General features: G+C 51.0%; 50 protein-coding genes and 2 pseudogenes (2 of these 52 cut by a window edge). 33 read left to right on the plus strand and 19 right to left on the minus strand.

Annotated features, from left to right (window positions below):
* From Dvar_RS22595 to Dvar_RS22630, 8 genes are all read left to right on the plus strand, one after another.
* Nucleotides 1-4,113, plus strand: partial view of a beta-ketoacyl synthase N-terminal-like domain-containing protein gene (locus tag Dvar_RS22595; RefSeq protein WP_419655389.1) — the 3' portion only. The gene continues 2,970 nt to the left of window position 1, outside the view; the window shows 4,113 of its 7,083 coding nt (coding positions 2,971-7,083); the start codon falls outside the window, past its left edge; its stop codon occupies nucleotides 4,111-4,113.
* Nucleotides 4,110-5,021: an alpha/beta fold hydrolase gene (locus tag Dvar_RS22600; protein WP_419655390.1), complete on the plus strand. Its 912-nt coding sequence runs from the start codon at nucleotides 4,110-4,112 to the stop codon at nucleotides 5,019-5,021. Before Dvar_RS22595 ends, Dvar_RS22600 begins: the two co-directional genes overlap by 4 nt.
* Before the next feature lie 50 nt (nucleotides 5,022-5,071).
* A complete protein-coding gene (locus Dvar_RS22605; protein ID WP_419655391.1) occupies nucleotides 5,072-6,727 on the plus strand; it encodes a fatty acid CoA ligase family protein in 1,656 nt (551 codons plus the stop codon).
* Nucleotides 6,727-7,731 (plus strand): NAD-dependent epimerase/dehydratase family protein, encoded by a 1,005-nt coding sequence (locus tag Dvar_RS22610; protein WP_419655392.1) that lies wholly within the window; start codon nucleotides 6,727-6,729, stop codon nucleotides 7,729-7,731. Before Dvar_RS22605 ends, Dvar_RS22610 begins: the two co-directional genes overlap by 1 nt.
* 74 nt (nucleotides 7,732-7,805) lie before the next feature.
* Nucleotides 7,806-8,996 carry a CNNM domain-containing protein gene (locus Dvar_RS22615; RefSeq protein ID WP_419655393.1) on the plus strand — a complete coding sequence of 397 codons (1,191 nt, stop codon included), beginning with the start codon at nucleotides 7,806-7,808 and terminating at the stop codon, nucleotides 8,994-8,996.
* 57 nt (nucleotides 8,997-9,053) lie between these two features.
* The gene (locus Dvar_RS22620) at nucleotides 9,054-9,734 is read left to right on the plus strand and encodes a transglutaminase-like domain-containing protein (protein ID WP_419655394.1); all 681 of its coding nucleotides are present in this window, start codon (nucleotides 9,054-9,056) and stop codon (nucleotides 9,732-9,734) included.
* Between the two features lie 12 nt (nucleotides 9,735-9,746).
* Complete coding sequence (locus Dvar_RS22625) at nucleotides 9,747-10,991, plus strand: glycosyltransferase family 4 protein (protein ID WP_419655395.1); 1,245 nt, start codon at nucleotides 9,747-9,749, stop codon at nucleotides 10,989-10,991.
* 66 nt (nucleotides 10,992-11,057) lie between these two features.
* Complete coding sequence (locus Dvar_RS22630; RefSeq protein WP_419655396.1) at nucleotides 11,058-11,636, plus strand: hypothetical protein; 579 nt, start codon at nucleotides 11,058-11,060, stop codon at nucleotides 11,634-11,636.
* 65 nt (nucleotides 11,637-11,701) lie between these two features.
* Here Dvar_RS22630 and speE read toward each other — a convergent pair whose 3' ends face one another.
* Genes speE through nadE form a run of 3 tightly spaced genes read right to left on the minus strand, consistent with a single transcriptional unit; the run spans nucleotide 11,702 to nucleotide 13,844 of the window.
* Nucleotides 11,702-12,559: a polyamine aminopropyltransferase gene (gene speE / locus Dvar_RS22635; RefSeq protein ID WP_419655397.1), complete on the minus strand. Its 858-nt coding sequence runs from the start codon at nucleotides 12,557-12,559 to the stop codon at nucleotides 11,702-11,704.
* Nucleotides 12,549-13,034 carry an adenosylmethionine decarboxylase gene (gene speD / locus Dvar_RS22640; RefSeq protein ID WP_419655398.1) on the minus strand — a complete coding sequence of 162 codons (486 nt, stop codon included), beginning with the start codon at nucleotides 13,032-13,034 and terminating at the stop codon, nucleotides 12,549-12,551. Before speD ends, speE begins: the two co-directional genes overlap by 11 nt.
* An 18-nt stretch (nucleotides 13,035-13,052) precedes the next feature.
* Nucleotides 13,053-13,844: an NAD(+) synthase gene (gene nadE / locus Dvar_RS22645; RefSeq protein ID WP_419655399.1), complete on the minus strand. Its 792-nt coding sequence runs from the start codon at nucleotides 13,842-13,844 to the stop codon at nucleotides 13,053-13,055.
* A gap of 190 nt (nucleotides 13,845-14,034) precedes the next feature.
* Here nadE and Dvar_RS22650 point away from each other — a divergent pair.
* From Dvar_RS22650 to Dvar_RS22670, 5 genes and pseudogenes are all read left to right on the plus strand, one after another.
* Nucleotides 14,035-14,466: pseudogene (locus Dvar_RS22650) on the plus strand (IS1380 family transposase); the annotation flags it as partial.
* Between the two features lie 227 nt (nucleotides 14,467-14,693).
* Nucleotides 14,694-15,338: pseudogene (locus Dvar_RS22655) on the plus strand (glycosyltransferase family 39 protein); the annotation flags it as partial.
* Nucleotides 15,339-15,386: 48 nt separating this feature from the next.
* A complete protein-coding gene (locus tag Dvar_RS22660) occupies nucleotides 15,387-16,310 on the plus strand; it encodes a hypothetical protein (protein WP_419664244.1) in 924 nt (307 codons plus the stop codon).
* 236 nt (nucleotides 16,311-16,546) lie between these two features.
* Nucleotides 16,547-16,909, plus strand: a complete 363-nt coding sequence (locus tag Dvar_RS22665) for a GtrA family protein (RefSeq protein WP_419664146.1) — start codon at nucleotides 16,547-16,549, stop codon at nucleotides 16,907-16,909.
* Entirely contained in the window at nucleotides 16,902-17,903 is a 1,002-nt protein-coding gene (locus Dvar_RS22670) for a glycosyltransferase family 2 protein (protein ID WP_419655400.1), read from the plus strand. The genes Dvar_RS22665 and Dvar_RS22670 overlap by 8 nt, the downstream gene beginning before the upstream one ends.
* A 74-nt stretch (nucleotides 17,904-17,977) precedes the next feature.
* On the opposite strand, the gene Dvar_RS22675 is transcribed toward Dvar_RS22670, so the two are convergent.
* Nucleotides 17,978-18,280 (minus strand): hypothetical protein, encoded by a 303-nt coding sequence (locus tag Dvar_RS22675; protein WP_419655401.1) that lies wholly within the window; start codon nucleotides 18,278-18,280, stop codon nucleotides 17,978-17,980.
* 383 nt (nucleotides 18,281-18,663) lie between these two features.
* On the opposite strand from Dvar_RS22675, the gene Dvar_RS22680 reads away from it, so the two are divergent.
* Both Dvar_RS22680 and Dvar_RS22685 read left to right on the plus strand, forming a co-directional pair.
* Complete coding sequence (locus Dvar_RS22680) at nucleotides 18,664-20,364, plus strand: FAD-dependent oxidoreductase (protein ID WP_419655402.1); 1,701 nt, start codon at nucleotides 18,664-18,666, stop codon at nucleotides 20,362-20,364.
* A gap of 28 nt (nucleotides 20,365-20,392) precedes the next feature.
* On the plus strand, nucleotides 20,393-20,800 hold the full coding sequence (locus Dvar_RS22685; RefSeq protein ID WP_419655403.1) for a hypothetical protein: 408 nt from the start codon (nucleotides 20,393-20,395) through the stop codon (nucleotides 20,798-20,800).
* Nucleotides 20,801-20,820: 20 nt separating this feature from the next.
* Here the strand turns inward: Dvar_RS22685 and Dvar_RS22690 are convergent, their stop codons facing one another.
* Together Dvar_RS22690 and Dvar_RS22695 are read right to left on the minus strand one after the other, a co-directional pair.
* Complete coding sequence (locus tag Dvar_RS22690; RefSeq protein WP_419655404.1) at nucleotides 20,821-22,128, minus strand: CBS domain-containing protein; 1,308 nt, start codon at nucleotides 22,126-22,128, stop codon at nucleotides 20,821-20,823.
* A gap of 90 nt (nucleotides 22,129-22,218) precedes the next feature.
* Nucleotides 22,219-23,043, minus strand: a complete 825-nt coding sequence (locus Dvar_RS22695; RefSeq protein WP_419655405.1) for a hypothetical protein — start codon at nucleotides 23,041-23,043, stop codon at nucleotides 22,219-22,221.
* 262 nt (nucleotides 23,044-23,305) lie between these two features.
* Between Dvar_RS22695 and Dvar_RS22700 the strand changes: the two genes are divergently transcribed.
* From Dvar_RS22700 to Dvar_RS22715, 4 genes are all read left to right on the plus strand, one after another.
* Nucleotides 23,306-23,857: a glycine cleavage system protein R gene (locus Dvar_RS22700; RefSeq protein ID WP_419655406.1), complete on the plus strand. Its 552-nt coding sequence runs from the start codon at nucleotides 23,306-23,308 to the stop codon at nucleotides 23,855-23,857.
* 14 nt (nucleotides 23,858-23,871) lie between these two features.
* Entirely contained in the window at nucleotides 23,872-25,245 is a 1,374-nt protein-coding gene (locus Dvar_RS22705) for a PFL family protein (protein WP_419655407.1), read from the plus strand.
* 178 nt (nucleotides 25,246-25,423) lie between these two features.
* Nucleotides 25,424-26,617, plus strand: coding sequence for a glycosyltransferase (locus Dvar_RS22710; RefSeq protein ID WP_419655408.1), 1,194 nt, complete (start codon nucleotides 25,424-25,426; stop codon nucleotides 26,615-26,617).
* A 252-nt stretch (nucleotides 26,618-26,869) separates the two neighbouring features.
* Nucleotides 26,870-27,700 (plus strand): hypothetical protein, encoded by an 831-nt coding sequence (locus Dvar_RS22715; RefSeq protein WP_419655409.1) that lies wholly within the window; start codon nucleotides 26,870-26,872, stop codon nucleotides 27,698-27,700.
* Nucleotides 27,701-27,739: 39 nt separating this feature from the next.
* Here the strand turns inward: Dvar_RS22715 and Dvar_RS22720 are convergent, their stop codons facing one another.
* Together Dvar_RS22720 and Dvar_RS22725 are read right to left on the minus strand one after the other, a co-directional pair.
* Complete coding sequence (locus Dvar_RS22720) at nucleotides 27,740-28,798, minus strand: ABC transporter permease (protein WP_419655410.1); 1,059 nt, start codon at nucleotides 28,796-28,798, stop codon at nucleotides 27,740-27,742.
* Nucleotides 28,799-28,816: 18 nt separating this feature from the next.
* A complete protein-coding gene (locus Dvar_RS22725; protein WP_419655411.1) occupies nucleotides 28,817-29,713 on the minus strand; it encodes an ABC transporter ATP-binding protein in 897 nt (298 codons plus the stop codon).
* 201 nt (nucleotides 29,714-29,914) lie between these two features.
* Here Dvar_RS22725 and Dvar_RS22730 point away from each other — a divergent pair, with 201 nt between their 5' ends.
* The 4 genes from Dvar_RS22730 to Dvar_RS22745 all read left to right on the plus strand — a co-directional run bounded on the left by Dvar_RS22730 (nucleotide 29,915) and on the right by Dvar_RS22745 (nucleotide 32,827).
* Nucleotides 29,915-30,913, plus strand: coding sequence for a potassium channel family protein (locus tag Dvar_RS22730; RefSeq protein WP_419655412.1), 999 nt, complete (start codon nucleotides 29,915-29,917; stop codon nucleotides 30,911-30,913).
* 32 nt (nucleotides 30,914-30,945) lie between these two features.
* Nucleotides 30,946-31,884 (plus strand): radical SAM protein, encoded by a 939-nt coding sequence (locus Dvar_RS22735; RefSeq protein ID WP_419655413.1) that lies wholly within the window; start codon nucleotides 30,946-30,948, stop codon nucleotides 31,882-31,884.
* A gap of 48 nt (nucleotides 31,885-31,932) precedes the next feature.
* Nucleotides 31,933-32,529, plus strand: coding sequence for a peptidylprolyl isomerase (locus Dvar_RS22740; RefSeq protein WP_419655414.1), 597 nt, complete (start codon nucleotides 31,933-31,935; stop codon nucleotides 32,527-32,529).
* A 70-nt stretch (nucleotides 32,530-32,599) separates the two neighbouring features.
* Nucleotides 32,600-32,827 carry a hypothetical protein gene (locus tag Dvar_RS22745; RefSeq protein WP_419655415.1) on the plus strand — a complete coding sequence of 76 codons (228 nt, stop codon included), beginning with the start codon at nucleotides 32,600-32,602 and terminating at the stop codon, nucleotides 32,825-32,827.
* Between the two features lie 29 nt (nucleotides 32,828-32,856).
* Here the strand turns inward: Dvar_RS22745 and Dvar_RS22750 are convergent, their stop codons facing one another.
* From Dvar_RS22750 to Dvar_RS22800, 11 genes are all read right to left on the minus strand, one after another.
* Nucleotides 32,857-34,260, minus strand: coding sequence for a DEAD/DEAH box helicase (locus tag Dvar_RS22750; protein ID WP_419655416.1), 1,404 nt, complete (start codon nucleotides 34,258-34,260; stop codon nucleotides 32,857-32,859).
* Between the two features lie 52 nt (nucleotides 34,261-34,312).
* Nucleotides 34,313-34,495: a hypothetical protein gene (locus tag Dvar_RS22755; protein ID WP_419655417.1), complete on the minus strand. Its 183-nt coding sequence runs from the start codon at nucleotides 34,493-34,495 to the stop codon at nucleotides 34,313-34,315.
* 229 nt (nucleotides 34,496-34,724) lie between these two features.
* On the minus strand, nucleotides 34,725-35,189 hold the full coding sequence (locus tag Dvar_RS22760; protein ID WP_419655418.1) for a cereblon family protein: 465 nt from the start codon (nucleotides 35,187-35,189) through the stop codon (nucleotides 34,725-34,727).
* 64 nt (nucleotides 35,190-35,253) lie between these two features.
* Entirely contained in the window at nucleotides 35,254-35,538 is a 285-nt protein-coding gene (locus Dvar_RS22765) for an HU family DNA-binding protein (RefSeq protein WP_419655419.1), read from the minus strand.
* A 175-nt stretch (nucleotides 35,539-35,713) separates the two neighbouring features.
* Entirely contained in the window at nucleotides 35,714-37,621 is a 1,908-nt protein-coding gene (gene recD / locus Dvar_RS22770) for an exodeoxyribonuclease V subunit alpha (protein WP_419655420.1), read from the minus strand.
* Between the two features lie 86 nt (nucleotides 37,622-37,707).
* Nucleotides 37,708-41,352: a UvrD-helicase domain-containing protein gene (locus Dvar_RS22775; protein ID WP_419655421.1), complete on the minus strand. Its 3,645-nt coding sequence runs from the start codon at nucleotides 41,350-41,352 to the stop codon at nucleotides 37,708-37,710.
* A gap of 36 nt (nucleotides 41,353-41,388) precedes the next feature.
* Nucleotides 41,389-44,982, minus strand: a complete 3,594-nt coding sequence (locus tag Dvar_RS22780) for an exodeoxyribonuclease V subunit gamma (protein WP_419655422.1) — start codon at nucleotides 44,980-44,982, stop codon at nucleotides 41,389-41,391.
* Nucleotides 44,983-45,329: 347 nt separating this feature from the next.
* Entirely contained in the window at nucleotides 45,330-45,518 is a 189-nt protein-coding gene (locus tag Dvar_RS22785; protein ID WP_419655423.1) for a hypothetical protein, read from the minus strand.
* A gap of 289 nt (nucleotides 45,519-45,807) precedes the next feature.
* Nucleotides 45,808-46,269: a hypothetical protein gene (locus tag Dvar_RS22790; protein ID WP_419655424.1), complete on the minus strand. Its 462-nt coding sequence runs from the start codon at nucleotides 46,267-46,269 to the stop codon at nucleotides 45,808-45,810.
* Nucleotides 46,256-46,762, minus strand: coding sequence for a zf-HC2 domain-containing protein (locus Dvar_RS22795; protein ID WP_419655425.1), 507 nt, complete (start codon nucleotides 46,760-46,762; stop codon nucleotides 46,256-46,258). Before Dvar_RS22795 ends, Dvar_RS22790 begins: the two co-directional genes overlap by 14 nt.
* Entirely contained in the window at nucleotides 46,759-47,364 is a 606-nt protein-coding gene (locus tag Dvar_RS22800) for an RNA polymerase sigma factor (RefSeq protein WP_419655426.1), read from the minus strand. The genes Dvar_RS22795 and Dvar_RS22800 overlap by 4 nt, the downstream gene beginning before the upstream one ends.
* A 412-nt stretch (nucleotides 47,365-47,776) precedes the next feature.
* Here Dvar_RS22800 and Dvar_RS22805 point away from each other — a divergent pair, with 412 nt between their 5' ends.
* The 10 genes from Dvar_RS22805 to Dvar_RS22850 all read left to right on the plus strand — a co-directional run.
* On the plus strand, nucleotides 47,777-49,006 hold the full coding sequence (locus Dvar_RS22805; protein WP_419655427.1) for a tyrosine-type recombinase/integrase: 1,230 nt from the start codon (nucleotides 47,777-47,779) through the stop codon (nucleotides 49,004-49,006).
* 8 nt (nucleotides 49,007-49,014) lie between these two features.
* Nucleotides 49,015-49,773: a hypothetical protein gene (locus Dvar_RS22810; RefSeq protein ID WP_419655428.1), complete on the plus strand. Its 759-nt coding sequence runs from the start codon at nucleotides 49,015-49,017 to the stop codon at nucleotides 49,771-49,773.
* Nucleotides 49,774-49,844: 71 nt separating this feature from the next.
* Nucleotides 49,845-50,114: a hypothetical protein gene (locus tag Dvar_RS22815; protein ID WP_419655429.1), complete on the plus strand. Its 270-nt coding sequence runs from the start codon at nucleotides 49,845-49,847 to the stop codon at nucleotides 50,112-50,114.
* Between the two features lie 21 nt (nucleotides 50,115-50,135).
* The gene (locus Dvar_RS22820; RefSeq protein WP_419655430.1) at nucleotides 50,136-50,264 is read left to right on the plus strand and encodes a hypothetical protein; all 129 of its coding nucleotides are present in this window, start codon (nucleotides 50,136-50,138) and stop codon (nucleotides 50,262-50,264) included.
* Between the two features lie 92 nt (nucleotides 50,265-50,356).
* Nucleotides 50,357-51,085 carry a hypothetical protein gene (locus tag Dvar_RS22825; protein WP_419655431.1) on the plus strand — a complete coding sequence of 243 codons (729 nt, stop codon included), beginning with the start codon at nucleotides 50,357-50,359 and terminating at the stop codon, nucleotides 51,083-51,085.
* A 188-nt stretch (nucleotides 51,086-51,273) separates the two neighbouring features.
* Nucleotides 51,274-51,657: an HNH endonuclease gene (locus Dvar_RS22830; protein WP_419655432.1), complete on the plus strand. Its 384-nt coding sequence runs from the start codon at nucleotides 51,274-51,276 to the stop codon at nucleotides 51,655-51,657.
* Nucleotides 51,658-51,705: 48 nt separating this feature from the next.
* Complete coding sequence (locus Dvar_RS22835) at nucleotides 51,706-53,319, plus strand: terminase large subunit (protein WP_419655433.1); 1,614 nt, start codon at nucleotides 51,706-51,708, stop codon at nucleotides 53,317-53,319.
* A gap of 145 nt (nucleotides 53,320-53,464) precedes the next feature.
* A complete protein-coding gene (locus Dvar_RS22840; protein WP_419655434.1) occupies nucleotides 53,465-55,183 on the plus strand; it encodes a phage major capsid protein in 1,719 nt (572 codons plus the stop codon).
* A 144-nt stretch (nucleotides 55,184-55,327) separates the two neighbouring features.
* A complete protein-coding gene (locus tag Dvar_RS22845) occupies nucleotides 55,328-57,079 on the plus strand; it encodes a phage portal protein (protein WP_419655435.1) in 1,752 nt (583 codons plus the stop codon).
* A 9-nt stretch (nucleotides 57,080-57,088) separates the two neighbouring features.
* On the plus strand, nucleotides 57,089-57,671 hold the 5' portion of the coding sequence (locus Dvar_RS22850; protein WP_419655436.1) for a hypothetical protein. It continues 56 nt past the right edge of the window; the window shows 583 of its 639 coding nt (coding positions 1-583); the start codon lies at nucleotides 57,089-57,091; its stop codon lies beyond the right edge, outside the window.

Below are 57,671 nucleotides of genomic sequence, written 5' to 3' on the forward strand. Positions count from 1 at the left end.
CAGTGCCCCTTGCCTGTCAGCGCCGGGCACTGGATGAACCACCATCCCCTGGTATCCGAGGCCAATCTGGCTGTGGCGCTGGTCTTAAAGTCCACTGCCGAGTGGCAAGCCGTCCTGCGTGAAGCACGCCTTGCCGTACAATCCGGTGCTTCCGATCCACGGTCCAAGGCCGTTTTTTACAGCAGTCATCCCATGGGTGCCAGCGCTCGCATTGCCATGGTCTACCCGGGATCCGGCAACCATTATTTGGGTATGGGACGTGAGCTCGCCCTGCGCTTTCCTGATATTGTTGATGGCATGGACCGTGACACGGACCAGCTTCAAACCCAGGTAAGGCCCTGGATACTGACCCCCTGGAATACAGCCTGGGATACCGGATGGGAAGCCGAGGCCCTTTTGCGGCTTAAATCTGATCCGTTGAACATGATTTTTGCTCAGGTGCTGTTCGGTGACCTGATGACCCGCATTTTAAAGCAGTTCGCCGTTCCTACAGATGCTATTATCGGTTATAGCCTGGGCGAGTCGGCCGGGCTGTTCGCCCATGGCATCTGGCCGGACCGCGGCGCCATGCTCCGTCGAATGCAGACCGGAGACCTGTTCAGCAAAGCACTGGGCGGGCCGTGTGAATCCCTGCGTCAGGCCTGGCAGGTGCCGGACGACCAACCGATTCGATGGCGGGTGGCCGTAGTCAATCGGCCTGCCGATACGGTGCGTGGCATGATCGATAAAAATCCTTATGTGCGTCTGTTGATTGTCAATACACCGGATGAATGTGTGATCGGCGGGTTGGAAACAAGCGTTACGCAAACCATTAAGGCGTTGGGATGTCAGGCGGTCTATCTGGACGGCGTGGTGACGGTACACTGTGATGCGGCCAAGCCGGTGGCCGAAGCATACCGGGATCTGCATCTTTTTCCGACCACGCCCAAGGCCGGATTGACCATCTATAGTTGCAGCCGGGGTGAAGCCTACCCGGTTTCAATGGAGGCAGCCGCCGATTCAATTCAAAAGCAGGCCATTGAAGGATTTGACTTTCCCTGTACTATCGAGCAGGCCTGGGATGACGGCATTCGCATCTTCGTCGAAGCGGGTCCACGATCCTCTTGTACACGGATGATCGACCGCATTCTGGAAGGTAGGCCGCATCTGGCCGTGGCTGTCAACCACAGCGCGGATGATGAGACCACCAGTCTGCTCAGCGCGCTGGCGCGGTTGGTTGCCGAGCGTGTGCCCCTTGATCTTTCCGCCCTGTATGCCGACACAGTGACGGCTGAACAGGAACCGGCCCATCCATCTGCGTCTGTCGTATCGGTACCCATTGGCGGACACCCCCTTACACCGGTTCCCCCACCGGCCAAACCCAAAGCGGCGTCACCACCGGTTTTTGCATCTGAGCTTGAACAACAGTCGGGCAAGCCCAAGGCATCCACGACTATGCCACCCGACAGCCCGCCGACGGATCCCGAACCATCAACAGACACGATCATGTCATCCCTTTTGGATACCGCCCGTCAGACCATGGAAGCCACGGCCAGTGCCCATGAGCAGTTTCTGGACCTGTCCCAAGAGCTGACTGAAAACTATGCCAGCCTGTTTGACCTGCAAAATCGTTTGTTGGGATTGGGTGCACGGATTCCATCCGACGCGGTTGACAAGGCATCACCGGTCTCGCCGCCGCCCCTGGCTCAGCAGCACACAACGCCGAGCCCCCCTGCCCCTGAAGTGGCCTTTGACCGTGACATGTGCATGGAGTTCGCCATCGGCAGTGTCGGCCGCATGCTTGGCCCGGCTTTTGATGTGGTGGATACCTACCGTGTGCGGGTGCGTCTTCCTGATGAGCCGCTGATGCTGGTGGACCGGATCATCTCCGTGGAGGGGGAAATGCTTTCCATGGGCGCCGGACAGGTCGTAACCGAACATGATGTAAAGCCCGATGCCTGGTACCTGGACGGTAATCGTGCACCGGTTTGCATCAGCGTGGAGGCCGGCCAGGCCGATCTTTTCATGTGCAGCTATCTGGGCATTGATCATCAGGTCAAGGGACAGCGCGCCTATCGCCTGCTCGATGCGGTGGTCACCTTCCACCGGGGGCTGCCCCAACCGGGCGATACGATTCGCTATGAAATCGCCATCGACCGCTTCGTGCGCCAGGGTGACACCTGGATGTTTTTCTTCCGTTTTGAGGGCTATATCGGCGGCGAGCATTTGATCACCATGCGTGATGGGTGTGCCGGTTTTTTCACCGAGGAGGAAGTCCTGGCCTCCGGCGGCATCATCCTTACCGAAGCCGAGCGCGCGCCCATGGCCGGAACCGTACCCGCCGATTGGCAGCCGCTCGTGCCCATGACCCGGGAGACTTACAATGACGCCCAGGTTGACGCGTTACGGCGCGGGGATCTGGCGGCCTGTTTTGGTGAGCGTTTCGCCGGCATTGATCTGGCGCAGTCCCTTTGGTTGCCAGGCGGTCGCATGCGTCTGATTCACCGCATTGTTGATCTGGATCCAAGCGGTGGTCGTTACGGGTTGGGGTTGATCCGTGCCGAGGCGGACATTCATCCCGAGGACTGGTTCCTGACCTGCCATTTCGTGGATGATATGGTCATGCCCGGCACATTGATGTATGAATGCTGCGCCCACACCCTGCGCGTATTTTTGCAGCGCATGGGCTGGGTCACCGACAAACCGGGGGTATGCTACGAGCCGGTGATCGGCAATGGCGCACGGCTCAAATGCCGCGGACCCGTGACGCCCAAAACGCGTCATGTGCATTACGAAATCCAGATCAGTGAAATCGGCTATGATCCGGAACCTTACGTGATCGCCGATGCGCACATGTTCGGTGATGGACGTGCAATCGTTTTTTTCAAGGACATGTCCATGAAAATGACCGGAGCGACGCGCCGGGATATTGAGACGGTCTGGCACCGGCAGCAAGGCCTTGTCCCCTCATCAAGCGTGCTTTATGACCGGGAATCCATCCTGGCCTTTTCCGTGGGCAAGCCTTCTGAAGCCTTTGGTGAGCCGTACCGCGTTTTTGACGAGAAGCGTACCATTGCCCGCTTGCCCGGCCCGCCCTATTGTTTCATGGACCGGGTCATCCAGGTGGAACCACCGGCCTGGGAGCTCAAACCCGACGGCTGGATCACGGCCCAGTACGATATTCCGCCGACCGAATGGTATTTCGATGCGGATCACAGTGGGGTGATGCCCTTTTGCGTTCTGCTTGAAATCGCCCTGCAGCCCTGCGGCTGGCTGGCCGCCTATGTGGGGTCGGCCCTGCGCAGCCAGCAGGATCTGAAATTCCGCAACTTGGGGGGCGGCGCGGTCCTGCATCGACAGGTGCTTCCGGACAGCGGCACCCTTACCATGCGTTGCCGCATGACCAAAGTCAGCGAAGCAGCGGAAATGATCATCGAAAATTTCGATTTCGAAGTTTTGAGTGGAAATACGCCGATTTATACCGGTGATACCTATTTTGGGTTCTTTTCCGCACCGGCCCTGGGCCAGCAAAAAGGGCTGGGTGCAGGTGATCCCATGGTCAAGATCATGCAGCCCTATGCCGGCACCACATCGGGCGGCCGTGTTCTTGACCTGACCGAACCCCTCACGCCTCAAGCGGCTCAAGGGAAACCCGTATCCGGTGCCCCACTGCGCCTGCCCGGCAAGGCGCTGCTCATGGTCGATCGTATCGATGCGCTGATTCCTGACGGCGGTCCGGCAGGTCTGGGGTATATCCGGGGCATCAAACCGGTGGATCCCGGGGAATGGTTTTTCAAGGCGCATTTTTATCAGGATCCGGTCTGCCCCGGCTCGCTTGGACTGGAATCATTCCTGCAATTGATGAAGACCATGGCCATGGAGCGCTGGCCCGAACTCGCTCGGTCCCATCGTTTCCGCATCGCTGAAGGCAGTCGGCACACATGGGACTATCGCGGTCAAATTATCCAAAAGAACAATACGGTGGTCGTTGAAGCCGTCATTACCCATATTGAATCTGGCGCGTCCCCCATGCTGCGGGCGGACGGCCTGCTCAGTGTGGACGGCCTGCCCATTTATAAAATGCAAAATTTTGAACTGGCCCTGGTCCCAGCGGCTGATAATGGCGACATATGACAGATTCCGGCAAACCGATCAATCCTGATGATTACCGCCCCCACTACCCGTTCCAATCCCATTTTTTGGCGTTGGGCGATCTTCGCTATCACTACGTGGACGAGGGCAGTGGCAACCCGGTGGTCATGGTCCACGGTAACCCGACCTGGTCCTTTTACTTTCGCCGGTTGATTGGTGCGCTGTCCCCGCAGTACCGGACCATTGCACCGGATCACATGGGTTGCGGCCTGTCCGACAAACCCGATGACCAGGCCTATGATTTTCGTCTGGAACGTCGCGTGGCGGATTTCGGCGCCCTGATGGATCACCTGGGCCTGGATCGGATCACCCTTGTGGTGCACGACTGGGGCGGCATGATCGCCATGGCCTGGGCGGTCGCCAATGCCCACCGGATTGCCCGGCTGGTGATTACCAATACGGCGGCCTTTTTCCCCCCCGGCCAAAAATCGATTCCCTGGCGCTTGTGGATTATCCGCAACCTTAGCGGGTTTGCCACACCGGCGGTTTTGCATGGCAACCTTTTTGCCCGTGGGGCCGTTTATATGGCGCCCCATAAACGGCTATCACCATCCGCCAAAAGGGGACTGCTGGCCCCTTATCATTGCCCACGCAATCGGCTGGCCACGCTGCGCTTTGTCCAGGACATTCCCCTTGTGCCCGGTGATCCAGGATACGAAATCGTCAGCCGGACGCAGCGCCGGCTGGAAGGGTTGGCCCACCTGCCCATGCTGATTCTCTGGGGACGACACGATTTTGTTTTCGATGTGGACTATTACAATGAGTGGCGCCGGCGGTTTCCCCGCGCCGAGGCCCATTTGTGGAACGATGCCGGCCATTATCTTTTTGAAGACGTGCCCGACCGGATCATCAGGCAGGTGAACAATTTTATAAATAAATACAACGTTTAATAACTGATAGTTAAATTAAATAATCTAATCGAATACTTTAAAAAAATAATATGGAGCAGCCGATCGTTAACGTAGCGACCCATTTACGGGACATGGCCCGTCTACAACCCTACAAACGGGCTGTTGTCTGTCCGTGCGGACGAGACCAGGAAGGACGGGTGGCCTATACCCACCTGACATTCAAACAACTGGACATCGAATCGGATTGTATCGCCACCGGGCTCGAGGAATCCGGTATTCGTCGTGGTATCCGCACCATTTTGATGGTTAAGCCCAGCCTTGATTTTTTTGCTCTGGTGTTTGCCCTGTTCAAAGTGGGCGCCGTACCAGTGGTGGTCGATCCGGGAATGGGTGTCGGACGGATGCTGAGCTGCCTTCGCGAAAGCCGGGCCCAGGCATTGATCGGCATCCCGCCGGCCCATGTTCTGCGCACCCTGGCGTCCCGGTATTTCAAGCATGTCCAGACGCCGATTACCGTGGGCCCTCGCTGGTTCTGGAGGGGCGCCACCCTCCGGCAGATCCGTAGCCGCCCGTGGGAACCCTACCGCATTGCCGACACCCGCAGCGATGAAATCGCGGCCATCCTTTTCACCACCGGCAGCACCGGCCCGGCCAAAGGGGTGTATTACACCCATGGTGTATTCGATGCCCAGGTACAAACCATCCGTGAACAATTCGGTATCACGCCCGATGAAATCGATTTGCCGACGTTTCCTTTGTTTGCGCTTTTCGATCCTGCCCTTGGCATGACGGCCATCATTCCGGACATGGACCCGACCAAGCCGGCCCAGGTCAATCCGCAAAGGATTATCGAAGCCATTGTCAATCACGGCGTTACCAACATGTTTGCCTCGCCTGCCCTGCTCAACCGGGTGGGGCGTTTCGGCAAAGAACAAGGCATCAAAATGCCTACGTTGAAGCGTATCATTTCCGCCGGCGCACCGGTCACCCCGGCCAACATGGAACAATTCAGTGCCATGCTTGTGGGTGACGCCCAGGTGCATTCCGGTTACGGTGCGACCGAGGCCATGCCGGTAAGCACCTTCAATAGTGACGCCATTTTTAATGAAACGCGAAAATTGAGCGAACAGGGGTTCGGCATGTGTGTGGGACATCCCATTACCGGCACCCGGGTGCGTATTATTCGCATCACCGACACCCCCATTGCCGCATACAGTGACGACCTTTTGGTTCCGGACGGCGAAACCGGTGAAATTATCGTCCAGGGCAATCAAGTGACCCGCGGCTATTTTGAAAGACCCAAAGATGATGCACTCTCCAAAATCGCTGATGGCAATGCGTTTTGGCATCGCATGGGGGATCTGGGCTGGATGGACAAGAAAGGCCGGATCTGGTTCTGTGGTCGTAAAAATCATCGGGTGGTAACAAAAGGCAAGACCCTTTTTACCATTCCCTGTGAGGCCATCTTTAACAACCATCCCCATGTGTTTCGCAGTGCATTGGTGGGGGTTGGCCCTGCCGGTGATCAGCAGCCGGTAATCTGCATTGAACTGGAGGCCAATGCCCCCCCGAAAGATAATTCGGCGCTGAAACAGGAATTGCTGGCCTTAGCCGGCGAGAGTCCAATGACGGAAGATATTGATATAATCCTTTTTCACCGGGCGTTTCCCGTGGATATTCGCCACAACTCCAAAATTTTCAGGGAGAATCTGGCGGTATGGGCGGAAAAACAGATAAAGAAATAATGAATGAACAAAAAAAAATTTTAGTTACCGGTGGCGGCGGATTCCTCGGCCAGGCCATTGTCCGCCAATTGATCGATCAAGGCCACCATGTCACCAGCTTTTCACGCACTCACCATTCGCAGTTAGACACTGTCGGGGTCAAACAGCTTTACGGTGATCTGACCAACGCCGGGTCGGTCAAGGACGCGGTACGGGGTATGGATGTGGTGTTTCATGTGGCTGCCAAAGCGGGTGTATGGGGGAATTTTGATGACTACTACCAAGTCAATGTGACCGGTACCAACCATGTCATCACTGCTTGCCAATCCTGCCGCGTTCCCATGTTGATCTATACCAGCAGCCCCAGTGTTGTGTTTAATGGCTCGGATATGCAAGGGATCGATGAATCCGTCCCCTACCCGGATCATTATCATGCGCCCTACCCGCAGACCAAAGCCATGGCTGAACGGCGCATCATCGCTGCGGCCGGCAAATCGTTGAAAACGATTGTTCTTCGTCCGCATCTGATCTGGGGCCCCGAGGACAACCACCTGGTGCCGCGCATTATTGAAAGGGCCAGCTCCTTGCGCCAGGTGGGCGACGGGAACAATCGTGTGGATACCATCTATATCGACAATGCGGCCCGGGCCCACATACTGGCCATGCAGGCCTTGGAAAAAAAACCGTCCCTATCCGGCCAGGTCTATTTTATCAGCGACGATGATCCCATTTTATTATGGGCAATGGTCAATCGGATTCTTGAAGCCGGTGGCTGCCCGCCGGTGACACGGCGCATTTCACCACGCCTGGCGTATGCCATTGGAACGGTTATGGAATGGTGTTACCGCAGCTTGGGGCTTTCCGGTGAACCCCGCATGACCCGCTTCGTCGCCCGCGAACTGTCCACGAGTCACTGGTTTGATATCTCGGCGGCCAAACGCGACCTGGGATATGAAGCGTTGATTTCCATTGATGAAGGCATGCGCCGGTTGAAAGAATGGCTGGCTGGTAGCAACGGACCGTAACCCGCCTCAAGTCCCGGATCACGGCGCCGATAGATCAATCATAAGTGATAAATCACATAAATCCGGACAATTAAATGAAGCCTTTCAAGAAATCCATTCGCTGGCTGGTGATCATTGTGATCCTGTTTGCTGAATCCGGGACGCATGCTGCAGCCTTGACGCCATCAGGCAGTGCGTCAGTCGCTGGGTTTACCCAAACGGATGTGATTGTATTGATCGCCTATGTGCTGCTGGCGCTGGTTTTCTCTTTTTTGTGCAGCGTGGCCGAAGCGGTGCTTTTGAGCATAACCCCCGCTTTTATCGCCGGCATGAAGACCACAAATCCCAAGCTGGCTAAGCTTTTGAAAACGCTCAAACAGGACAATGTGGATCGGTCTCTGGCCGCCATCTTGACCTTGAACACCATCGCCCATACGGTGGGGGCCATTGGTTCGGGAGCCAAGGCAACCGTGGTTTTCGGCAGTGCCTGGTTCGGCCTGTTTTCGGCCCTGATGACCCTGATGATCCTGTTTTTGTCTGAAATCATCCCTAAAACCATCGGGGCAGTCTACTGGCGATCTCTGGCTGGGCTCATGGCGCGCTTTGTTCGATTCCTGACCTGGGTTTTGTTTCCGTTGATCATCATTTCCGAAACCCTGACCCGGTTGATTGGGCGGGGAAAACAGCCCCACGGATTCAATCGGGATGAGTTCATCGCCATGGCTGGCCTGGGGCAACGCAGCGGCCAGATCAACGAACAGGAATCCAGAATTATCAGCAACCTGTTTCGCTTTGGATCATTGCAAGCCAAGGATATCATGACCCCTCGCACGGTCATCCAGGCCTTTCCCGAAGACTTGACCGTTGCCCAGGCACTGGAAACCAGCCAAAAGACACCTTTTTCACGACTGCCCTTGTATCGCCAGGACATTGACCATATTACCGGCTTTATCCTCCGTGATGAACTGTTACTATCCAAGGCCATGCAAAAGGACAACCGTTTACTGGAAACACTCAAGCGAAAACTGTTTCCCGTACCCGGGGACATGAAATTATCCGAACTCTTGTCCTTTTTTTTGAATCATCGCCAGCACATGGTCCTGGTTGTCGATGATTTCGGGGGAACCAAAGGCATTGTGACATTGGAAGATGTTGTGGAGACACTGCTAGGGCTGGAAATTGTGGATGAACTGGATACGGTTGAAGACATGCGTGCCTTGGCCAGACAGCAATGGTCCAGGCGAATTCGGTCATTGGGGCTTGAGGTGACATCTGAATCTGAATGATACCTGGCCCCATTGGTTTTGAATTTTTCAATGACAATGCCGCGATTGGGACAAACAATGCATACTGAATTTTCTAAATTTTTGCAGTTTACACCGGTGATGGATGGCCACACCCCCAGTGTGAGCGCCTTTGCCCACACCCATGCCGATGGCCTCGCATCGGTGCGGGAGCAGGCCGTGCGGCTTTATTATGCTGTTCGCGACGGCATCCGCTATGATCCCTATACGGTTGATTTGACCGTCGACGGGATGCGGGCCAGCCGCACCCTGGCCGCTGGACGGGCCTGGTGTGTGCCCAAAGCCGTGCTGCTGGCCACATGCTGCCGGGTCATGGGCATCCCGGCCGGACTGGGGTTTGCCGATGTCAAAAACCACCTCACCACCGCAAGGCTAAAAAAGGTCATGAATACGGATGTCTTTTATTGGCATGGCTACACCACCATTCTCATCGACGGGAAATGGGTCAAGGCCACGCCTGCCTTCAACATTGAATTATGCGAGCGTTTTAAACTCAAACCGCTTGAATTTGACGGGATAAGCGATTCCCTGTTCCAGCCCTTCGATCTTTTGGGGAACGCGCACATGGAGTATATCGACTATCGCGGTGAATTTAGCGATGCCCCCATTGACCGTATCCGGGCGACGTTTGAACGCAACTATATGCCAATGAACGATTTGACATCCAGTGACTTTGATCAGGATGCGAAAGCGGAAAACCCGCCTTCCTCCACCAGTTAGAAACGGTTTACCATGGTTTTCAAGCAGCCGTTAAAAATTCTGCATGTGCTCAGTCAGCGTCCGGATTCCACCGGCAGTGGCATTTACATCCAGGCCATGCTGAATGAATCCGCCAAGAAAGGATACAGCAATTTTCTGATCGCCGGGGTTGAGGAAAAACGGATTCCCCGTCTGGATTGCATCGATGGTGATCACTGCCGGTACCTAAGTTTCGGGAAAACCGATGTCCCGTTCACCATCGTAGGCATGAGCGATGTGATGCCCTACGAAAGCAACCGGTTCTGCGACCTTTCAATGGACCAGCTGGCTCAATATGAGGCTGCATTTACCCTCCACCTGACCGAAACGGTAAAACAATTCAAGCCTGATATGATCCACAGTCACCATCTGTGGCTCGTCACGTCATTGACACGGCAATTGTTTCCGACGATTCCCCTGGTGACCACCTGCCACGGATCCGATCTGCGGCAGTTTCAAAACTGCCGGCACCTTCAATCCCGGGTGTTAAAAGGTTGCCGGCACATTGATGCGGTGATGGCGCTGAGCAAGGCACAAAAAAAGACCATTATGGATCTGTACGGCCTCAAGGACGAGAGGGTTCATGTGGTTGGCGCGGGGTATCATGATCAGCACTTTCAGTGGGCACCCAAATCGAATCCACCACCGGTAAGGATTGTCTATGCCGGCAAATTGAGCCGCGCCAAAGGGGTGCCCTGGATGCTGGGCGCCTTGTCGCGCATCGATGCGCCGGACTGGAAGCTTGATCTGGTGGGGGGCGGCAGCGGTGCGGAAAAAGCGGAATGCCTGGAACTGGCCCAGGGACTTGGAGATCGGGTAACGGCTCACGGCATGGTGCCTCAAATGCGACTGGCCAAGCTGATGCAAAACGCCCACCTGTTTGTACTGCCTTCCTTTTTTGAAGGATTACCGCTGGTCGTCCTGGAGGCTTTGGCCAGCGGCTGCCGGGTCATTACCACCGATTTGCCCGGTGTGACCGAAATTCTGGGGAATCATCAAACGGATTTTATCGAACTGGTTGCCACGCCGCGTTTGATTGATGTAGACAAGCCCGTCAAAGCGGATGAGAAAGCCTTTGAAACAGCGCTGCAGGACGCAATCCAAAACCAGATCCTGGCGGCCGTGCGTGATCCGCAGATCAAGTTGTCGGCTGTTGCCGATCTTTTGGATCGGTTTTCGTGGAAGGGGGTATTCGCACGCGTCCAAGCGGTCTATCATGCTTGTACACGGCCTGGATAAAACCACGGCGCAATCATTGTTATCTGATTTATTCAATATTATATGAAAAATCATTTGGGGTAGAAAATGGCGGAATTGAAGGGTCTGAGGGATTATTTGGAATCATCATACAACGACAGTGTCTTCGATACGATCACAGATAGCCAGGTCCCCTGGTCTTTTCATCTTTACGGGCAACGGGTGGTGACAGGGATGCTGCTGGAAAACCGGCAGTATGAAGTACAGTTGAAACAGGAGGAAAAGGAAGAGGAAATCCCCAAAATAGAGATAAAGCTGGCTTACCCCCACGATCTGGCTGAACGCATTTTGCCACTGATCAAAAAGAAAGACAAAAAAACGGCCAAGAAAAATCTGGGGCCCATCATCGAAGTTAAAAACCGGCATTTCATCAAAAACAAAACCCTTTATCCCTTGATGATGGAAAAAGAAGTGGTTTTTTTTACTTTGCTGGAGGGCGAAGTCATTCGGGGCATCATTACCGGGTTTTCCAGGTTTGATATCACCATGGGGCTCAAAGGCGGCGTCCCGCTGACCTTTTTGCGACACAGCATCGTTGATGCACGCAATAAAAAAGGCCGCTGCCTATTAAAATCCACTCAGCAAACCAGTCGGGACTGGAAAAAAAGTGCGCTTTTCAGCGACTAACGGATTCGTCCACGACTAAAAAATGCTAAAAAGCTGTTCAATGAAAAGGCCCAACAGGCCCTCGGTCAGACGCTTTTTCCAATCGCATCAAGAATGTATTGCGGGAGTGCAAATGCGCCCAGATGAATCGCCGGCGTGTAATAACGGGTAGACATGTTGCTCTGGGAAAATCGCTGTTGGATGGTTTTTAGGGAATGTCGGCGAAGTGACGGGTCGTTGCTGGCCCAGCCAAAGGCCATGATCCCGCCGGAATAACTGGGAACCGCCGCCGAATAAAAATGCCAGTCCCGGAACAAGGCGTTTAAATGTCCTGCTGATGTACGGACTTCATCCAATTGCAGGAAGGCCACACCATTTTGGGTGACCATCACGCCGCCGGGTGACAACCCATTTTTGCAAGCACTATAGTAAGGCCGGCTGAAAAGCACCCTAGCCGGTCCCTCGGGATCGGTGCTGTCGGTCAAAATCAAATCGAAACGCTCGTCTGTATGTTCCAGAAAATGCATCCCGTCATCGATCACGATCTCGGTGCGTGGATCGTCAAAGGCCCCTTGGGAATGGTCAGGCAGATAACGCCGGCAAAGGTCAATTACAGACTTGTCGATTTCCACCTGCACCACCCGCTCGATGCTGCGGTGGCGCAGCACCTCGCGCAGCAGCCCGCCGTCACCACCACCGATAATCAAGACACGGCGCACGTTTCCGTGTGCCAGGATCGGCACATGGGCCATCATTTCATGGTAGATAAATTCATCGGCCTGGGTGGTCTGGATGACGCCATCCAAGGCCAGCACCCGGCCAAAGGCACGATTCTCAAATATTACAAGGTGCTGAAGAGGAGTTTTTTCCTCATACAAAAGGGCATCAATGCAAAACCGCTGATCCCAGCCGTCGCATAGTTGTTCGTGATAACTACTGGTCACGGTCAGCGCCTCGCAAATGCTCGACGACCGATATGTTTCGTGGCGCAAAGGCTTTTTTCAACGCTTCAACGGCCCGTTCCGGTCGGGTATCACCACACATGAAGATATCAAAGGCGGCAAAACCGTTTTCCGGCCAGGTGTGAACGCTGATATGGGATTCGGCGAGAACAGCGACCCCGGAGAGCCCTCCACTGGGTGAGAAACGATGCAGATGGATGTGCAAAAGCGTGGCCCCTGCTTTTTCAACACAGCATCTGAGCGTTTGCTCCATTAACACCGGGTTGTCCAGTTCGCGGGCCCCCCAGAAGTCTAAGATATAGTGCTTGCCTGCATAGACCTGATCGTTGCGGGCGACAAAATGATCTTTTGTGGCACCGTCCGGTTGACCATCAACATACTCGGGCCATCGATCAATGGATATATTATTTTTAACATCGAGTAAATTGCTGCCTGGTGCAGTACCTGGCTTGGCCATTATGTGCCGCCCCCTTTATCATTTCATGTCTATTTTGATATCGGCAGGAATTTCACACACTGGAATCGGTAGCATTTTATGCTGGTTTATTTTATTGAATTTTCTGAAAATGGCAAGGACATCGCGCTGTCTGGCACCAAGCGTTGTTTCATCACCGGCGGCGGTATGAAAGGCCATGGCCCATTCGAGTTCGTCGTAGGAGGCGCCGATCTGGCTCTCATCCGAGCGGTTATCACTCCACAGCCCGTCCGTGGGTGGCGCTTCAATGATGGAATCAACAATGCCAAGTGTCTTGGCTACGGCGTAGACTTCTGATTTCATCAAGTCGGCAATGGGCGAAAGATCCACACCGCCATCCCCATATTTGGTGTAGAAACCAACGCCGAAATCTTCTACCTTGTTGCCGGTGCCGGCAACAAGCATCCGGTGGTGCGTGGCGACCGCATACAGGGTGACCATGCGTAGCCGACTGCGCGAATTGGCCATGCTCAAGTCGTCTTGAACATCCTCGGGAAGCACCTGTTCAAGGGCCTCGAAAACAGGCGTCAGGTTTGTGGTGATGCCGTCCACGTTGTTGTAACGCTGAGTCAACCAGGCAATATGGCTGTCTGAGCGGCTGACCTGGTCCGGTGCCTGGTGGATGGGCATATTCAAGGCTTTCACCGGTGCGCCGGTTAACGCACACAGCGTTGAGGTGACCGCCGAATCAATACCGCCGGAAACCCCCACGACGAAGCCTTTCATTCCTGATTGCGCTAAATAATCACTGAGCCAATGAGCAATATGATCGATAACCGGTTGGGTTTGCATTGATCAATTCCTTTTATTCACGAAAAAACGATTTTCTTTAAGCGTCTCAAGCGCTTGTAAATGAAGTTTTTTATACAAGGACCCGTAAAAGGGTCAAGCAAAAAACGAAAATTCAACAGCCGGCCAATAAATTGGAAATTTCAAACGGCTTTATTTTTTCAACCAGTTTTGGATTAATTTACACACCGCAGCCCATGGTGGAATCGGCAACATCCATCAGTTGGCCGCTCGTAGTGTTTTGATCGATAAAATTAATAATCACTTGCAATTGATCGAGCGCCACCGGCCATACTATGAGTCTGCCCATATCCTCGATATTAGCTATAATTATCCGGGTGGCGGATCCTGCCTACAGGACATCAAACTATTGAGAAACGATCAAGCCTGGCTGGATGCATTGGGCGCATCGATCATTCTCGCCCCGACCACTGCTGGTGATTTCCTTCATCGATTCAATGCAGAACAAATCACCGAATTGATAGAGGTCATAAATACGATACGCAGCAAGATTTGGCAAAAGCAACCGGCATCCTTTCTCCGGGAAGCGATTATCGATGCTGACAGAACCATTTGTGCTGCGGATGGTGAATGCAAGCAAGGAATGGATATTTCCTATAACGGTCATGAGGAGGTGTTTTTTAATTTGCCCCGCACTTAAGGTCTACGAATAGTTATGTGTTAAAGTTCTGAAAAAATATACCGAAAACTTAAAAAATGATATGTTAATCTACAAAGCCCAAGCAACTGTAATTTTGCCAATATATAGGCAGAATTAGGCGACGGCAAACATCGCTTATTGGACTTTCAATCCTTCAAGCCCCCATTATGAACAAATTGACAAGCCGTTTAATGGTACGTAAAAAATTATCAAATTATTTGTACCTGCTGGTATTTATTGTTTCAATTGCATTCTCCTGCCTATTAAAGATATCATTCATCGACGCAAAAGAACTGTGGTTGGATGAAAGTTATTCAGCCTATATAATTTCCCTCCCTTTTTTAGAATTGATTCGTCACATAATCGGCGATGTTCATCCTCCAATTTATTATATCTTTCTGAAATATTGGTCTTTGATTGTTGGTGACTCACCTAATAATCTAAGATTTCTATCTGTCATTTATAGTATCACTCAAACAATTGTATTCTACTTTGTAATAAAAAGAATTCTCAGAGATAAATGGATCGTGATGCTATGTTTTCTTCAGATACAATTTTCACCTATTCTTTTTTATTATTCAGTTGAGGTTAGGCCATATATTTTAGCGATATTATTGGTAACCATTTCCCTATACTTTTATATAGGTATGATAGAAGAATCCCGCTTACATAAATCATATATTTTATTCTCAATTTTTGCTGCCTTTTCCTTTTATACCCACTATTTTACAATATTTATTTTGTTAGCTTTTTTTATACATTATCTCTTTGTTACTAATTTTCAATTTCGAAATAGGCAATTAATAATATCAATAATTATTTTTTTATTGCTAATAAGCCCGTGGGTTCCTGTTGTTATTCATCAAAGATCGCTCAAAGCAAGCATGGCAAACACAATAGAAAATGCTAGAAAAACGCCAACAACACTTAACTACGGTAGCATTCCTAAACTACCCTCAACATCCAAATATTTCACCAAGATTTATAGGTTTATTTCTATTAACACTTTTAAAATATATGATTATAATCGTGGTGGTAATTTTACCGAATCTTTCAATATTGTTTTAAGATTGGTTGTATCTATATCCTTTCTTATAGCTATTTTTAAAAAAAATAAATTCGCATCATTGGTTGTCATTATTTTTTGTTTTTATACTTTTTTAAGTTTTATTTTTATGCCTAAAGTCTTCGTTCCCCGATACTATTTGGGTTTAGCATTATTTTGTATAATTGGTTTTGGAATCGCATTGCAACAAATGAAGCATATTTTTTTAGGTCACTATTTAATTTTGGTGATTGGATTCTTAGCTTTAGTTGGAAATGTTGAAGGAACAATACATAGGGCAAATAGATTTTATTGTAAGCCGTATACTTATACAGTGCAAATGCTAAAGAATGAATACAGGCCGTGTGACATTATTGTTTTTAATAGTCTAATCCATCAAGTCCCATTTGATTATTATGCTAAACAATTGAATTTCTCAGCTTTAGAAACAGGATTTCCGATAACTATTTATAATTGGTGGAAATCTGAAGAGATCAAAGGTTGGAGTGGACCTGTTGTAAAGAGAACTGAACTCGACAGTTTTGTAATAGGCCTTGCATCGAATCCATATATTAAGCGAATTTGGTTGCTAATTGAGGAAAAACCACCATATGATCCGCGAAAAGAGCTATTAAAAAAAATGTCAGAAATTTTTAACTACACAAAAATATTTGAGCTTGAGCAATGCAAGGATGCAATTGATAGAAAACCTTTATATATTTACCTATTCACTAAAAAACCCAAGGAGTCACCTATACAGTGAACGGCTACACTTATCGCTTTTTTCACCCCCACCCCATCCCTCTTTCACAGGAAGATAGTGTTGCATTAAATCGCAATAAATGGCCGTTTTTATTATTATGAAGGATTATTGTACCTACGACAATCGGCAATCAACTTAGATAAAGCGCTTCTATATTGGATAAAATGTCAGAAACATTTGCGAAATTGATGAGAAAAGTTCCACGAGAAATCGTAACTCAATTCCTCTATTTTTCTATGATTGGCGCAATTGGAACATTCGTTCACTACTGTATTTTGATCATATGTATCAATCTATTTAGCATTTTACCTGTTTTTTCTTCATGCCTCGGTTTTATATCAGGAGCTATTACCAATTACTTGCTTAATTATCATTTTACTTTTAAAAGCTCAAAAGATCACGTCGAAGCAATTACTAAGTTTATTGCTGTTGCGCTTATCGGGCTTATAATTAATTTTTTTATCTTCACCCTTTTTTTAGAAAGAGCTAAATGGAACTATTTATATGCTCAAGCAATGGCGACTTGCATTGTTTTGATATGGAACTTTTTAGGTAATAGATACTGGACATTTCGTAGGAGAGGTTATTTTAATGAATAAGGACAATCAAGATAATAAAAACTTAATAGAACTTGATATGTTAATATCTGTTGTTGTGCCTGTCTATAATGAAAAAGAAGTAATAGAAGAGTTTCATAGACGAACTGTGGCGGTTCTTAAAAAATTATCAATGCGTTTCGAAGTCGTATATGTTAATGATGGTAGTTCAGATGAGAGCCTTGATATTTTAAAGAAGCTTAGATATGATGATTCAAGTATTGCAATTGTCGATTTAAGTAGGAATTTTGGTAAAGAGATAGCCTTGAGTGCTGGTTTAGATCATGCTAACGGAGATCTTGTAGTTGTTATAGATGCGGATCTTCAAGATCCTCCCGAGTTAATTCCTGAATTCATAAAACATTGGCATGAAGGCTATGACATTATTTATGGCAGGCGGGTAGGACGTGAAGGCGAAAGCAGTATTAAAAAACTTACAGCGTTTTGCTTTTATCGAGTTATGGGAAAGTTGAGTAGAATTAAAATACCTCCTGACACTGGCGATTTCCGACTGCTTAGTCGCAGAGCGGTTGAAGCAATGAAGTTATTAAAAGAACAGCATAGATTTATGAAGGGGTTGTTTTCATGGATTGGATATAATCAGAAAGAAGTTTTATATCAACGAGAGAAGAGGTTCGCTGGAAAAACAAAGTGGAATTATTGGAAACTTTGGAATTTTGCTTTGGAAGGGATTACGTCGTTTACTATTTTCCCACTTAAAATAGCTAGCTATTTGGGAATAGCTACTGCACTTGGAGCCTTCCTTTATTCACTTATAGTAATTTATAAAACATTGATGTATGGTGACCCAGTTGCCGGTTATCCTTCCCTGATTGTTTTCATATTATTTTTAGGTGGTGTCCAACTCTTAACCATTGGAATTATAGGAGAATATGTAGGTAGAATTTTTAATGAAACCAAAAAACGACCACTTTATTTTATAAACGGTCGATACGATTCCGAAAATTATAAAATGAATAGTGATACGCCAGTCTAAAGAACCGGGTCACCACCCCGCCGGCGTTCATCTCGACCATGTTGCCGTTGAAATCGTAGTCAAAGGTTACATCGTCATGGCCGGTCAGCTCGTTGTTTTCGTTGTAGGGTCCACTCGGTTGACGAATCACTGGAGGCCAGCCGGTTGCCGACGTTGTCATAGGTGAAGGCTTCATCGGCCTGGGCAGGGTTCTCCACGTCGGTCAGCCAGTAAATATCGTCGTACTGGTAATCGATGCCAGCTTCTTTCAATTTCTCATCCAGATAAGAATTGCCGTTTTCATCGAAGTACCAGAACATATCCAAGTGCTTTCCGTGGTAAAACCAACCGTCGGAGACCTCCTGTTCTGTCGGGGCAATTTCCGATAGGGGCTTCATGCCAGGCGCGCCGGTAAAAACATACACAGCGTTTTCTGGGCCTCCCGGACGTAAACCTTTGGGACCATACCATCGATCCATCGTGAGAGCCTGTTTGAGGTTGCCATTGGCATCGTAAGCGTATTTCCAGAAAAAGTGTTAAATCGATCCAAACGCGGTTACCCTGAATAAATGGGATTGGCTCTTGACAAAAACACAGAATACGTTAATTTTACAATTTCTTTTGGGCAATATCTCGTAAGGCGCCAATGCTCAATAACACCCCTGAAAACGGTCTGAACAGGCGAATCAGCAAAGGCGCAGCCCACCGAGAGTCTCCGACCGATATACTTTGGTATATCTAAGGTCGTTCAACGATAACCGGACAGAAGGAAAGGTTAAGCATGGCCCAGAACATAATCATCATTGGCGGCGTGGCCCTCGGTTCAAAGGCGGCCTGCCGGTTTAAACGGCTGGAACCCGAATCGAAAGTCACCATTATCGACCAGGACCGCTATGTCTCCTATGGCGGTTGCGGCATTCCCTTTTACGTTTCCGGGGATGTTAGCGATATCAATGACTTACGCAAAACCAGCTTTCACATGCTGCGCGACGAGGCGTTTTTCAGAAACTGCAAGGATATCGAGGTGCTCACCGAAACGCGGGTCGAGAAGGTCGACCGGGAAAAAAAATGTGTTCACATTCGCCGCAAGGACGGCAGCACGGACACGATGTCCTACGATCAACTGGTACTGGGCACCGGCAGTAGTCCCCGACGCCTTCCCATTTCCGGTGCCGATCTGCCCATGGTTCATACGGCGTCCAACCTGAACGATGCCCAGGCAATTAAAGAACTGGTCACCAAGGGACAGGTGGAGCACGCCGTCATCATCGGCGCCGGATTCATCGGACTGGAAATGGCCGAAGCCCTGGCCGACATGTGGGAAGTGGACACGACAATCATCGAGTTCTGCGATCAGATCATGCCGGGCTTTGTCAGCCCCATGTTTGCCCGCATGGCCCAACGCCAGATGGAAGACCATGACATCAAAATTTTCGTCAACGAACAGGTTCAGGCCATTGAGGGAACCGATACCGTGGAAGCCGTGGTCACCAACAAGCGCCGCATCGAGGCTGATCTGGTCATCATGGCGGCGGGGATCACACCCAATGTGGAACTGGCCCGGGAAGCCGGACTGGAGATCAGCCAAAACGGCGCCATTGTCGTCGACGAGCAGATGCGCACCTCGGACCCGCTGATTTTTTCCGGCGGGGATTGTGCCCAGGTGACCAATCTGGTGACCGGCGGCCCTGGTTTTTTTCCTCTGGGATCCATGGCCAACCGTCAGGGACGTGTGATCGGCACCAATCTCGCCGGCGGTAATGCCGCATTCAAAGGAGCGGTCGGTTCCTTTGTGGTAAAGATTTTCGAGGCCGCCCTGGCCGGCGCCGGACTGAGCCTGCCCACGGCCCTGAAAAATGGAATTGACGCCGTCAGCGTCCAGGTGGCACAGCTCGACCGGGCCCATTTCTACCCGGATAAGACAATGGTACACCTTGAACTGGTCGTTGAGAAGAATACCCGTCGGGTCTTGGGCATCCAGGGATTTGGAGAAAAAGGCGACGCGTTGGTGGGCCGGATCAACGCCGTGGCTGCCATCCTGGAAGACCATCCCACCATCGATCGCATCAGCAACTTGGAACTGGCCTATTCACCGCCCTTCTCATCGGCCATGGACGTTCTCAATGCCTTGGGCAACACGGCGGAAAACATGCTCGACGGCCTTTACAAACCCATCGACGCCGACGGCTTTGCCAAAGTATGGGAAAGCCGTGACGGCAGCCAGCTGATTCTCGATTGCCGTGCCCGGCAGGATGGTGAGGCCTTTGCTGAAAAATACCCCGAATGCTGGATCAACATTCCCCAGGACGAACTGCGTCAACGTTTCGAAGAGGTGCCAAAGGATAAAGACATCATTCTGCTTTGCAATACCGGTGTACGATCCTATGAAGCACAGCTCAACCTCAGAGAATTGGGTATGGAAGCCCCCCGCAGCGTTCAAGGGGGCATTGTGACCCTGAACAAGTGTGGCCTTGACCTATAATCAACCCTAATAAGGATTTGTGAATAAAATGGCATTGCAGGAATTAGACGATTTTTTGGCGGATTGGGAAGACACGGAAGAAAAAAACAAGGCAGTTTTCGAGCGTTTAAAAACGTTTCTCGAAAAAAAAGAAGGGGTGACCTTAAATTTTAACCCGCGGCCCGGGCTGACCTACTCCCTGCGCGCCACCCACGTCAACCAAAAGGAAAAATCACTTTTTGCCATGGTTGACGTCATTGAGGACACCCCCCGCTGGCTCAGCGTGTGTTTTTATGGAGCAATGATCACTGACCCGGAAGAAAACGGTGATTTCGTGCCGGAGGGTCTGCTCGGGGAGGATGCGGTCTGCTTTGACATTGAAACGTGGGAGGACGGCCTCATCGCCTATGTGGAATCCCGGCTTGAAGAGGCATGGCAATCCGCGCAAAAGGGCTAACGGGCCTGTCCTTTAAGGCCTTAATCCGGTAGCAAATCATAAAAATACATCATTGCATCGGACCGGGTGATGATACCGATAATCCGGCCGTCTTCCACCACCGGGAGGCGGCCTATATCGTGGCGCACCATGATCTGCGCGGCCTGAATCGGGCTTCTGCCCGGCTCAATGGTGATCACCGACGTACTCATGTAGGCTTTTACCGGCGCCTGAAGCTGGTCTTTGCGCCGTATCTTTTTGAAGTCGCGCCGCGAAATGACCCCCACCAATCCCCCCTCATTGACCACTGGCAATCCGGTATAGCCACGATGGCGCAAAATACCGGCAACCGCTTCCATGGTCGTATCCGTGGTGACCGAATACACCGGGAAAGACATCAGGTCGCTGATCTGGACCGATGATTGTTGGTTGCCCTGGATGAGATCGACAATCATTTCCTGGGCCGCGTCGGGATTGATACCCTTTAACATGGCACTGCCGGCACCAGGATGCCCACCCCCGCCCAACCCCTTCATCAGGGTCCCCACATCCAGGCCTTCGTTATCACTGCGACCGATGACCATGCATTTTTGCCGGCCTTTTTTATCCTCGGCAACAAACAACCCAAAGGCGGCATCAACATTGATGATATCGCGATACATGCGTACCACCAGCGCCAGGTTGCCCACATGCCCGTCCAGCCGAATGCGGCTGATGCTGACTGAATAGCCGTTTATTTTCAGCCGATCGGCGTTTTTCAGCATTTCAAACAGCACGTCCTTTTGCTTTTCTCCATAGGCGGGCCGCAAGAATTTATTGACCATGGTCAAATCGGCCTTGCGATCGAGCAGCCAACCGGCGGCATAGGCATCTTCGGGCGTGCACGAAGGAAAGGTCAGGTTACCGGTATCCTCATAGAGGCCGGCCAGAAAAAGGGTGGCCTGGATGGGTGTGATCAGCTTGCGCATCGCTTTGAGCTGTCTGACCATCAATGTAACGGTCGCCCCCATGGGCTCCTGGCATTTCCAGAAGGCCTTGATGTCACCACCATTGTGATGGTCATAGACCAACACCTCCAAATCCTTGCGGTCTTTTAGCTTGGCAATGGGTCCCAGCCGGTGCCAGTCGGCGGTGTCCACGACAATCAGGCGCGTTACCGTACCAGTTTCGATCTGCCATCGGTCAACATAATCAAAAATGTCTTTGTGAATCGAAATAAACGCCCGCACGTTGGGATTGAGGGTCTTGGGAATGGCCGGAACGGCCTCGGGGTGGATCAGGGTAGCGGCCACCATGGACGCAAACGCATCAAAATCGGCATTTTTATGGCTTGTGATGATCTGAGTCATGGATCATGATAACGTCCAAATAATCATCCATGGACGTTCGTTTATGCTTTTTTTGGTCTTGCCCTGCCCTTTTTCGATGTACGCGGTGAATCAATTGGAATCCACCGACGAGGACGATTTGTCTTGCGCCGGCTGCCAGTCGATGGACGCACGCGTTTGTCCGGATGCCTGTTCCAATTGCAACGCGCCCTCGTGCTGGGCCTTATATTCCAGTGAGAGCCGATGTTTTTCGATCTCGGTCTGGCTTTCAATGCTTTTCCTGGCCAGCAGATAGCGCAGATAAACAATCCACAGGCCAATTCCCACCACGACCGCGCCCAGACCGATGAGCACCCATTTAAAGCGGATGATAAAGTCAATTCCCGTGCGCCCCAGATAGGTGATCATGTTGGGAATGATCCAATAGGAAATCACGCACACAAAGATCAAGAAGCCAATGATGAATATGTTCATGCGGCTGATGCGGTAAAGAATCGACTCCAATTTGTTTTCAAGGCCCGGCTCACAGGCCGGCCGGGACGTATCCCCGGACATTTCGCTGCCGTGGAAAATGGCCACGTAGGCCTTGACGACAAAGCCGAAAAGCAACATGGCCCCCACCGGGATGCCGATCGCGGCCACAAACCAGGCACGGAAAGGAAAGGGATTGTCGCGGGTCTTTAGCCGGACATCGTAATTTTCAAAGGGACCAAAGGTCTTCTCGAAATAGTACTTGTTGAATTCACTAAGATTCTTACCACTGGTTTCATGAATGACATGGCCATCGGCATCAATGACTTGCAACCATGACTGGTGCCCTGATTTCATGGCCGCCAGGGCAAAAATCTCCAGTTCCAACAGGAACAGCCCAACGGTGATGATGATAAAAAGGGTTTTGTTTTCTTGAATTAAATTATTTAGTTGTGTTGTTTTCAAGATTGATGTTCCTGCGGGCCGTGCGCCAATTGGTGTCGGACCGGTTGATTGCGTGTATGACGCGTTAAAGAACGCCGTTAATTTATCATAGCGTTGCTTGACTGCACAATCTTTTTGTCAAACCATACGATATTGACAGCCATCACAAAATGTTACATAAATTCAAATTGAGGCCGGGTACGTGACAGGCGCCCAAACGCAAGGTGGAAATCACCTGTTTTGTGCCTGATTTGAGCGCTCAACCGGGTTTGGAGACCAATCGATGAAAAAAATGATCATTTCAGTGCTGGGAAAAGACCGGCCTGGTATCATCGCCGCTGTAACCCGCATTTTGTTCGAACTGGATTGCAATATCGAAAATGTCAGTCAAACCATTTTGCAAAATGAGTTTTCCGGCATTTTCATTGTTTCGGTTCCCGCTCATTTGTCCGAGGCCGCACTGCATCAACAATTGGAAACAGGCCTTGGCGCCATGGGGTTGCATGTCTTTGAAAAAAGCCTTTCGGATCCGGGCGACACCGCGGGGGTGGCCTGCGATCCTTTTGTGATCACCACCAAAGGCCCTGACCAAAAAGGATTGGTTGCCGCCATGACGGCCATCATGGCCGACTACCAGGTCAATGTCACCAATCTGCAGGCCGTGTTCAAAGGCGGCGACGATCCCAACGCCAATATCATGATTTACGAAGTGGATATTCCCAACCATGCCGACCAACTGGCCCTTCGGCAGGCGTTGAGGGAAAAAGCCCGTGCCTTGTCCCTTGATATATCCATCCAACATAAGCTGATTTTTGAAGCGATCAATCGCGTTTAATACAGGATCCAGCCATGTTTAGTGACCGAGAAATCCTCTCCGTCGTGGAGATGCTAAAAAACGAGAATCTGGATGTACGCACCGTTACATTGGGACTCAATCTTCTGGATTGTGCCAGCGACGATATCGGCCGGTTAACCGACAACATCTATGCACGCATCACCGGTGCGGCGCACCATCTGGTCTCCGCCTGTGATGAGGTGGGCGATAAATACGGAATTCCGGTGGTCAATAAACGCATATCGGTAAGCCCCATCGCCGTGGCTGCGGCGCCCTTTGGTACCGAGCAGATGATCGCTGTTGCAAAAACGCTCAATGAAGCCGCCGCTGCTGCCCGGGTCGATTTTATCGGCGGATTTTCCGCACTGGTGGAAAAGGGTATGGCCAAAGGTGATCGGGCACTGATCGAGGCCATTCCGGTGGCCCTGACCGAAACCGAAAGGGTGTGTGCATCGGTAAACGTGGCCTCCACCCGGGCAGGCATCAACATGGATGCCGTACTGCAGATGGGACGAACCATCAAGGAGGCGGCCCGCCTCACGGCCGATCGCGATGGGTTGGCCTGTGCCAAGCTATGTGTATTTGCCAATATCCCCCAGGATATTCCCTTTATGGCCGGAGCGTATCTGGGCGTCGGTGAAGCCGATGCGGTCATCAATGTGGGGGTCAGCGGCCCTGGTGTGGTCAAAAAAGCCATTGATCGGGCCGTGGCAGCCAATCCGGATCTCAACCTGGGCCAGATCAGTGAAATTATCAAACGCACTGCTTACAAGGTCACCCGTATCGGAGAGCTCATCGGCCGTGAAGTGGCCGAGCGGCTTTCTATCAAATTTGGTGTGGTGGATCTTTCCCTGGCCCCAACGCCCAATGTGGGCGACAGTGTGGGCGAAATTTTCCAAAGCCTGGGCCTGACCAGCATCGGTGTGCCCGGCAGCACGGTTGCCCTGGCCCTTCTCAATGACGCCGTAAAAAAAGGCGGGGCATTTGCCAGTTCCAACGTGGGTGGACTCAGTGGCGCCTTCATCCCGGTCAGTGAAGACCTGAATATATCCCAGGCGGCGGCCAGCGGTTTTCTTTCCATCGAAAAACTGGAGGCCATGACCTGCGTGTGTTCAGTGGGGCTGGATATGGTGGCCATTCCGGGAGATACCAGTTCGGAAACCCTGGCGGCCATCATTGCCGACGAAATGGCCATCGGCGTCATCAACAAAAAAACCACCGCCACACGACTGATTCCCGTACCTGGCAAAAAAGCCGGGGAGCATGCCTTTTTCGGGGGTCTGTTGGGTGAATCGATCATCATGCCGGTCAACAACGCCTGTGGTGAGAATTGTTTTTTACGCCGCGGCGGATTGATTCCCTCACCGATCCATAGTCTCACCAATTAAATCCTCTTATTTCCTCACCCATTAAAATCTATCTTGCCTTGAGAGTTTTTAACTTGTATAAAGTTCGGCGCTCTTGCTTTTTCTAGATTAATACGCAAATCTATACAACATACTGTTTTATATGTAAATATTAACGCTTTAAGAATAAAAAGCGTCATCGACAAGGAATAAAAAAGCCATGCTGACATACGTTCCAGTATCGATGTTTTTATTGTTGTTAGTAATCGTTGCCGGATTGGGATATGTGGACAGGAGAAAAAACAGGAGGCTTTTGACGTTACCGCCGCTATCATTCATCATCCCCTGCTACAATGATGCTGAAACGGTTGACCAGACCGTGGAAAGCATTTTTGCGGTGTATGGCCCGGATGCGGATGTCATTGTGATTGATGATGGCAGCACGGACAACAGCCGAAAAATACTGACGGAATTGAAAACGCGGCATAATTTTGCCTTGATTTTCAATGCCGCCAATGTTGGCAAATCAAAAACCCTCAACGATCATTTTCATCTGGCAAAAAATGAGATGATCGTTTTCGTTGATGCCGATGTGATTGTTTCGCCAAAGCCGCTAAAAGATGCCATTGCCCGTCTTCAGGTTAAAGATGTAGGTGCGGTCAGCTGCCCTTACCGGGCCGCCAATACGGGGTTTATTCCCCTGATGCAGACCATCGAGTACAATATGCTGGCCTTTATTCAAGGGGCCTATAACATGTTTTCTGCAATCGCCTTATGGGGAGGATTTCTGGCCGTCAAGCGGGATGCCTTCTCAAGCGTCAACGGATTCACCCTCAATGCAATCACCGAGGACAAGGACCTGGCCTTCAAGCTGACCTTACAAGGCTGGAAAGTTGAGCAGAGCTTCTGTCATATCCGGACTTATGTGCCGGCGACCCTGAAACAATTGATCAAACAAAAAATACGCTGGAGCTCCGGCGGCCTACAGTGTTTTGTCAGATATTACGCAGTGTTGATGAAAAACCCGCTGCATGTTCTGTTTATGCTCTCATTTTGCGTCTTGTTGACCGCATCGATATTGAAGCTCGGCAAAAATATCTCGCTATGGGATGAGATCGTCGATTATTTTTTATGGGCGCATCGTTCAGTCGGTTTGTGGACCAGTTTGCAACTGACCCTTATCAAATTCGGCATCTCAATTTTGAAAGACCTGTTGTGGCGCATCTCTTTTACGCTGTTCTCCCTTCCTTTTGTATTGCCATTGGTCTCTACGATCAAGCGGCTTTACATCTGTGTCATGGTAATCCCTTTTTCTATTTTCTATGCCCCGGCCTTTTCCATCATTTCAATTGCCGGAGCGATCTATCTGTTGCGCAATAAGCGACTGCTGCACAAGGCCGTCCGGGCCTGGTAGCGGCGTTGCAACAACACTTATCCCCAGCGTTACAAGCATGGGGGTTATTATTGACGATAAGAGAATTTAAATGATATAAACTTCGCCTTAAAAAATTATTTTCTATAGTTCTTTAAATAAACTGATTCCGATCCAGCACCATCAATCTTGAAAAGAGAATACGCTTTTCGGTTGCACCGCCTTTGTTGCAAGCGAAAACCATACTGACGCGATTATACATAACCGGCTGACAATCTACTTTGTGAGGATGACATGGTGAGGTTTTCAAGATTGGCTCTTTTGTTTTTGGTTTTTTCTTTTTTTACCCCCCCAACAATTCATGCATATACATACTATGGTTACAACGACACCGGCCGCCAATGGTACGATGCAGAAAAATCAGCTTCAAGTTCAGACGACGATCAGCTCTGCTGGGCGGCGGCGGCATCGAATATGCTTGCCTATACCGGATGGGGGTTCCCGGAATCCGGCAAATTTTCCGATGCAAGCGATATATTTGGGTATTTTCAATATTATTGGTCCAATGCCGGTGGCAATATGTACTATGCCGTCCAATGGTGGTTTGACGGTGTCAATAATGCCCCGTCAACCGGCTCATGGTCCCAACTAGAGGTTGCCGGCGGAGGCGATTTTTATTCAGACGTTTCTTTTATTGATGTCTACGCCTTTGAAAATGCATTCGTCTGGGACGCCAACACCGACAGCGCAATGGATACGATAAATCAGTATTTACATAGTGGTTATGGCGTGGGGTTAAGCATCGCCAACAATCGGAATCAAGGCCATGCCATCACGGTATGGGGGTATGAATCCGTTAACGACGACTACGTAGGCCTTTGGGTGACGGATTCTGACGATGATTATGGCGATTTAATTTATTATAGTGTTTTTTTCTCCGGATCGAGCTGGCATCTTGATGACTATAACAACTCTGACCAGTGGTACATCGTTGAAGTCCACGGGCTTGACCAAATGTCCATGGTTGTGACGCCGATCCCTTCGGCCGCCCTGCTGTTAGGCCCGGCCCTTGTGCTGTTGGGAATTTGGCGGCGCAAACGGTTTTATAAACCGCGCTGTTATTGACAAAGTCGTATATCGGATTTTTTACGGAACCGTCCGTTGTTATTCATTCCAGGAGAACAAGACTGCCCCGATCAGCAGAAAAGCCAAGGTCATCGCCGCAAGAATGAGCAGTTCAGGGGTCACGGATACAAGCCCCTGCCCCTCGTTCATCACCTTGCGGGCCGCGGTGAGTACATGCGTCAGTGGAAATATCTTGGCTGATGACTTGAGCCAGGCCGGTGCGCCTTCAATGGAAAACCATACCTCGGAGAGGAACATCATTGGCCAGCAGATAAAATTAAGCAGGCCATTGGCAAACTCCTCACTGGTACCGCGCGAGGCAATGACCAATCCCAAAGCGGTCATACAGATACTGCCAACCAGAAAGACAATAAACAGATCGAGTAAACGGCCCAAAACGATAAAATCGAGAAACAGATCACATCCCACCCAAACCACCACCAAGGTGAACATGAGCAGAAAAATACGCGATAATAGCTGAGCGGTCAGGTACTCAAAAGCGGTTAACGGCGTTGCCTTGAGCCGTTTGAGAACACCATTTTTACGATAGCGCACCACCACCCAACCCACACCATAGAGCGCGCTGAACATCATGTTCATCCCCAGGATGCCGGGAAACAGCCAATCAATATAGCGGATCTGGACGCCCTGAATATCGATTTTTTGAAAATCGTCCCCGTCTGGCGCCTTTGATGAAGTCAGCGCCTGTTTCAAGAGGCGTTCGACAATGGCACCGGCGGGAGACGCATCACTGACCCAGTAACGTACCGGAACGCTTTGGGCCTCGATTAAAAGATCGATCTTATGGTGTTTGAGCTTGTCGAGCCCCTGTGCCCGGGTTTCAAAGCCCACCAGAGCGATGGCCTTGAAGGAAACAAAGGTATCGGGAAGGTTGCCGGTTTGCTGCAATGGGGGTGCTCCCGATGGAATAGGAAACACCCCGACCTTGTAGGCCGCACGGTAATCGCCTTTAAAAATAATCGCAAACCCGAAAATAATCAGAAATGGAAAGAGAAAATTCCATCCAAAAGCCTCACGGTCTCTGAAAAACTCATAATTTCTGGCATTAAAAATCGCCCACAGGCGTTTGAATCGCATCGGATCTCCTGCAGCAGGTCAGTCGCGCAAACTGCGCCCGGTGAGTTTTAGGAATACATCCTCGAGGGTCGGGGTACGAACATTGACCTCGCTCATGTCCACCCCGCGGGACAGCAATTGACCGATCAGGGCGTTGACATTTTCAGTGCGGATCACCAGTTGATCCGATGTTTCACGGACAAAGCCCGCAAGATCGTGGATGTTGCCAACCCGTTTTGTTCTGGGCAGGGTCAAGGTGGCTCGCTTGCAGTGGGTCTGAATCAAATCCGCGGGTGCACCGCGGGCGATTATCTTGCCCTTGTCCATGATGGCGATATCATCGCAAAGGTGCTCCGCCTCTTCCATGTAGTGGGTGGTCAGGACAATGGTACGGCCCTGGGATTTCACGGTATTGATGATCCGCCACAAATTATGACGCGCCTGGGGGTCCAGCCCGGTTGACGGTTCGTCCAGAAAAATCAATTCAGGCCGGTTCAAAAGGGCCAGCGCCAGGAGCAGACGCTGTTTTTGTCCCCCCGATATCTTGTCGTTTAGCTGTGCCTTGACATCTTCTAAATGGCACAATTGGATCAAGGTCTCCATGGATTCCGTGTGATCGTATAACCGGGCAAAGGTTTTCAGGGTGTCCGCCACAGTCAAAAAAGAGAGCAACGCGGTCTGCTGAAACATGATCCCCACTTCCTGTTTGAACTTTGCTTTGCGTGGTTCGCCTTTGTAAAAAACCGCCCCTGAGCTGTGAGAAATGATATTTTCGATGATTTCAATCAGGGTTGTCTTGCCGGCGCCGTTGGGTCCCAACAGCCCAAAGCAGGTTCCCTGAAAAATGGTCAGACTTACATCATCCACAGCGTGAAGATTTCCATAAATTTTGGTAATATTTTCAACGTCGAGTAATGGTTTTTTATCGGATTTCATCAGGCCGTATCATATTTTTTATTAACTTGTTAAAATTTCATTAAAAAAAAGGATGTTGCGTGACCATGCCGGTTGACACGAAATAAACGTTTTTTTATAGTCGGTCCCGGGTGGCAAATCAAGCCGCAAATCTGTTTTGGCCATCTTTTGACAGGCCTCGTAATTCGGCAATATTGAACTGTTTTTTAATGAGCTAAGATCGTGGAACGTAAAAATCATCTGACCCTTTCCATTGTTTTAACACTGTTTCTATTCAGTGTGGGCTCCGCCGGTTACATGATCATCGAGGGATGGAGCCTGGGCGATGCCCTGTACATGACCCTGATTACCCTGTCTACCGTCGGATTTGGTGAGGTTCGTCAAATCAGCGGGCCGGGCCGGATCTTCACGGGCGTGATGATCTTCATGGGCGTCGGCTACTATATGTATGTGGGGGGAAATCTCGTTCAGTTTTTAGTGGAAGACCGTATTCGTATCATTTTCGGGAGACGTAAATTGGACCATCAGATCGCCAAACTGAAAAATCATTATATCATCTGCGGCTATGGCCGTATTGGTCGCGTACTGGCCCGGTACCTGACCGAACGCTACCTGGATGTCGTGATCATCGAGAAAAACAGCGGGCGCCAATCGGTGATGGACGAGGACGGCGTCTTGTATCTGATGGGCGAAGCCAGCGAAGAAGGCCTTCTTCTCAAGGCCGGGATCCAACAGGCCCGGGGGTTGATCACCGCCGTGGCCACCGATGCCGACAATGTTTTTCTCACGCTGATCGCCAAACAACTCAACCCCCGTCTGTTTGTGGTTGCACGTGCCATCCAGAACACGGCCAAGCGGACCCTTCAGGCCGCCGGGGCCGACAAGGTCATCAGCCCGTATGATCTGGGGGCACGGCGAATGGCACACGCCATCTTGCGCCCCACGGTGATCCGTTTTCTGGAACTGGCTTTTACCGACGATAGTACGGATATTCAAGTTGAAGAAATTCAGGTCAAATCCACCTCCCGCCTGCTCAATGTGGAACTGAAAAATTCAGGCATCCGTCAACAATTGGATCTGATTATCCTGACCATTAAAAAAGCCGACAACACCATGATCTTCAACCCCAAGGCCGATACCCGGATTGAAGTCGATGACACCCTGGTGGTGGTTGGCCGGGCCAAAAGTCTTACTCAACTGGAGCATATGTTGCGCAGCTGAGTAGTGTCCATCCAGAAATAGGAACTATGCATATGGCGATGTCAGAACCGTCTTATTTGGCTGCATGGGAAAATGGCACCCTGCTAAAACGCATCAAGCAAGCACTGTCGGCGCTGACGCACTGCACCCTATGCCCACGGCGCTGCAAGGTCGATCGCACCCAGAATGAAACCGGGTATTGCCAAACCGGTCGGCTGGCCAAGGTGGCCTCCTTTAACGCCCATTTTGGCGAAGAAGCACCACTTGTGGGGAAAAACGGATCGGGCACGATCTTCTTTTCCCATTGCAACTTACTGTGTAATTTTTGTCAGAATTTTGAAATCAGCCATCATGGTGAGGGTCAGCTTGTCTCTGACGACACACTGGCCCAGATCATGCTGCAGTTGCAGCACATGGGATGTCACAACATCAATTTTGTCACCCCGTCGCATGTGGTCCCTCAGATTCTTAGCGCCGTTGGCATTGCCGCAGAAAAGGGGCTGAAATTGCCTTTGGTTTTCAATACCGGTGGTTATGACAATGTATCGACCCTGAAACTGCTCGAGGGAATTGTCGACATCTACATGCCGGACTTCAAATTCTGGGACCCGGCTGTTGCCCAGATGACCTGTAATGCCAAGGATTACCCCGAGATTGCGCGCAAAGCGTTAGTGGAAATGCATCGTCAGGTGGGTGATTTGCGTATTGACGATCGCAGCGGGCTGGCTTACAAAGGACTTCTCGTCCGCCATCTGGTTCTTCCCGATGGGCTCGCCGGGACAGCTCAGGTGATGCACTTTATTGCCCAATCCCTATCCCGGGACACGTATGTCAATGTCATGGCCCAGTATCGCCCTTGCGGCAAGGCGGCAACAGTGGCGTCACTGGCCGCACCCCTTTCGACGGATGCCTACACCCAAGCCGTGGCAGAGGCCAAGGCCGCAGGAATCACCCGTCTGGACAAGCCAAGGCGGGTGTTTCAATTGTATTAACGATCTAGACATGTTTAATCGATACTCACCATTTATTGCGGGGGTTGCATGAAACGAATTTTCTTTGTTGGGGTAATGATCTTTCTGTTCAGTACGACTTGTGCAACGGCAGCCGATGGGCCGGTGCGGGTCAAGCTCATCACTCAAAAAGGAGACATCATCATTGAATTGAATGCCACGGCCGCGCCGAAAACCGTGGAGAACTTTCTTGCCTACGTCAATTCCGGTTTTTATGACGGCACGATTTTTCATCGGGTGATTAAAGAATTCATGATCCAAGGCGGTGGGTTTGATGCCGACATGCAGCGCAAATCCACCCGTCCGCCCATTATCAACGAGGCCGACAACGGGCTTTCCAACCGTATCGGCACCATTGCCATGGCGCGCACGCCGGATCCGCATTCGGCCAGCGCTCAGTTTTTCATCAACGTCAAGGACAATCTCTTTTTGGATCACCGCGCGAAAACGGCTCAAGGCTGGGGGTACTGCGTATTTGGCAAGGTGGTCGGCGGCATGGATGTGGTCCACGCCATTGAAAATGTCCCTACGACCATGCGCGCTGGAATGCGGGATGTTCCGCAAACACCGGTGCAGATCGTCAAGGCCGAGGTGGTCAAAGCGCCTGTGACCAAAACGGCCGAATAGCGCAAGCGCGGCAAGTGATTTGAGGATGGCCGAATCGGGGTAAAAAACGGCTGTTTCAAAGGAAGCCGATTTGAAGCTTGACAAGCAGGGACGGACTGACTTAGCGTGGAACTATACGTTCTTTCTGCCAATGCTTGCCTTTCCTTATCGCTCCAGTGAATTGCCACAAACCGTGAATGTATATTCTTTCAATCTGTTTTTTGGCAAACAGGTGTGGGATAGCAGAGGGTTTAAACCAACGACAGCGTTCTTTTACCCCGAAATGGCCATCCACTTCACGATGGGTGTGAAGCGATGACCTGCACAATTGGCTCCTCTACCGGTCAATCAACATAGAGGAAGCGCTTTGCCATCATCGTTACGGATTCGAAAAAGCGCACCGTCCTCCCCACCATAAACCCGCTGCCGGGCTCTGGCGGCGGCCATTAAGGGTGCCACCTGGACATCCACATAATCGTACACCCGGGCCCTGGCCTTGTGACGGGATGGACGCAGGATACGGCCCAGGTACTGCGTCACCCGCCCGCTGAAACGAATGGGGGTGGCCAGAAACAGCGTGGACAGATCAGGGCAGTCAAACCCTTCGCCGATCAGCTGTCCCGTGGCGATCAGGATGTTGACCTGCCCCTTTTGAATCTTTTCCATGACTTGTTTGCGCGCCTCATCACTCAGGTCACCGGTCAGACGCTCCGATTCCAGGCCGTGTTTATAGCGCAGGATACTTTGCAGAGTTTCACAGTGTTTCTTGCGGTCCGAAAGCACCAGACAAATTCCCTCACCGCTCCGGGCTTCTTTTTCCACATCCTCTGCAATCAGATGGTTGCGCGCATCATCGGTGGTCAATTCCGATAACATCCGCGAATAGTCGTTGACCGGATCAAAGTAGGGCTCGAAACTGGTCGGCCGCAAAACCACATCCGCTTTTAGGATATGGCCCTTTTGTTCCAATTGGGCTTTGTTGACCTCGTGATTCACATCCCCCAGATACCAGAAGATCAGTCTGGACAATTTGTCCCGTCTCCAGGGGGTTGCCGACAGCCCCAGCATATAGCGAGCATCAAAGGCCGTGACAGCCTCGGTAAACGTACGGCTGGGCGCACGATGGCATTCGTCCACGACAATGTGCCCGATCAGGGGGGCTACCTGGTCGGTCATGCGGTACAAGGTTTGAACCAGGGCCACGGTAATCCGGTCTCCCATACGCTTTTTCCCGGCACCGAGCAGGCCCACTTGATCGGCCGGGATGCCGAGGAACTGTTCGATGCGCTGAATCCATTGATGGGCAAGGTCCTTGGTATGGACAATGATGATGGTCGGCTGCCTTCGTTGGGCGATCAGATACAGCCCCATGATGGTTTTCCCGCTGCCCGTGGGTGCACTCAGCGTGCCGAATTCCCGTTTAAGCATGGCCTCCACGGCAACGGTTTGAAATGATTTCAGGCTGCCGGTAAAGTCAAAAGAAACGGCCGGCAATTGCCGCCGCTGATCATCGATGGTGTATGCAATGTGCTCCCGGTTAAGCAGCCGGATGAGCTGGCGGGCGTATCCGCGGGGAATGATGATGCCCTGTTTCCCAAAACGCCGATAAAAGCGAAGTGTCTTTTTGGTTCCCCGGTTCCATCGTCCCATGCGCTCATTTTCCAGCCATTTGGGATTGAGCATCTGAAAGTGCCGGGTCAGCGTCTGCATGAGATCACCGGGCACACCACTGAGCTTCATAGAGGATGCCATGGTGATCTTCAATTCACCTTTTGGCGGGCTTGCTTTACACAAAACGGGCGTCTTAATAAAAAAAGTGCAGGTAAAGGGGAATCATGAAAACAATCAGGATCAGGATGCCCGGGACGGTAAAATAAGGCGTATACCATGGTTTTCTGGCGATTTTGGCTTTTTTTGCTTCCGAAAGAAACCAGTTTCCCAAGGCAAATGATGCAAGAAGAATCGGAATGGCTTTGAGGATCGTCATTTTTTTACGTTTCTCCAGTTGGCAATCAGGGGCAGCAACTGATTTTTAGTTGTCCTGCCATTTTCAATATTGATTTTTAAAAAATAGCTATATTAACCAAGTCGATTCCAGCTGTCAAAAGTATAAATTTCATTTGCCCCACATCTATGTTTGAAACATTGAACAGTTGAAAATGGAATGGGATCACTTTTTAGTAAATGACGATAAAGGCAGGAAACCGATGGGATAGTTATTTTTCTTGCATAATCAGCCGGCTGGTAATCAATCCATGGAAAAAACCACCGTCTGCACCGGAAAACCGCCACCCCAGGTGAACAAGACATGATCCGCAAACGGCAATGCGCCACACATACCCGTTAAACCAGGTAAACTCCGATGAAGCGCGCCCAATATAGCCGCACCCCATGGCATCGTGATAGCAGCCGATTTCAAAAATAATTCCATCCGGATTGGCGAAGGTGTGAATATGGGCGCCGTTGATCATGCGATGTTCGGACGCAAAAGTGATGGTATGCAAACATTGCCGGCAGACAATCACGTTGGCGGTGTCTTCCTCCGGCTCATCGCTGGTCGAGGTATACGTGTGACGTCCCGGTTCGCCCGGCTGGTCATGCCATTTAAGCAGATCCAGGCACCGGTTCTCAAAAAATGGTGGCGGCTGACAGTCGCCAGCCGGCAAGATTGGCATATTCATTTTTGTCTGCCGATTTGCGGCTTGCATGGCAGGTAAGTCAATGGGAAACGACTCAACAAAAGTATTAATTGACCGTACGGTCCACCCGTTCTTTCAACTCTTTTCCGCACCTGAAAAATGGCAGGCGTTTGGATTTGACCATGACCGATTCGCCGGTTTTTGGATTTCTGCCTTTATACGAGCCATAGTTTTTTACAAATATGCTTCCAAAGCCCCTAATTTCGACCCGGTCGCCTCTGACCAATGCATTGGTCATTTCACCAAAAAAAAGATCGATGATTCGTTCGGCTTTTTCCCGCGTGAAACCATTCTTTCTTTTCAGTGCTTCAATCAGGTCTCCCTTGTTCATGTGCCCCCTCCCCTTGGTATCATGAATTATATCAAGATCGTATAGATTTATCTGCAGGTTGTCAACACTAGGATTGGCTGAATCCGGCTTTTCCCCCCAGTAAAAGATGATCCATACGGCACAGCGCATTCCCTCAGCCATCGACCGGCTTGGCCCCAAAAACAGGCGCGGGTTGTTACAGACCGCTCTGCCGATGAATTTTACGCTGCAGTGCTGTTCGAAATGCGGCCTGTGTACCATAAATGATCAACCGCTTGCTGGCACGGGTGGCCGCGGTATAGATGATCTCACGGGTGAGCAGCCGATGTCCTGAATCCTCGGGAAGAATCAGGAGGGTGTCGTCAAACTCCGAGCCCTGGCTTTTATGGACGGTCATGGCAAAAGCAAGCTCCCAGTCCGTCAGCCCCGAGGCGGGAAAGGAGGCGACCCCGTTGCCCCGCCTGAACCAGGCACGATAGCCGCCAGCGTCAGGTTGCCTCAGCACCATGCCCACATCACCGTTGAACAGTTTCCGGTCGTAATCGTTGCGTGTGATCATGATCATGGCGCCGTTAAACAATTGGCTGTGGGGACTTGTATCCGGATCCAGGTGCGACTTTAATGCGGTTGCAATCCGGTTGTTGATCCAGCGCATACCGGCCGGACCATGCCGGACCACGGTCAGGATGCGACTGCGGTGGATAAATCCAAATAATTGATCGATCCGCTGTGCATACGCCTTGCTATTAACCGATAGCGCGGCCAATTGGTTCACCCCGTCCACATAGCTGTAATGGTGGTCGTCGGTCGGCAGAAAAAAATGATGCCATGTCCAAAGATCCACGTGCCGGTTCAGTCGGTCTATATCCGTAGCGGCCACAAAGGACCAATTACCGACCGGTTGGGCAAGGGCCTCGGAAAATGCAACGGAATGCAAACCAACAGATGCACCGGCGTTGATCGACTGGGCCAGCGCCAGTAATTTTCCGGCGGATCGGTAAACACGCTGAAGCACCACCAAGTGATCGGCCATGGCGGGGGCGGCCGCCGCGCTGATATCAGCCAGCACGGACCCAGCTTCCACCGATGGCAACTGATCCTTGTCGCCGATCAGAATCACCTTGGTAAGCGAAGGATCAATCGCCTGAAAGAGATGGTCCATCATGACCACATCGACCATGGAGACTTCGTCCACGGCGATCACATCCGCTGCCAGGCGGTTGTGTTCATCGTGCAAAAAACCACCCCGGTACCTGCTGTAAATCAACAATTTGTGCAACGTGGACCCAACAAGTTGTTCGAGCCTTTGCTCGTCAGGGTCCAACCGGCCAATACTTGCCAGGTTGACATGCAAGGCTTCGGTCATGCGTTGGGCAGCCCTGCCCGTGGGAGCGGCCAGCAAAATGCGACCGGGATCCGTACCGGTCTGTACCAACGCCCGCAAAATGTTTGTCAAAAGAGATGTTTTTCCGGTTCCCGGACCTCCGGAAATAATCAACAGTGAATGGGTCAACGCCGCTCGGATGGCATCGATTTGATCGGTGTCCTTGTCAATGGGCGCGCTACCGGCACTTTTGCGGATTACCCGCGTTTCCTGGTAAAGACCATCGATTACCTGTTTGATGGTCCGGCCATCGGGGAGCACCCTTTTTTGGCGTGGCGCCAGCATCATTTTCAAGCGGTGCTTGAGACGCTGTTCGTGGTAGTGAAACTTTTGAAAATACAGCAGCCGCTTACCGGACCGAGAGTCAAGCACCAGGGGCTTGAAATCCCCGTTGGCCTTGCGGTCGATCAGATGGTCATACGCCCCTTGGTCCAACCGGCAGATGAATTGCATGATCTGATCATGAAGCGCTGCGTCTTTGGCAATCGCCTGGTCGAGGGGCCGGCGGTCCAGCGCCAGACACAGACTCCCCTGGCTTAAAGCGGCAAACATCAACGCCAAAATCGCGGCCAGGCCTGGATCACCGGCACTTTTTGCATGACGCAGCAGGTCGTCAATGGTCATCCGGTCCAAATCCGAAAGGTCCAGCTGTTCAGAAAGCATGCTCAGCCGGTTTTCGTCCACGGCCAGGCCTGGATCAGGGAGATGGTGATGGGTCATCTTAAGCAAACGTCCTTGTTTTTACCTTATTCGGCAACGCTAAGCGTGGAGTTTTTTAGTGCCATCATGCCGCAGCGCCTGTTTTTCTACCAATGGATGCGGGCAATCCGTTGCCGGATCGTTTTTTCCAACGCCTCAACCGGCAGCAATTGCGCTGGGGGAACATGGAACACGCCGTCGCTTTGATCTTGCCCATCCAGGCCCCGGATAAACAAATAAAAAACACCGCCAAAATGGCGATACGGGTCAAAGCCATCGCCCATTTTCTGTTTCAACCAGCGCAATGTACTCAGGCTGTACAACTGGTATTGCAAATCATAGCCGGCGGCTTCCATTTCCATTTGCATGGCGTCTTGCCGGTATCCCTGAGAAAGGCGGTTGGACTTCCAGTCGGCAATATAGAATCGATCCTTCCAGGCAAACACCAGATCGATGAATCCGCGCACGACCATCTCCCGGCATGGCCCTTTGTCCAAGCCGCATTCTTTCGCCCCTTCTGACCTTTCGAACGATTCGGCCAGGGGAAAATAAAATTCAATCTCGTGCCGACGCTGGGCCGGGGTAAGCTGTCCCAACCGAAACACCTGATCATCCACAGCAATGGGTCGCCGAAGGGTTTGAGCGACAATGCGGCTGATGCAAGGCGCCCATCGCATATCGATGCGGTAGTGGGCCATCGCATCTTCAACCACCCTTTGCAGACGATCATCTTCCAGAATATCTGCCGGTCCGTTCAGCACCGCCTGGAAATCAATGGTCTCAAAAATGTGATGAAACATGGATCCCATGCCGGTACCGCCCGGCAGGTCATCCAATGCATGGCGCTCAACCGGCTGCGTGGCAAGGCCGGTGGCAGGCTCGTCATCGTCACGCATTATCTCATCAATCAGGCTGAACGCCTCTGTTGGGTCAAACCGTCCATGCCCCCCGCTCATCCGGTGGCCGATACTGGAAAACGACTCCAGGGCGATTTTACGGTGCCGGAAATCATCTGGCGCCGGAATCAGCCGGTCGGCCGGCAAGGCCATGGCAGATGGACGATTCATGGCAGCATCATCGGTTACAGCATTGTCCGTCGGCAGCGGCGCTTGGCAATGCAGCCATCCTTCCGGCGGCCGATCCGCGCTGACCGGTTCAAAAGCATTGTGGATACTGCGGCTAACAAAGGTACAGATGGGACCGATCCAGCCATGATTGCGGTCATCCGGGTAAAATGGGACGTAAACCTTGGCCCGTGCGCGGGTCAAGGCAACGTAATAAAGGCGTTTTTGTTCATCCTCAAATTCCTGTCGGGCCCGGGCCATCCCCGAGCGGCCCGTCAGATCGACGATTTTGCGACATCCTTTTTGCGGATTGTTGGTGTCGATGCTGTGGTAGACTTGCACACCGCCAAAGGCGCGCATGGTCAGTCCACCGGCAATGAATACCACTGGGAATTCCAGCCCTTTGCTCACATGCATGGTTAAAATCTGCACCTTGTCGCCTTCATCTTCGATCTGGTGAATGTCGGCATCGGCGCCCGACGCACTGCCAGTCAGCCTCAGTTTGTCCAGATGCCCCACCAAGGTGCCAGCGTCCATATTTTTAGCATAGGCCGTGGTTTCCAAATAATCGAACAACTGCTGAAAATTGGTCCGGGTGCGATCCCAGCCCGGGTCCGTACAATGCCGGGCAATCATCCCGGATTCTTCCATCAAGGATTGAAACAAAAGCCCCCAACGGCGCTTTGCCGCCGTTTTTTGCCAGCGGTCCAACAGCTGCTGGCTGAGGTGATCGGCGGGCAGCTCCGCCCATGCGCTTAAGGTTTGCGGGGAAATGTCAAAAAACGGCGTCAGCAGCGCCAGCTTGACCGTTGGCCCATGCTGGGGATTCAGCACGGCTTTCAACATGATGCTCAGCAAGTGAGCCTGCGGGCATTGGAACAAACCGGGCTGGCGATAGTACGTGTAGGGGATCGCGCTTTTGATGAGCCGGGCTTCCAGAGACATAAATTCTGTCTGGCTTCGGACCAGGATGGCGATGTCACTGTAGTTCAATGGGTAAGATGCACCCTTTTTGTCCTTGATGCGGATCTTGGCCGTATGGACCAGAAAGCGGATTTCCCTGCAGATAAACCGGGCCAGCACGTCTTTGGCCTCCAACTGGCTGTCCACAGGGCTCAGATCAATGACATTCAGCGCCGGCCGCCCGGATCGATCCGCTTGAAGAGTCAGCGGCAGGGCGTCTTCGGGCGGTGAATCCGCCGCCGGGTAACCGATCTCAAACGGTCCTTTGCCGGTCGCTGCACCAAACCAGTCATCCTTCCCGAAAATTCGGTTAAACCCATCGACCATGGCCGACACACTGCGCCAGTTGACGTTCAACCGGTATAGATGGGCCTGTTTCTTCGCCGCCAATTGAACCATGGTTTGCCTGGCGGTCAGGTAGGTAAAGATATCGGCACCGCGGAATCCATAGATTGCCTGCTTGGGATCACCGATCAAAAACAGGCGATTGGTGGTGCCGGCCTCCATGAAAAGCCTGTTAAATATGCGCCACTGCAAGTCATCGGTATCCTGGAATTCGTCGACAAAGGCCACTCGATAGCGGGCCCGGATTTTTTCGACACCCGCCTCGGCTCCCGGTGCGGTGAGAAAATCCGCCACGCGGGTGAGCATATCCTGATAACTGATCCATCCATGACGATCTTTGACGCTGCGGACATCACGGCGCAATTGGTCCAATGCGCTCAAGGTGAGCAGATGGGATGCGGTGACGCACAACTGGGTCAGTTCATTCACGTGGTCTTTGATCTGATTCAGATGCGGGCATACATCAAGGTTTTCCCCGGCCTTGAGCCATTTTGTCGGCATCAGGCTATCAAAGGGCATGCTTTTCAAGCCAGAGCGTGGAATCAAGGTTTGCATGAATGCAAATACCGGAGCAAGCGTCCATCCATTCTCATTGATCTGGTCCAGGCATTGCTCAAGGGGGACGACCAGTTCGCGAATATTTTTTTGTCTGGTGCCCTTGTGGATATTCAGGCGATCGTAGGCCTCTGAAAGTGCCGGCGGTCTTCCAACCAACGCTTTTAGCGCCGCAACTTTCGTTTGTATCGATTGGTACAGGGCGTCCACATCCGTATCGCCGGGATCGGGGATAAGGGTCTCGCGCGATGCATCGCCGCTCAGGCGCAGCGCCAGTTGGACAATGTTGTCAATAAAAGCATCCGGTTGATCAGGAAAATGAGCCAGGGCCAACAGTTCATATAATCGCTCGCCGAATCGCTTGGGCCAGTCCGAGCGAATCTGCTTGCGCAGCAATTTCTCCAACAGCGGGGGGTCATCCATTAATTCCTGCTCGAATAGATTTCCTGTCTCAAATGGAAACTCTCGCAGCAAGGTGTGGCAAAAGCCATGGATGGTAAAAATGGGGGCATTGTCGAAATTATCGAGGCTCTCATGCAGTTTTTTACAAATCGCATCGCAAAGCCCTGGATCCCCATCAAGCGTCTGCTCAATTTTTTGCCGGATCCGTTGTTTGAGCTCACCGGTGGCTTTTTCGGTAAAGGTCACCAGTAAAATATTCTCAAGCTGAAGGTCTGCTTCTTCGACCAATAATCGCACCACCAAATTTTCGATGGTATATGTCTTTCCCGTACCGGCGGAAGCCTCGACCAGGGCATGACATGAAAGATCAATTGCCTGCGGATCGGTTATGGCATCAAAGCCTGTTTTACGGTCGGTAGCCAAAAAAGGAACTTTCTATCAATAGAATCGGTTTATCGCCTAAAGGGTCGGCAGAAATACCCGCAAACGCCGCCGGGCCAAATCCAGGATATTCGGCGGCACCGTGGCGCCATACAGCTGGGCGACCGGATCAAGTGTTTCCTGCATAGCCTCTTGCATGGACTGTGCAAAGGCCTCGGCGTCGACATCGCTCACATCGTCCTGTTTGATATATCGCAACAAGGAGCCCTTCCCAAAAATAGTATCAAAGGGCAGCCAAGCCATGGGGCTGAGGGTAAAAAAATCCTCGACCAACATGTCTAAATAAATTCGGCACGCATCGGGTTTCAGAAGATACGGGTGATCCTGCATATGCTCCCGGTACGCCACATGCACGGTCATGCGTTGCGCGTCCGCCCAAGGATAGGGCTGGCCGGAGGCGGCGACGGCCATTAGCGTTAGCACCGGTGCCAGGACGTATTTATCCGGCTGGCTGGGCTTTTTGCCTGAACCGGTGACGACCAGGCAGTGCCATCGATGGTCTTTTGACTGCCAGATCCACGGCAATCCGCCGCTGATCTGTACCCTGCGCGGCAAGCCTTTGCGTTCAGGATCGGCAGGTGATAGATCAACCGGATTCAAAATCAGCGTTTCCTCCCCGCCATCAATTGTATCGACCATGTCCGATCCCAGTAAAACGGCTGAAAACAGTTTTCTTGCGGATCGCATCTCAAGGATATACGGTAGCAGCGTTGCCCCGCTGGCCCTGACGTCGTCTTGGAGTCTGGATCGATCGTGATCGGCAAATGCACCGGCCGGCACCCGGCTTTTACGGGTCAGATCCGCATAAACAAGGTTGAATTCACCGGTCAGGGTATCGATTGTCGGTTCGCCCTGGCTGCCGGTTAAGCTGTCAACCAGCCAGCGCCTTACCGGTAAACTGCGGATTTCAAAATCCACCGGGAAGCCTGAGGCCAGCGGCTCATCCTCCAGGTCGGCGGTCTCAGCCGTTTGATCAAGGTATTCATCGGCGTCCAAATGATATCGCCCGGCAACAGCTACCGGATCCAGCAAAAAACGCCGCAGCAACCCAATGGTCAAGCTCACGGTGGATGCCGTATCCACCGGTGCCGCAGCAGCAGAAAACGAAAAATCCGGTTCATAGCGCGCAATCACCTTCTGCTCGGCGGATGAAACCGTTGCGCATGCATCGTCCCAGAGACCGCAGCGACGATAGGCACTGATCCGATCCATCGCATTGTAGCTGACCATGACATCGGACCAACTCGTCACCGCATCGGGTACCAGGTAGCGGGTACTGTCAGCCTTGATGGGAATGTGTTGATGTTGAAACGGTTTTCCCCCCAGGATCTGCTGTTCTACATGGCGTTGCAACTGATGCACCACGGAACAGGGGACCAAATCCCGGTCTTTTTGCAGATCGCGTGAGACATAGCTTAAATAAAGCTTTTTTTGTACGGAGATAAGGATTTCCAAAAACAGGTAACGGTTGCGTTCAGCCTGATTGACATCACCGATACGACGTTTGCGGATTCGTAAATCAAGCAGGCTGTCCTTTGTCCGTCCGGGGAAACGCCCCTCCTCCATTCCCATCACATAAACAATTTTAAACGGGATCGGACGCATGGGCATCAATCCGGAAACGGTCACCCCACCGGTCAAATAGTCGCCTTGCCCACCGGTAATGCCCTCCAGATGGGACCGAACGAATGCCCATAAGGCTTCACTGGTAAGCAGTGGCCCCGAGGATGTCTCGTTGATGGCATCATAGAGAACAAAATGATCAAATGCCCGGCTCATGGATTGAAAAACGGTCTTTTCACCACGCATGCCCGGATCAATTTCCATAAACTGATCGATGACCTGGAAAAAGGTGTCCCGCCAGTCTGTCGCGGATTTCGTGCCGGTTTTGAAACGGGCCACCGCCGCATGCAATGCGGAAATGATGGTGCAAAATTTTTCAAGCAGGCGCTGATCACCGGTCGTAATATCCGCATAGGGAACCATGTTGTTGAAGTGGGATTGCCAATGGTCTGCAGCTTGGGCAGGCGGGGTCATGATACGCGATAGCCGCAGACGCTCCAACCCCTGCCGCCAGGAAAAAAGCCCTGCCTCGGGAATGGCCTGATCGTCATCATGCGGGTTTACATATCCATGAAAAATGCCCAGTGCATCCGCCCATTGGATCCAGATGGACAGCGTTTCAGGTGTAATCTGCCAGCGTTGCAAAACACAAGGATTCCTTAAAAAATCAAACACTTCTTTTCTGGAAAACGTGCCACGGGCCAGGTTCATGAAGCTCAGCAGGCCTTGGGCAAAGACACTTTCCATGCTGGCGCTGGCATCCACCAGATTGTAAGCGATGCGTACCGGCTGCTGGCTGAAAACCGAATCCACCACCGGTTTGTAACGCGACATATCCGACACCATGACGGCAATGTCGGTCATGCACAGATCCGCATCCGTCTCCAGATTATAAAGGATGCTGTTGTACACCGTTTCCACTTCACGTCGCAGGCCCGGACAGGCCACGATCTGCAATGAGCTGTCCTGAGGCAGACAGTCCTGACCCGTGTCGGCCGGTGCCCCTAAATCAAGCAGCCTGCCGTGAATCGCGCCCAGCATCGTACTTTCACGCAGGTTAGGAGAAAAGCCGGCATGAAAGTCATAATCGGTCAGTTGACAAAGCAGCCGAATGTTCTCCCGGCCGGGTTTGCCCCAAGCGGAGAGCAATTCATGATCCACAGGAGCAAACAGATCCCCCTCTGCCCACTCCTTTTGACTGAACTTCAAACGGCTGACATTTTTACGGGCAATCCACTTTTTCTCCGCTGGGGTCTGGATGTCTTCCCAGTATTCACGGGACGGGTTAAGGCTATAAATATGAATCTCGTATCCGGCTTTAAGGCGGGACAAAAGCTCAATGTGAAACGGAGAGATCTGGGACAGGCCGAAAAAATGAATATGCGCTAATCGTTGATCGGGGGCGGTTGCATGGGGGCTGGATGGCGCGGGAAACAGACGTCTGGCGTATTCGGTCATGGTAACCAGATTTCGACCGATAACCGGCCTAATTCGCTTTGCCAGGGTGCGTACCTGGTTGTAGAGCCATTGCTGGCAGACCTCCATGGCATCGCTGCTGGTGTGGCCGTCGCACCAGCGCTGAATCATGTCCGAGCGATGGTATTCATATTCCTGAAATAGCCGTGACAGTTCCCCAGCAAGTTGCCAGCAGCGGTTTTCAACATCTGCGCGTGGATGGCCATCATTATGTTTCAAATAACGAAGGATCGGCTCAACAGCTTGCTCTTTGTCATCCAGCGCCATTAAAATAAAAAAAAGCAAAACGTTGCAACCGTCCCTGTCAAGCATAGCGATGTCGGCCGCCTTCTGGGCGGTCAGTGCGCCAATCATTTCCCACAAGCCGTTTTCCAGGTAGGAAAAAGCCACATTCATAAAAACATCGCTATGGCGAGACAGGGTCAGCTTGATCCACTTGGACAGGTTCATGTTGGGCACGATGACCACCGGTGCCTCCAGCACATGCGTATGCGCACTGCCCTCGATGAGATTATTTTGTAATCGCTGTGCCAGCAGCATGAGCTGGTTGCTGAAATAGAGATGGACAGCCATGCTGTTATACCCTGCAATATATATAGTTTATATAATGATTGGAAGCAACTGACGAATCACAGTTGAAATCAAAATAGCAGGACTTATGCGTTTGTCAATTTGGATTTGGCGAAAGAAATAGAGGCTCGGATGGAAAGCGAAGTGAAAACGTGCGCACATCTTCCCCTTTGCTGTGAATCTTTGTACGGTCAAGGGGAAAAAATACCGATTCAATATCATCGAACCGCTTGCCGATGGGAAAAGTCCACGGCAAAGCCAAGGGAATGAGCCTGGTCATTCCCCCAATAAGCCCTTTATGTTCAAAAAAGCGGATTCTGCTATCGCATTGATAATGACTGATTGGGTAGTTAATCCGCCATGATATCCGTGAGCACTTCCGTGACGACATCCCTGCAATGATCGCCACCGATAAGCTCTATTTGACCTGAGTTTTTGTTGTATTTGACACGACAGCCAAATTCCTGAACCATGCTGTCTGTAATTTTAGCCACCACTTCGATTGTTTCATTTTTTTGTTTGATGCTAAACGGACTCATTAAATAATTTCCTCCATACTCAATGGATCTTCTGTTTCGCATTGGGTTCGAAGAAAAAGCAGTGAATGTGAATGCTCATCTTCATTATCATGTTCATCATTTCATCTCATATGGAAGCATGGGATATGCCATGATCGTAGTTTAGTCGTTTTCATTTGATTTTAAAAGCATAATTTTTAAATGTGATTCATTTTTTAGTGCCAAATTGAGAACTTTTTTCCACCGCAGTGGGAAAAATAGTTCTCAAACCCCCTGATAATCCAATGAATCACCAATGCATAGAGGCTGTTTAAAAAGCACTGGATATTTTGAAGATGAGGTTGCCGTTGAGGTATTCAGGGCCACCAATAAAAAGACTGCCCCGGTTGAGGAGTTGGAGGGTGGTTTGCAAAATGATTTGATTCTTCTTAGATATGCGCATGTCCATCCTTGCACGGTCACCGTGGATGTCCTTGAGGGTAATGTTCAACTCATGCTCGCCAGGCAGTGAAACCGATCCGGACTGGTCCGTTTCCAGCGTAAGCGACTCTCCGCCAAGTTGACGGTATGAGGTATAGTTGAAGATGGATCGCAAATCGACGATTTCAGGTTCCAGTTTTGGGTCAATGGTGGTGTCATCGCGTGCCGCAAGAACGGAGACCACGGTGATCCGGCAGCTGTCCGCAGCCAGCGCCGACGCCAGGCCCCCATGCCAAACAACAATCAGGATTGCCGTTAAAACCCGCCAGCAGAACGTTTTAAAGCGCATCATGCTCACTTTCCATGTCCGTGTCCATTTTTTCAGTGAACCAGAAAATGGTTTCTCGTGTGCCAGGGGTCTCGAAAATCATTACCGATGAGACCGATCCTGAAAAGGATTCAATAATCGCACTGGGAACCGGTGCAGGATTGTCGATGTAGTGGGTGTAGATGTAAAAAAGCAAAAAACCGGCAAGTAAAGTGGCCGGGATGATATATTTCATCGCTTCCCAAAAGCCCATAAACGCATTGGGCGGAACATACCGGGGAAGCGTTTTCTTGATGACCTCCTTCTCCAAGGCCACAAAATCGATTGAATCAGCGGCGTCTTGGACCCGCCGCCGAAATGCACGGGTAAAGGCAACGGTTGTGGCGGCCTTCTTTCGACATACGGTACAATCTTTTAAGTGAGCATTCATCCACTCACTTTCATTCTCCCCAAGCTCGCCGTCCAGATAGAGATTCAGCCGGACATCATCGCAGCTTTTTGAGAAAGGATCGCTCATTTTTCTGATGCCTCCCTCTCCGTCGGTTCTAACATCGACCTCAATTGCTGCCTGGCATGAAATAATCGCGACCTTACCGTTCCCACTTTAATCCCGGTGACGTAAGCAATCTCCTCGTAGGAAAGATCCTCGATTTCCCGCAACACAAATACGGTTCGGACCGGATCGGATAGTTTTTTCAAGGTCTGGTCGATCAGCAGGCGTGTTTGTTCGTTGGCCGCATGGTTGTCGTTCGAAGACAAGTCGCTTTCCGGCGCATTTGTGCCTTTTTTCTGGCGATGGACGCCAACTCTTTTCAACCAATGAAAGCGGCGGAACCACCGCCTTTTCAAATTGAGGCAACACTCAACCGTAATTCGTTGCAACCAGGTTGAAAGGGATGCCCCCCCCCGAAAATCAAGGATACTGCGATACACTTGAAAGAAAACGTCCTGAACGATACGCCGACTTTCTTGGGCGTCCAGGGTGATCCCGAAAGCAACGGAAAATATCTTGGCCCGAAACCGCCGCACCAACAATTGAAATGCCCACTCATCGCCGCGTTGCAGACGAACGATCAGCTCCTCATCGTGGACGATTCGATTTTGTATGGCTTTAGACACCGGTTACCACAAAACCTTCATTTTTATAGGTTAAAACATCACTCAATTACCCAAAAACCGATTGGAAAGGTTTAGCTACAGACCTTAAAAGAATCCAAGAGAATTGATAAGGCACTTACGATCTTTTTGTAAGTGCCTTATTTTATGTGGTGCCTAGGGCCGGAATCGAACCGGCACGAGGTTAAACCTCGAGGGATTTTAAGTCCGAAAACGGCCATTTTAACATCACTTCATTTATGTTCATATTAGTTCAGCAACAATAAATATCATGTTGACTAAACAGCATGTTACAGGCTATAACAACTTCACATAAGTTCACTGAAAAACATCCTATGTAACACCGAATCCTTGTACAGGGCTTGTACAAAAAAGGCCCGAGGGATTTTTTAACAGGCATCGAAAAGGGGCATCGATGGCGAAATGGATATCACTAAAAAATGCTGATGGCAAGGGTGGAGTGCGTTACCGTGAACATAAAACCCGAAAGCATGGTGCCGTGCCGGATAGGTATTATGTGATTGCCTATTGGTGGCAGGGCAAGACAATATCCGAGGCGGTCGGCTGGGCATCGGAAAAGTGGACCCCGACGAAATGCTTTGACCTGCTGGCCGAGGTCAAACACAACCAGAAAAATGGATCAGGCCCTTGTACACTGGCCGAGCTTCGCAAGGCATGGGAAAACGAGCGCGAGAATGCCAAGAAACGCGAGGAAGCCGAAGCCCTGAGCCTGGACGACTATTGGCCGACCTATTACGGATACGCCAAAATAACCAAAAAATCGAACTCGTACGATAAAGAAGAAAGCCATTTTCGCCTGTATCTATCCCCCACCATGGGTAAAGTACCCCTTCGAAAAATCGGAATCCTTCAATGGGATCTGTTGGTTGAAACACTCAACAAAGCCAAATTGTCAAAACGGTCAATCGAGTACATTACCGGTACCCTACGCCGGGTGTTGAAACATGCTTATCACCGGGCACTTGTGGACAACCCCCCACCGACCGGCAAACGTATAGGCGCTACCGGTCCGGGTAGCAGCAACCGGCGCCTTCGAGTTATCAGCCACGACGAAGCCGACGCGATTCTCACCGAGGTCAAAAAACTGGATACACGCGCATGGGAGATCACCCGTTTTGCATTTTTGACCGGTTGCAGGGCATCAGAAGCATTCAATCTGAAATGGCGCGATATCGACCGCAACCGGATGGTGTTGGTATTTCCAGAAACGAAAAACAGGGACAACCGCCAAATTCCTTTGACGCCGGCCATCATCGACCTCTTGAACGAATTGCCCGAGGGTGATCTGGATGAACCGGTCTTTAAAAAACAGGATGGCACCCCCCACCGTGAGGCACCCTACTCTTTTCGAACCGCCGTTGACAATTTAGAATTGAACAACGGCCGATCCAAACGAGACCGGGTAAGTTTTCACAGCATCCGGCACACCGTGGCCACCGAACTGGCTAAAAAATTGAATCCACGAGACCTGATGGACATCATGGGGTGGCGTACGGTTCAAATGGCGATGCGGTATGTCCACGCCAATGAAAACGCAAAGACAAGCGCTCTAGCTGGTCTGCATAGATCCATGGATAGGAAAGAGGCATCGGCAAAGATCATTCCATTGGTAAAAACCAAATAGGTGGAAAAATGAACAAACAGGAACGCCTAAAAGAGCTTAAAGCAAATGAAAATCGAAATCAGATACAGCTTGAGGTCATGGACGAATTGCCACAGACATTAGCATTCGGGTATTTGGATGATCCTGAATATTTTGAAGACGGCTTAGAATCACTCAAAGAAATGCACAGACTGGCGCCGGGACAGCTCAGGGGCATGACTGTGGTTCAATATCTATTAGAACAATTCGAACACGACGTTAGATTACACGATCCATACCCTCACCAATGGGATAATGAAGACCGAATTGAAAATGCGATTACATATCTCAGCATCATGTCAAAGGAAGATAGTACCGGAGATGTAGATGATGTTGTTATAAATACCATGCGGTTGATGATTAACTTATTCAACCTTGAATCATATAAACTGATGGGTGAGGCGATAAAAAACCGCATCGCCATCAAGCTTAGAAGCCCAAAAAAAATTCGAAGAAACGATGCTATAAAAGTGGTGATCAGTGGGATATTAAATAAAAAAGGAAATATGACAGCAAGACAGCTTTGGCGGCACTTTAAGCAAAAAAGCGTAAGACACCAAAGAACCGGTGAGGATCTGTATCTGGCTTATTACCCAGAAACAAACCTTGAAATCGAATTCGATTTTGATCACAACGAAAATACCATCATTGAGCGAAGAACTGATAAAAACGGAGTGACAACCATTCAAGATCGAACGTTTGAAACATTTCGAAAAATTGTTCCACAAGCTAAAAAGATGGTCACTTAGTCACTAAGTCACCATATCTCACCTGCTATAAACCTCACATGACATTAACTCAAATCATGTGAGGTTTTTTTATGGAACATCCCAAACCCAATCAAATTGACCTGAGCGCCTTGGCTGAAAAGTGGCCGTCCGGAATTGTCCCACGGGAAAAGGTTGGCGACTTTACCGGCGGTCTCCTATCCCCTGGATACCTGGCCAATTTGGATAGCATCGGTGAAGGACCGGAAAGTTTCCGCATCGGGCGCAAACGTGTTTATTCAGTCCCTGCCCTTATCAAGTGGCTGGAGAAGCGGGCAACGCATATTAAGCCGCGACGTGTTCACCAACATCAAGATCGATAGCGGAAATGTGGAGCGGCACCGATGGCGAAGCGGAAAAGCAATGGCTACGGCAAGGGCTGCCGTTTCTACAAGATCGCCGGCAAAGCCCTTTATGCCGTTGACGATGCCCAGACGTTTCTTGAGTCTTTGTGCGTTGAAACTGCGGTTTGAACTGATTATGGCCGGCGCTGGCCTGGGAAACCAGTGACAAGATGGTGATGACATCCCCCATTATCACCGGCCAATTTTTAAGGGGATTAGGAATGTATCAATTTACAGAAGATTCAGACTTCAAGGCCAGATTCTGGTTCAAAAAGGAATACATCGAAAACATGAATTGGGCGATGCTGCCGAAGAGAGCACAAGCTGTTTACCCGGTTATTTGCTGCCATGTTAATGAAAAAGGCATCGCATTTCCAAGCGAGCGAACCATTGCCATACTATCCGGCGTCAGCGACAAACACGTACGTCTGGGGACCCGTGACCTTGATGGTTTTCCCGGTTTTTCTTGTGAGTATTACGTCACCGTCCGGGGGAAGCGTGGGAAGCGTTACCCCGTATCCCTGCCGCAAGAGAACAACAGGAACGCATTCCCGTTCCATAGATACCTCCTTGAATCTGGCATGTGGCGGGAGCTGAATCCTGCAGCAAGGGCGCTATACCCAGTAATGCGTTGTTACGGGTATTTCGATTTTGAAGAATACGCCGATCTCGAAGATCTCGACTATAACGACGAGGGTTTGTTTACGGACCGGAAATACGACTTTTGCGAAGCTGACCGTAGCGTCCTTGTTGAAAAATCCGGCATCTCATATCGGTCTTTCAATAGTGCCATCAAGGACCTCATCGACAAAAATCTTGTGAAGCGGCTTGAATACCAGAAGTGGGCCGTTTGCCTTTTCCCATGCAATGAAGAAGGCAAAACGATTTATTTCAAGCGCGACTTTCTCAACAAAAAAGTGATGACATCATATCGCCATGAACGGAAATAACGACCGGTCAAAAGCAAAAAGGACCGGTAATGGGTGGAAATAACGACCGGTCAATAGGAAAAAACGACCAAAAAATAGGAAATAACGACCGGGTAATAGGTATTAAATAGGTTTTTAATAGGGCTTTAATAGGGTTCGCTTTTTGGAAAGCGAACGATGAATCACTCAATCAATGAATGAGGGACTCAATGGCAAATAAACCCCGCAAGTGCTGTGCAGCATTCCCATGTCCCAACCTGGCCGAGCCGGGCAGCGCATACTGCCTGGCTCACCAGCCAGCATCGACACCGGCAACCAAGAAGACCACCGATCCGTTTTACAGTTCAGCACGCTGGCAACGGTATCGCCGATGGTATCGGACCAACCATCCATTGTGCGAGTCCTGCATGGCCAAGGGCAAGACTGTACCCATGGCCGTGGTTGACCATATTGTCCCCATCAAGGACGGTGGCGCCCCCTACGACCCATCGAACACACAAAGCCTATGCCATCGGTGCCACAACCGGAAAACGGGCCAAGAACGAAGCGAGAAGGGGCCACAGGTCTATTCTTATGCAAAAAATCATCGCTAACCTGACGGTTCACACCGTCCGGGCAGTCAGATCGAGAGTTAATTTCTAATGGGAAAACGCGGACCCAAGAGCGCAGCCAAGAAATTTGCAGATAGCCAGAAAGCTGGACCCCATTATCCCGATGGATTCCCATGGGACAGGGCAAAGACCAGGGCAGCAAAAGTCATTGCCTTTATCGAATCCTTACCAATCACCTCCGGCGTTCATGCCGGCCGACCATTTAAGCTTCGCCCATGGCAGAAAAAAATAATCCGGGCCATATACCGCACCGTCCGTAAAAAGAGGGTGGTGCGAACGGCCCTAATCACCATACCCCGCAAAAATGGCAAGTCAGCCCTGGCCGCTGGTCTTGCCCTTTGCCACCTTCTGGGCCCAGAATCCGAGCAACGCGGGCAGGTGTTTTCAGCGGCAGCCGACCGGGAACAGGCCGCAATCATATTTCGGGAAATGGAGGCCATTATCTTTGCTATTCCTGAATTTGAGGAACGGTGTCATATCCAAAGTTTTCACAAGCAAATAACGGATTACGAGACCGGTACCGTTTACCGGGCCATGAGCGCCGATGCACGCAAGGCCCATGGTCTGTCACCGAGTTTTATGATCTATGACGAATTGGCGCAAGCCCGTGACCGTGAATTGTACGACAATCTCGTCACCGGCACCGGCGCCAGGGCCGAACCGCTGATGATAGTTATCAGCACGCAAAGCCCGAATCCACATCATATCATGTCCGAGTTGGTGGACTACGGCGTTTCAATCAATGACGGCACCCTGCCACCAGATCCAGCCTTCCACGCGACGATCTACGCGGCGCCCGATGATGCCGATCCCTGGGATGAAAAGGTCTGGAAGGCCTGTAACCCTGCTTTGGGTGATTTCCGATCATTCCCGGAAATGAAACAGTTTGCGGAACAGGCCAAACGGATACCGACGAAAGAAAACGTTTTCCGCAACCTGTATCTGAATCAACGGGTGGATGCCGAAGCCCGGTTTATCAATTCAACCGACTATGATGGGTGCGTTCGTGAAATTCCCGACCTATCCGGCAGGCCCTGCTATGGTGGTCTGGATTTGTCCAGCACGCAGGACCTGACCGCCTTTGTGCTTTGTTTCCCTCCGATTGAAGAAAATGAACCATACTGGATTTTGCCCTTTGCCTGGGTGCCGTCTGATGCCATCCGGGAACGATCCAAGGCCGACCGGGTGCCATATGATGTATGGCAGAAACAAGGCCACATCGAGCCGATAACGGGCAGTGTGATCGAATACAGGCCAATCCTTGACCGCATCGATGAGCTTGCCCAGAAATATGACCTCCGGGCCGTGGCCTTCGATAGATGGGGGGCATCTCGAGTTATCCAGGACCTCGAAGACGCCGGCATGACCGTTCTGCAATTCGGGCAAGGCTTCGCATCGATGAGCCCACCATGCAAGGAACTGGAAAAGCTGATTCTTGAGCGTGCCATCGGTTTTCCTGAGAACCCGGTCCTCGGATGGTGCGTGGGCAACGTCATTGCCGAGACCGATGCTGCCGGCAACATCAAATTTTCGAAAAAGAAGGCGCCGGAAAAGATTGACCTGGCCGTGGCGCTGGTCATGGCGCTGGATTCGGCGATCAGGAACGCCGTAGAGGAAATAAGCCCAACAATACTATGGACTTGAATTATTTTATTGACTCATTATTAAAAAGGCGATAGATGTAAGAATAATTAAAATCTTATCCATGCAAGGTCGGCCGGCCGAGCATGGACACAAAGAGCGCTGTGCGGGGCCGCATCCCTGCCGGCGCTTTCTTTTTTGAGGTGTTATGAAAAAACACTATCGATTTCAGAAGTTTGAAGCGAAACCAGCCAGCAGCCGAACATTCCGAGCGATTCTATCAACTGAATATCCTGTCAAACGCCACGACGGCAAAGAGATATTAAGCCATGACCCCGGCTCCATCGATCTTTCCCGCCAACCCTTGCCCCTCATCATTTCCCACAACGACCGGTCTTTACCTGTTGGGGTGGTCGAAAACATCCGTATCGAGGATGGCCAGCTGATTGGAGATATACGCATCAGCAAGCATCACCCAGAAATCCTGGGGAACATCGAGGACAAGATTTTTAACAATTTGAGTATTGGTTATACGATCACCCAGCGCCGGCGCATAACGGGTGGTTATCGGGTAACCAAATGGACGCCGTTCGAAGTGTCCCTAGTTGCGGCCGGAGCAGACCCCAACGCCATTATAATGAGAAGTTTAAAAAATTCAGAAATTGAGACGAAAGGACCTAAATCCATGGATTACAACGATCTGCTGAAGGCTAAGAAACGCTGTGTTGAGAAGTTGGCCAACCTGCAAAAAGATGAGAACTTGACCCCTGAGAAGTTCGAGGAAATCGAACGAGAAATGGACGACCTTGACCAGCGCCTGGCCATTGCCGACCGGTTACGTGATGCCAATGAAGACCTGAAGACTCGGGGCAACAATTTCACCCCCGAAATCCATGACAGAAAGGCGCGCGAGATTCGCTTTGAAGGTGTACCGGCTATTGATCGGTCCTACCGGGGCATGTTTGGCGATTATGAGACCGACACCGATGGAATCGACCGATTCCGTGCATCGATGGTCAGTGGCACCCTCTCTGCTGGCGGGTATGCCGTCCCCGATCCGCTGGCGGCCAAGTGGCTTGATACCAGCTTGCCCGATGAAATCGTGAGACCGAGGGCCACCGTCTGGCCGATGACCAGCAAAAGCCGAAGTGTGCCCGGTTGGGACGCGGCCGATATGAGTACCGGTACTTACTTTGGTGGATTCGGGATGGAATTTCTCGGGGAAACCGAGGAAGGCACGAATCAGCGCGGGAAAATGCGGAAGGTGACCTTGCATGCCTGGAAAGGTGCGATTTTCTGCGATGCCAGCAACGAGTTGCTTGATGACGGCATGGGTGTCGGCGCCCAAATCGAAACGGCCATCAGGAAATCCATCAGTTTGGGCATGGATCATTATTTCCTCCGTGGGGCAGGCGCTAACCAACCACTAGGCATCCTTGAAGATTCGGCCCTTGTTTCTGTGGCAAAGGAAACTGATCAAGCCGACGATTCCATCGTTTATGAAAATGTTACCAAAATGTATTCTCGACATTACAATCCGCAACGGGCGGTATGGCTCTGCAATTCGACGTCGATCCCACAACTTGCGGCCATGGTGATCCCCGTAGGAACCGGTGGCTCCCACATCAAGCTTTTAAACGAATCCAACGGAAAGTTCCATATTCTGGGCCGCCCGGTCCTTTTCAGTCCTTCCATGCCTATCCTGGGCGATGCAAACGACATCGTGCTTGCCGATCTGAGTCAGTATGCCATTGGCCTACGAAAAGATATCCGCATGGAACGATCCAACATCCCGCAATGGACAAGCGATCAAATGTCATACCGGGCCATTGTCCGATTTGACGGTCAAGGCACTTGGAATACCTATATCACCCCCCGCAACGGTGATACTTTAAGTTGGGTGGTCGGTCTCGCTGAGCGTGCGTAATCCCATGGATGAGGGGGCCGTTTCCGGCCCTCTTTTACTCACTGGAGAAGTTCTCAAATGAGTATTTTTAATTTTCTAAAGCGCCGTCGTTCGTGGGATAACCTGGATAAGTTTAATGACCAGCCATCATCATCAGGGCAACGGATGAGGGAAAAAGATATCATCGGCATTCCGGCGGTCTATGCCTGTGTCCGGGTGCTGGCCGAGTCCATTGCATCGTTACCCCTTATCACCTACGAGCGCACCGACGAAGGGAAAGACCGAGCCCGTGGCTTTTCGCTTTACGGCCTGTTGCACGATCAACCCAACCCGCTGATGACAAGTTTTGAATTGCGTGAACTCATGGTCGGTCACCTGTGCCTCCGGGGGAACGCCTATTTTCTGATAGAGCGCGATGCCGGCGAGGTGACCGCATTGTGGCCATTGCACCCTGACAAAGTGCACATCGATGTCAAGGGCCGGGATCTGGTCTATGTGTACCAGGGCAACCGTGAGATTAGATACCAGGCCGACGATATCCTTCATGTGAAAGGCCTTTCCTCCGATGGCATCATGGGCTTGTCGCCGATTGCCATTTTCAAAGATACCTTCGGTAATTCCAAAGCAGCGTCCGATTACAGCGCCAATTATTTTAAAAACGATGCATCTCCCGGTGGGATTCTGACCACACCTGCCCGCATGGGGCCGGAGGCGTCCGAGAATCTGCGAAAAGCATGGAATGCAGGCCATCGGGGGAGAAACAACCATCATCGGGTGGCTATCCTTGACAACGATCTAAAATGGCAATCCATCGGGATCAGTCCGCAAGATTCGCAGATGATCGAATCCTTGAAATTTTCCGTGGTGGAGATTGCCCGTATTTTCCGGGTACCCCTGAATCTGGTCATGGATTACGAAAGATCCACATACAGCAACGTCACCGAGCAAAATCGGTCCTTTCTCGTGCACACCCTGCAGCCGTGGTTAACCCGCATTGAACAGGTAATGGCCAAGAGCCTTCTGACGGCATCCGAAAAGAAGTCCTTTTTAATCGAGCACAAGACCGAAGGCTTCCTTCGGGCCGACACCAAAACCCGATATGAGGCCTATGAGATTGGCAAGAGGGCCGGATTCCTGACCACCAACGAGATACGGGCAGCGGAAAACATGAATCCCATTGACGGCGGCGACGAGATCGAAGCCGACTTAAAAAAAAACTCCAGTGAACGGACCCGTGGCATCGACCGCAGGGACCAAATCAGCGCCGAATATCACCCGCGGATCAGGGCAGCGGCTGCCGAGATCGTAAACCAGGAGGCCTCCGAGATCCGGCAGGCCATCACCCGGGGGGACCTGGCCGAATGGCTGGAAAATTTCTATCAAAACGAGATGCCGGCAATCATCGACGAAGCCATGGGGCCGGTCCTTCGGTCCTTTGCCCTGGACACACAGGCAGCGGCCGAAATCGAAGTGGAGGCCGTGAGAGCCGATTTATCGGCATTTATCGCCGAACACATATCCCACTATTCCCAAGGTCATATTTCATCCAGTACGGGGCAGATATCGAGCCTTCTTGAAGATGGAACCACCGAAGACGTTGAAACCCGAGTTGATGAATGGACCGCAGACGATCACCGGGCCGGAAAAATCGCCGACGATCAGACCGCCAAGACATCGAATCTAATTTTCGCTGAGGTGGCCTTCGGTGCCGGGTACCTGATTCGGTCCGTGGCCCGTGGGAAATCCTGTCCATGGTGCAAACAGCTGGATGGTAAAATCATCGGCAGGGGTGGGACCATGCTGGACGCCGGCGAGTGGACCGGCAGCAACGGCAAGAAAATGGCGGTGCGGCGCCCGAAGATCACGCCACCGTACCATCGGGGGTGTGATTGTACCGTAACCCATATCAAACAATAGGGGCCTCCCATGGAACAAGAAACGGCCATCTGTGAAAAATGCCTGAACCGCCATCATTGCAAAAAACCATGTTTTTTTGTCGAGCAGGCCCTTCGGTCTGAAATGGCTTTGCTTATGGAAGATAAGCGAGGCGAAAACACGACCGTGGTCTATTCCATGTGGAACGAAACCCGCCTATCCGATTTCATGCCTGAGGATGAACAACTCGAAAATTCAAAGTACATGGCCGTGGAGCCCGACCAGGAACGTCGGTTGATCCCCGAGGATGAGGTGCCGATCACACCAAAACAATTGCGTACTAAGATTTTTTATGAACGATTTTTCCGGGGTAAGCCAAACAAAGAATTGGCCGAGGAATTAGGCATCTCAACCAACTATTGCAGCGCCATTTATGCCGAATCACGAAAACGGGTTTTAGCCGTGGTCGAGGCCCTGGACGGTCGTGACTATGGATTGACCAACGTTCAAAAATCCAAGTACAGTTTCACCGATGACGAAAAATATTTCCTTCTGGCCAAGGTCTTTGGATTTTCTGTTCGTGAAATATCCAGAATGCCTGGCACACCAGCCCTTGGAACATTGAAGGTAAAAA

The sequence above is a fragment of the Desulfosarcina variabilis str. Montpellier genome (genome assembly GCF_048565275.1).
GTDB lineage: Bacteria > Desulfobacterota > Desulfobacteria > Desulfobacterales > Desulfosarcinaceae > Desulfosarcina > Desulfosarcina variabilis.

Coding starts and splice junctions, on each gene's coding strand:
- Dvar_RS22830 (WP_419655432.1), top strand. CDS start 51,274: ATGGCAAATAAACCCCGCAAGTGCTGTGCAGCATTCCCATGTCCCAAC.
- Dvar_RS22680 (WP_419655402.1), top strand. CDS start 18,664: ATGGCCCAGAACATAATCATCATTGGCGGCGTGGCCCTCGGTTCAAAG.
- Dvar_RS22725 (WP_419655411.1), bottom strand. CDS start 29,713: ATGAAATCCGATAAAAAACCATTACTCGACGTTGAAAATATTACCAAA.
- Dvar_RS22670 (WP_419655400.1), top strand. CDS start 16,902: ATGAATAAGGACAATCAAGATAATAAAAACTTAATAGAACTTGATATG.
- Dvar_RS22610 (WP_419655392.1), top strand. CDS start 6,727: ATGAATGAACAAAAAAAAATTTTAGTTACCGGTGGCGGCGGATTCCTC.
- Dvar_RS22750 (WP_419655416.1), bottom strand. CDS start 34,260: ATGGCATCCTCTATGAAGCTCAGTGGTGTGCCCGGTGATCTCATGCAG.
- Dvar_RS22795 (WP_419655425.1), bottom strand. CDS start 46,762: ATGAGCGATCCTTTCTCAAAAAGCTGCGATGATGTCCGGCTGAATCTC.
- Dvar_RS22760 (WP_419655418.1), bottom strand. CDS start 35,189: ATGAATATGCCAATCTTGCCGGCTGGCGACTGTCAGCCGCCACCATTT.
- Dvar_RS22665 (WP_419664146.1), top strand. CDS start 16,547: ATGATTGGCGCAATTGGAACATTCGTTCACTACTGTATTTTGATCATA.
- Dvar_RS22615 (WP_419655393.1), top strand. CDS start 7,806: ATGAAGCCTTTCAAGAAATCCATTCGCTGGCTGGTGATCATTGTGATC.
- Dvar_RS22705 (WP_419655407.1), top strand. CDS start 23,872: ATGTTTAGTGACCGAGAAATCCTCTCCGTCGTGGAGATGCTAAAAAAC.
- Dvar_RS22790 (WP_419655424.1), bottom strand. CDS start 46,269: ATGATGCGCTTTAAAACGTTCTGCTGGCGGGTTTTAACGGCAATCCTG.
- Dvar_RS22845 (WP_419655435.1), top strand. CDS start 55,328: ATGAGGGAAAAAGATATCATCGGCATTCCGGCGGTCTATGCCTGTGTC.
- recD (WP_419655420.1), bottom strand. CDS start 37,621: ATGACCCATCACCATCTCCCTGATCCAGGCCTGGCCGTGGACGAAAAC.
- Dvar_RS22660 (WP_419664244.1), top strand. CDS start 15,387: ATGGCAAACACAATAGAAAATGCTAGAAAAACGCCAACAACACTTAAC.
- Dvar_RS22690 (WP_419655404.1), bottom strand. CDS start 22,128: ATGACTCAGATCATCACAAGCCATAAAAATGCCGATTTTGATGCGTTT.
- Dvar_RS22835 (WP_419655433.1), top strand. CDS start 51,706: ATGGGAAAACGCGGACCCAAGAGCGCAGCCAAGAAATTTGCAGATAGC.
- Dvar_RS22740 (WP_419655414.1), top strand. CDS start 31,933: ATGAAACGAATTTTCTTTGTTGGGGTAATGATCTTTCTGTTCAGTACG.
- Dvar_RS22815 (WP_419655429.1), top strand. CDS start 49,845: ATGGAACATCCCAAACCCAATCAAATTGACCTGAGCGCCTTGGCTGAA.
- Dvar_RS22755 (WP_419655417.1), bottom strand. CDS start 34,495: ATGACGATCCTCAAAGCCATTCCGATTCTTCTTGCATCATTTGCCTTG.
- Dvar_RS22600 (WP_419655390.1), top strand. CDS start 4,110: ATGACAGATTCCGGCAAACCGATCAATCCTGATGATTACCGCCCCCAC.
- Dvar_RS22700 (WP_419655406.1), top strand. CDS start 23,306: ATGAAAAAAATGATCATTTCAGTGCTGGGAAAAGACCGGCCTGGTATC.
- Dvar_RS22710 (WP_419655408.1), top strand. CDS start 25,424: ATGCTGACATACGTTCCAGTATCGATGTTTTTATTGTTGTTAGTAATC.
- Dvar_RS22735 (WP_419655413.1), top strand. CDS start 30,946: ATGGCGATGTCAGAACCGTCTTATTTGGCTGCATGGGAAAATGGCACC.
- nadE (WP_419655399.1), bottom strand. CDS start 13,844: ATGCAAACCCAACCGGTTATCGATCATATTGCTCATTGGCTCAGTGAT.
- Dvar_RS22620 (WP_419655394.1), top strand. CDS start 9,054: ATGCATACTGAATTTTCTAAATTTTTGCAGTTTACACCGGTGATGGAT.
- Dvar_RS22685 (WP_419655403.1), top strand. CDS start 20,393: ATGGCATTGCAGGAATTAGACGATTTTTTGGCGGATTGGGAAGACACG.
- Dvar_RS22715 (WP_419655409.1), top strand. CDS start 26,870: ATGGTGAGGTTTTCAAGATTGGCTCTTTTGTTTTTGGTTTTTTCTTTT.
- Dvar_RS22810 (WP_419655428.1), top strand. CDS start 49,015: ATGAACAAACAGGAACGCCTAAAAGAGCTTAAAGCAAATGAAAATCGA.
- Dvar_RS22625 (WP_419655395.1), top strand. CDS start 9,747: ATGGTTTTCAAGCAGCCGTTAAAAATTCTGCATGTGCTCAGTCAGCGT.
- Dvar_RS22675 (WP_419655401.1), bottom strand. CDS start 18,280: ATGAAGCCCCTATCGGAAATTGCCCCGACAGAACAGGAGGTCTCCGAC.
- Dvar_RS22780 (WP_419655422.1), bottom strand. CDS start 44,982: ATGGCTGTCCATCTCTATTTCAGCAACCAGCTCATGCTGCTGGCACAG.
- Dvar_RS22765 (WP_419655419.1), bottom strand. CDS start 35,538: ATGAACAAGGGAGACCTGATTGAAGCACTGAAAAGAAAGAATGGTTTC.
- Dvar_RS22805 (WP_419655427.1), top strand. CDS start 47,777: ATGGCGAAATGGATATCACTAAAAAATGCTGATGGCAAGGGTGGAGTG.
- Dvar_RS22820 (WP_419655430.1), top strand. CDS start 50,136: ATGGCGAAGCGGAAAAGCAATGGCTACGGCAAGGGCTGCCGTTTCTAC.
- Dvar_RS22825 (WP_419655431.1), top strand. CDS start 50,357: ATGTATCAATTTACAGAAGATTCAGACTTCAAGGCCAGATTCTGGTTC.
- Dvar_RS22785 (WP_419655423.1), bottom strand. CDS start 45,518: ATGAGTCCGTTTAGCATCAAACAAAAAAATGAAACAATCGAAGTGGTG.
- Dvar_RS22630 (WP_419655396.1), top strand. CDS start 11,058: ATGGCGGAATTGAAGGGTCTGAGGGATTATTTGGAATCATCATACAAC.
- Dvar_RS22840 (WP_419655434.1), top strand. CDS start 53,465: ATGAAAAAACACTATCGATTTCAGAAGTTTGAAGCGAAACCAGCCAGC.
- Dvar_RS22720 (WP_419655410.1), bottom strand. CDS start 28,798: ATGCGATTCAAACGCCTGTGGGCGATTTTTAATGCCAGAAATTATGAG.
- speD (WP_419655398.1), bottom strand. CDS start 13,034: ATGGCCAAGCCAGGTACTGCACCAGGCAGCAATTTACTCGATGTTAAA.
- Dvar_RS22605 (WP_419655391.1), top strand. CDS start 5,072: ATGGAGCAGCCGATCGTTAACGTAGCGACCCATTTACGGGACATGGCC.